This is a genomic window from Legionella qingyii (genome assembly GCF_003184185.1).
This window is the reverse complement of the sequence record NZ_QHJG01000005.1, coordinates 1-57671: the sequence shown is the minus strand read 5'-3', so window position 1 is coordinate 57671 and position 57671 is coordinate 1. Positions and strand designations below refer to the sequence as shown.

The window sequence follows — 57671 nt, the reverse complement described above, 5'->3', positions numbered from 1 at the left end:
GAGCAGGTTAATTGAGTACCCCAGGATGAGCATAATCCAAAATGCACCAATCAGAGATAAGGGAATAGCAACTATTGGAATAACAACGGATCGAAGCGAGCCAAGAAAGATAAAAATAACCGCGGTTACAATAAAAAATGCTTCTAATAAAGAAAGAATAACTTCATGAATGGAAGAATTAACAAATAAACTGGCATCATATACGATCTTGCTTTGCAATCCTTGAGGCAATTGTTCCTGAATGGTTGGAAATATTTTTTTAATATCATCAATTACTGTCAAAAGGTTAGCGGAAGGTGCCACAACAATACCAATATAAACTGCTGTTCGCCCATCAAAACTGACTGAAGAATTATAATTTTGGGCCCCTAAACTCACCGTAGCGACATCCTCCAAACGAATAATTGCTCCATTTTGGGCTTTAATGACCATCTTCTTGAATTGATTCACATCAGTAAGATCGGTACTTGCAGTCAGGTTTTGAATAAACATCTGTCCATCCGTACGACCTACTGCGGAAATAAAATCATTATTTGCAAGAGCAGCTCCGATTTCTGCTGCAGAAATACCATATCCAGCCAGCTTCACCGGATCCAGCCAGGCGCGTAAAGCAAAAGTTTGATTCCCGAGGATCTCTGCTTTTTGTACGCCATTAACCGCCTGTAATTTAGGCTGTACTACACGAATCAAATAATCGGTAATTTTATTGATTGGCAATTCATCGCTGTAAAATCCTATATACATTGACTCAATCGTTTGCCCCACCGACACAGTAATTACTGGTTGTTGAGAATTTTTAGGTAGCTGATTCAGAACTGCATTCACTTTGGTAGTGATATCTGACAATGCTTTTAAGGGATCATAATTCAGTAGAAGATTTACTGTAATCGTGCTGGTACTTGGAGAACTAACTGATGTCATGTAATCAATACCATTAGCCTGTGCTATGGAATTTTCTAAGGGTGTAGTAATAAAACCGGCAATAACATCGGGATCAGCCCCGGTATAAACTGTAGTAACGGTCACTATGGCATTTTGAGTAAATGGATACTGCATTATGGGCAAAGAATTAATAGAGCGTAAGCCCATTGCTAAAAGCATCAAACTAATCACTGTAGACAGTACAGGTCTTTTAATAAAAATATCCGTAAACCGCATTCTTACAATCCTTAGATTATTCTTTTATCCAAACGAGTAACTTCGTAACCTGGATGAAGCGCGGCCTAACCCGGGAATGAGACGTTCACTCAATCCAGTCCCCCCTAGTTCGGGCTACAAAACTATCATCACGTTGTATTATCGTTATTTCTCAACTATCTCTGGTGAGGCCTCATTACTCGGTTGTATTTTGTTATTTATTATGATCTGGCTGCCGTTCTTAAGCTTTAATTGGCCACTGGTAACTACAATATCTCCTGCTTGTAACCCTTTTAATATAGCGATTTGATCGCCTCGAGTTTCTCCAACGGTCACAAAAATCTGTTTCACTACAAGAATTGGTTGATTATTTTTATCTTTTTGTCCGCTGTCTTTAACCAGATAGACAATATCACCATAAGGATTAAAGCTAATTGCCGATTGCGGTAACGTTAGATAGTTTTGTTTCGCTCCTGTAACAACCTCTACTCGAGTAAACATACCTGGCTTCAATTTAAAATCAGGATTAGGCAGAGTCGCCTCCACCCGAACATTACGATTAGTGCTATCTACAATAGGTTCTATAGTAGTGATTTTTCCTTGAAAAATTTCATCGGGGAACGTGTCGGTAACAACATGTACTGTTTGCCCAAGTTCTAACTTTGCTAAAACTTGTTGGGGTAAATAAAAATCAACATAAATCGGATCTAAAGACTGTAATGTAGTTACCGCATCTCCTACATTAAGATACTGTCCTGGATTAATATTATTAATACCTAATTGGCCAGAAAAAGGGGCACGTATCGTCTTTTTTTCCGCTGTTGCAGCTTGTTGTGCAACTTGAGCTTGTAAGTTTTTTAGATTCCATTCATCAGCATCTAGAGTCTGTTTACTTACTGCATGAACCATATATTGCGCTTTATCGCGTTTATAGGTAATTTTTGCCAATTCAACTTGCGCCTGTAATGAGTGCAATAATCCAAGTTCAGCTCCTGCATTCAATTGCACCAAAACAGTGCCTTCTTTAACTGCTGTACCTGGGGTGAAATAAATTGTTTGTACCATACCCGCAAGCTCTGTAGTGACATTCACACCTAATCGTGCCCGTATGCTGCCTACTGCCTTTAAAGTGGGTTGCCATGATGAAGGCTCTACCTTCATCGTGGACACCGTAACTGGAGGTGACTTCATTTGGAGAAAAAATTGGTTTCTCATGTAATGAAAAAAAGCCTTCCAACCAAAAATCAGGCCGAAAAGAACTCCCACGGAAACCAACATAATGATCATCTGTTTTTTCAAAAAAATTTCTTTCATCATAGACACTCTTTGACACACCAAGGTTTATGCCACCAGCCCCCGCCTAAGGCCTGGAATAATGCGGCCGTATCACTGTAACGCGCAGCTTGTGCTTGAATACGAGTAATTCGCGTCTGTTGGTACTGCTGTTGTGCGTTTAATAAATTGATGTAACTTACCCCACCTAAACGATATTGCTTTAGGGTCAGGTTTAAAGAATCTCGAGCGGCATTTTCAGCTTTTATTTGCGCTTGCAATGTACGCGCATCGGTTTCTATTCCTCTTAAAACATCCGCTACATTTTGAAAAGCTTGCAATACCGTTTGTTTGTACTGCGCAGCGGTCTGTTGATAAGCTGCAATTGCAGAACGTCGTTGCGCCCATAAAGCGCCGCCATGGAACAAAGGTTGCATTACTTGGCCGGTTAGAGCCCAAACTTCATTCCTTTTGGTGAAAATGTTTGCAAACGAGGTATTAAGCCATCCCTCATTGGCGGTAATAGTAAATTGTGGAAATAAATTGGCTGTTGCTACTCCAATTTGTGCACATGCTTGATGAAGTAATGCTTCAGAGGCACGCACATCAGGACGCTGACGCACCAGATTTGAAGGCAAGCTCACAGGCAACTCCGTAGGTAGCCTTAAGCGGTCCAATTGAATAATGGGCAAAGGAGCCTCTGGAAAAGTCCCTACGAGCGTAGATAAAGCATGTTTGGCCTGAGATAAGTTTTTTTGGAGTGGTGGCAAAGTTGCTTTGGTCTGTTCAAGTAAGGTTTCTTGGGTCAATACATTTTCTTTGGAAACACCCCCTAAACGATATTGGTCATTTAAAACATTAAGAAGCCCTTGTTCTGCTTTGATCAAATCAACTGTAGCTTCAATTTGTGCTTGGTAAGATGCAACAGCCACTGAGGTGGTAACGATATTAGAAGTCAGCGTCAAATAAGTAGCAATTACTTGAAATTGCTGGTAATCAACCTGAGCTTTCAATGCTTCAATTTGACGCCGTGCTCCACCAAAAACATCCAGGGTGTAGGATAAATTAAATGAAGTATAAACCAGATTAAACGTCACACTGTCACTTGGAATACCTATTTGCAAACCTGAATAACGCTGCCTTTGTACCATCTGAGATGCATCTATAGACGGCCACATTGAATTGCCAATTTGAACTTTAAGGTTTTCCTGAGCTTGACGCAAAGCGGCTGAGGCTGCAGCTAAATTGGGGCTATTTGCTAATCCCATATGAATTAGTTGATTGATTTCAGGTGAATGATAAAGTTCCCACCACAAAATAGGGATTTCTTTATTGGTAATAAACCTTTGTGCCTGACCACCTGCTCCAGGTGTGTTTACGGTTTTTTTCGGTAATGGTTTTTCAGTATATTTTTTGACTTTTGGTGGCTTGGGTGAATGAAAATTAGGTCCTACCATACAAGAAGTTTGCAACACTGTACTCAGCGAAACCAGTATAAAAACTTTTATATGCGGTCTAAAATCAAACACGAACGACAATCCTTTGCCAATCATCTGATGAATAATTATTAATTTATCATGGATCCTCGTGGGTTGACAGTTTCAGTGAACAGAATTGTTATTTTTAGTGAAGGTATTGCAGTTTAATTTAATTGAATAAAAAATAAACACGCAGTACAATGAGCACTACTTTTCATGGTCTATCTTGAAATTCTATGGACGATCAATGAGTAAGGAACTAAATATGCCTGCTGTAAAAATAACAGGAATGGGGAGTTATTTACCCAGAAATAAAGTTCTATCCACTGAACTTGATTTAAAACTTAATCGGCCCCAAGGAACGGTACAAAAAAAGTCCGGATTGATTTCGCGACACTTTGCATCTGCTGATGAAACAACGTCTTATATGGGAGCACAAGCGGGATTAATTGCAATCCAAAAAGCAAATATACAATTAACCGATATTGATGTCATCATCAGCGCGTGCGGCGTAGGTGAACAAGCAATTCCCTGTACTGCTGCATTAATTCAAAAACAACTAGGATTGGAACAATCAGGAACCGCATGTTTTGATGTAAACAGTACTTGTTTAAGTTTTATTAATGCCTTAGACATTGCATCATATTTAATCGAGGGAGAGCGATTTAAACGTGCTCTAATTGTTTCTAGTGATATCGCGTCGGCAGGATTGAATTGGCAAGATATGGAGACGTGCACTATTTTCGGCGATGGTGCTGCAGCCTGTGTGCTTGAAAAAAGTAATGGAACAAATCGAATTCTAGCATCACATCATGAAACGCATAGTATTGGTTCTACGTTCTGTCAAATAGAGGCAGGAGGTACGCGCTTACCAGCTAAAAATCCGTTACTGCGTATAGAACAAAGTCTATTTTATATGGAAGGTAAAAAAGTATTCAAATTAGCTTCCAAATTATTAGACAATCTCATGGACAATCTCTTCAGCAAAGCCAAGCTTAACCTATGTGATATAGATTGGTTCGTCCCGCATCAAGCAAGCTTGCTCGCGATGCATCACGTGCAGAAGAGATTAAATATTCCAACTGAAAATTTTGTTTCTATTTATCCCTATTATGGAAATCAAATTGCCGCATCTATTCCTACCGCATTATACACTTTAATTAATAGCAAACAGTTACAACGTGGGCAATTAGTGTTATTAATGGGTACCGGAGCTGGGCTGGCAGCTGGTGGTATCATCTTGGAGTACTAATATGGTTTGCGTTGTAACAGGAGCTACGGGTTGTCTCGGATTGAATTTGACCCAAAGATTGCTCAAAGACGGCCATGAGGTAATCGCCCTGGGGCGCAATGAGCAGCTTGGCAAAATCATTACTCAATCTGGCGCACAATTTATAACTGTCGATTTACTACATCAAGAGAAGTTAAAAAAAATAACTCAGAATGCTCAAACTATTTTTCATTGTGCGGCCCTATCTAGTCCTTGGGGACGGTATAAAGATTTTTATGATGCCAATGTGCTAGGCACCCAACATGTAATTGAAGCAACTCCCTTAAATACGCGCTTAGTTCATGTTTCATCACCAAGTATTTATTTTAATTTCACGGAACAACATAATATCAAGGAAGATGTTCCGTTACCCTCAAGACCGGCCAACTATTATGTAAAAACCAAATTACTTGCTGAAGCTCTGATTGATAAGGCCTTTCAAGAAAAAAGCCTTAATGTGATTACGATACGCCCACGAGCAATTTTTGGCCCTTATGATCGGGCCATTTTACCGCGCATCCTCCAAAATGAAAAAAAAGGGGTACTGCCTATTGTTGGAAATGGAACAAATGTAATTGATATCACTTATGTTGAAAATGTTGTAGAAAGTCTGCTTTTAGCAGCACAAGCGGATCAACAATTTTGCGGTAACAAATACAATATAACCAATGGTGAACCACGAGCGCTAATAAGCATTATTTCCGAACTTTTTAGTGTCTTACAAAAGCCATTTATACCTAAATTTATCCCCTACTCGATTGCAAAAATATATGCTGCGTGTGCAGAAGAATTCTATAGCCTCCCATTTATTCGAAAAGAACCACGTTTAACCCGATACAGTGCAGCTGTTTTATGTATGGGGCAAACATTAAATATTGAAGCGGCCCAAAAAGATTTAGGTTATCAACCTAAAGTCAATATCAGACAAGGAATAGAACATTTTGCGGAGTGGTATCAAAGATCATGATAGAGTATCAATTATTTGAAGTTGGTTTTTGCAAACATTGTGCGCGAATGACCCTGCAGAATGCTCATTGGAAACAAAGCGAATACCCTGCCCTCTGTGCTTTAATCAAACATCCAACTCGAGGTTATATTCTATTCGATACGGGTTATAGCAACCGATTCTACGAATTAACCCGAAAATTTCCTTTTTCCCTTTACAGAAACCTAACACCGGTACTACTGAAAAAATCACTTAAAGAACAATTAGCAGAACATAATATCCAGTCTTCAGAAATTAAAGGAGTTGTGATCTCACATTTTCATGCAGATCACATTGGTGGTTTAAAAGATTTTCCTAATGCTCAATTTTTCTGTCATCCTGATGCCATAAGCAACATACATCAAAAAAAAGGAATAAAAGCATTAATGCAGGGATTCTTACCCGGATTACTTCCTAAAGACTTTTATGAGCGCCTGGTTTTATTAAAAAACGAAGTTGCGCTGAACGCCAATCTATTCCCTTTTACCACTGGATTTGATCTCTTTAAGGATGGAAAGCTCATTGCGATCCCCTTACCAGGACATGCCAAGGGACAAATAGGTTTATACTTTAAAGCGGCTCAAGAAACCTTTTTGCTTGCAGACAGTTGTTGGCATCAAGAAACTTTTAAGAAAATGATTTTTCCAAGTAATCTCACTTACTTGATTCACGATAATAAAGAAAGTTATCAGCAAACAATCAAGAAATTGCACCTACTTTTTAAAAATAATAAAAAAATCGATATGATTCCATCCCATTGTCAGCACATACGGGCACGTCTTTCAGGGATTCGAGCATGATACTTAGACTTCTTTATTATTATTTCAATACCCAATTTCTGCGAAAACGATTTAAATCACGAGACCAATTAGCTGCTTATCAGGAAAAGCAATTTAGAAAGTTAATAAAAAAAACCTTATATAAATCTCCTTTTTATCAACCCTATTTGGATAAGCCATTTAAGGAATGGCCAATTATCAACAAAAAAATAATGATGCAGCACTTTGATGAAATAAATACGGTCAAAATAACGAAGGATCAGGCCTTGAAGCTGGCTTTAAAAGCAGAAAGCACACGCGATTTTTCCGCCTTAATCAATGGGATTGCCGTTGGACTTTCTTCTGGCACATCAGGAAATCGGGGTTTATTTCTTGTCAATGAAAAAGAACGCGATGCCTGGGCTGGCATTTTATTAGCTAAGGCCTTGCCCAAAGGCTTAAAGAGAAAAGAGCGCATTGCCTTTTTCCTTAGAGCTAATAATAAGCTCTATACAAATCTCAGCAAAGGTAAAAAAATTCAATTTCATTTTTTTGATTTACTCGAAAACTTCGAAATCCATCTTGATCGCTTAAATAAAATACAACCCACCCTTTTATCAGCACCGACCTCTGTATTACTGGCTTTATCAAGGGAAAAACAACGCTTATCAATTACTCCCGAAAAAATTTTTGCTGTTGCTGAAGTTATGGAACAACGTGATGAAGAAATTATAAAAAACGCCTTTAATTGTCAGGTCGCGCAAGTATATCAATGCACGGAAGGATTTTTAGCCATTAGTGATAAAGACAGTAATCATTTACTAATGAATGAAGAATATTTAATTATCGAAAAGGAGTGGTTGGACGAAAAGCGATTTGTACCTATTATCACGGATTTATTGCGAACAACACAACCCATAATCCGCTATCGTTTAGATGATGTGTTGATTGAAGAACAATCAAATGACGTTTTTACCAGGCTGGAAAGGATTGAAGGCCGTGTAGGTGATATTTGTTATGCAACCCAAAATAATAAGGTATTTCCCCTCTTTGCCGATCTGATACGTCAGAAAATGGCCTCCTTCACTTTTGAATTCGATGATTACACCATCCAACAACACGCTTTAAATCAATTTACAATTCAAATCACCCCTGACTTGCCCGATAAAGATGCATTAATCGCTCATTTAAACGAATTATTTCATGCACAAAAGTACGATATCCCTTCATGGCAATGGCAGCCTTTTATAAAAAAAGAGCTTGGGGCCAAAAACCGAAGAATTCAAGCCCTCCCTAAAATCGCGCCGTCTGTTTAAATTAATTATAAAATGGACATTAAAAGAGTAGGACTCACAATCTTGTTCCTGTATAATGCTTTTTTTTAATACAAGTCACATGAATTTTTTATGCAATCTAGACACTTTTTCACCACACCTAAAATACTTTCAAAAATAACTGTTGAGATGGATGACCTTGCATTCACAAACGATCAATTTACTGCATTGATTACTGATGGGGTTTGTACGTGCATTGCTTTTATGATTAGAGGCCAATACTGGGATGAGGAGCTTGAAGAAAAAATCAATTTTTGTGGCTTATATCATTGGTCAGGCTTTGGATATTCAAATAAAAACAAAGACCAGTTAGCCCAAGAAACCTTTGAAGATTTCCTGGAAGGTCTTCGTGCCGAATTTAACCTATTTCCTCATATTCCGATTGACATCATATCACTTCGATTTATCGGTGGGGAAAAAGAAGAAATTGACGGTGATGAAATAACCTCACATGGCACAGAAGCCGAAGTTAACTCATTAACAAAAATAGTCCAACAATATGATTTTAAGGGACATTTTTTTAATCTTCATCCTGATGCAATTGAGCATCATCATTTTTTAACCAGTGGCAATGAATTCATTACAATTACCGCAACACCCCACACTTGTGAGTTTTATATTAATTCAGGGATAGATGAAGATTTAACTTATCATCCAGAATTAGGCTCCCCCTAAGGGGAGTCGTAAAGAAATTATTGTGATGCTTTTTGAATGTCTTTACCCACAGTAGATACGTCTTTTCCAAAGCCATGAACCGTTCCACAAGAACTTAGTAGGCCAAGTGTTGTAAGACAAATACTTACGATCGCTATTTTTTTCAGAGTATTCATAATTCTCCCCTCTTGTTGTTTTTAAAAATTTCCTTTATGTACATAATTCTAGTCCATATTTTTATAAAGTTAGAAATTAATAGTCAGTTTAAGTAATATGATCACTAATGTATTTCTCAAAAAATATTGATACATTATCCAATTTCACGCATATAAAGGGAAATAAATTTTGCGATTCTCTTTAGTAACTTGTATTTTAATCACGTTCGCATCAACAGGCTGTTCTCTGTTTGGTGAACCCCATACGAGTACAGAACCACTCAATTCAACTAAGCTAGCAGTAAAACACGTTTATAAAAAACCTGAACAAAGCAAATCAGTGCATCATTTTAAACGATTTAATGATCCCCATTTATCTCAACTCATCTCTGTCGCTCTTGCTGATGCCCCTGATATGCACAGTGCCAAAGCACGAGTGATACAAGCCCAACAACTTGCAAAAGTCGCCTCATCATCATTATGGCCATTTATAGGCTCGAGCGGTTATTTGGAACAATTTTACTTTCCAATACATGGCAAAATACCGCCTCCAATTAACTCGATAAAAATCGATCAAGCAAAAGTTGCAGATATTGGCTTAAAATTTAATTATGAGCTCGATTTCTGGGGCAAAAATAGAGAAACCTTAGCCACTAGATTAAGTGAAACATTTGCGGCACAAATGGATCTAGCCGAAACCCAGCTTGTTTTGAGTGCTTCTATTGCGACCGCTTATTTTGAAGTACAAAATAACATTATCCAACAACATTTGGCCAAAGAAAACGCACGCTTGTTAAAGCAGCTTGCTGATATCATCGCAGATCGCGAACGACAAGGCATTGAATCAAATATTCCTGTACAAACAGCGGTGGCTAATGCTCAGGAAGCCATCTTATCCATAGAGGATTACAAGCGTGCTGAAATGCAATCGCGACATCAATTAGCCGTTTTAATGGGTAAAAACCCCTTAAATACACAAATTGATCCAGCACCTTTTGTTTATGACGAAAAGCAACTCCAGTTACCCACAATAATCCCAGCAAATATACTCGCACAAAGACCTGATATTGCTTCAGCACGTGCTCTTACTGAAGCTGCAGCACATCAAGTGAATGTTGCAAAAACCGCTTTTTTCCCCAATATTAATTTGAAGGGTTTACTCAGCTTACAAAGTCTATACTTTAGCAAAGCTTTTAATATATGGCTCCAAAACGATAATGCCGCTGCGGCTTTTGATTTACCTATTTTTGATGCAGGTGCAAGAAGAGCGAATCTTGGGGTTAACTATGCACAATTTGAACTTGCAGTGAACCAGTATAATCAAACTATTTTAAATTCATTACAACAAGTCAGCGATCAACTTTCTACTCTAAAAATACTTAAGACTCAAATTACAGCACAGAACCAAGCGTTAATTAATATCCAATCCAATTACAAATTATTCCAGGCGCGTTATACTCAAGGAATTATTGATTACACCCAACTAATTGAAATAAAACAGTTACTAATCCAGCAAAAAGCTATTTTGAATAATTTACAAACACGTCAAAAGCAAGCTTTTGTAGCCTTATTAGCAGCTTTAGGTGGAGAGCTATAGAATTATGGCCGAAAAAAAAGAAACTGAAGTCGAATCGAAAAAAGTTGGTGCAACAGTTAAAACATTATATAAACGAAAAATTGCTATGTTCGCCCTCGGCAGTATTTTTTTACTTACTGCATTGATATGGATTCTCTATTGGCTCATTTGGGGACGATTTGAACTCTATACCGATGATGCCTACGTCAACGGAAATATGGTGCAACTGATGCCTCAAATCTCCGGTACTGTTATCTCGATTAACACTGATGAAACTCAATTGGTTACTGAAGGCCAAATCATAATTAAATTGGATCCTACCGATTATGCAATAGCGCTACAAAAAGCGAAAGCAAATCTGGCACAAACCGTCCGACAAGTACGTCAGTATTTTGAAAATGCCGCTCAGGTACAACAAAATGTGAATGTAAACAAAGCAAATCTGGTTAAAGCGCAATTGGATTTAAAACGTCGCGAAGGGCTAGTTGGTAATCGAGCTGTATCCCGTGAAGAGATGCAACATTATAAAACAACAGTGGAAGCGGCAAAAGCAACTTATGATAGCTCATTGCATCAACTAGATGCAGCTCTTGCGTTGGTTGAAAATGCACATCTGTATACTCATCCACTTGTTGAAACTGCCAAAGCCAATCTAAAAACAGCTTATCTGAATTTTCAAAGAACAACTATTGCCGCCCCAATTACTGGTTACGTCGCAAAACGTAGTGTGCAACCGGGACAGCAAGTATCGCTCAACTCCGTCATGCTGGCGATTATTCCACTCCACGATACTTGGGTAGATGCAAACTACAAAGAATCTTCTCTAAATGATATTCGCATTGGTCAGCCAGTTACTCTCTATGCTGATGCTTACCCTGAAATGACTTATCATGGAAAGGTTGTTGGTTTAAATGCGGGAACAGGCTCAGCTTTTTCTTTACTCCCACCACAAAATGCAACAGGGAACTGGATTAAAATCGTGCAAAGACTTCCTGTGCGTATTAGTTTAAACCCCATTGAATTGAAAAAAATTCCATTACAACTAGGATTATCCATGCGAGTGACTATTGATACGCATCACTTAGACGGCAATCGGATTCCACAAACGACCGAGTCTAAGATAAAATATCACACAAAAATTTATAAAAAACAGCTCGCAGAAGTAAATTCCCTTATTGACGAAATTTTACATGCAAACTCCCCCGATATGTTCCTTCCAAGGACAAAATCATAATGGCTGATCATCTTCCACTAGTTGGTAGTAGATTAGTTCTGATGACCATTTCTTTGTCATTGGCTATCTTTATGAATGTCCTTGATATCTCGATTGCTAATGTAGCCATTCCGACCATTGCAGGCGATTTAGGCGTTAGTCCAGATAATGGAACTTGGGTTATAACTTCTTTTGCTGTAAGTCAAGCCATTATGCTGCCGCTAACTGGATGGCTAGCCAAGCGTTTTGGCGAGGTTCGTTTATTTATTTTCTCCTCAACCTTATTTACAATCGCCTCTGTGCTTTGTGGATTATCAATGAGTTTGGAAATGTTGGTTTTTTTCCGAGTGATTCAAGGTGCGGTTTCTGGACCAATGATTCCTTTATCACAAAGTATTCTCCTGGCTAATTATCCTCCTGAAAAAAGAGGATTGGCAACTGGTATATGGACCATGACTGCTGTTGTGGGACCAATATTTGGTCCAATTCTGGGCGGGGTTATTACCGATAATTATACCTGGCCCTGGATTTTTTATATTAACGTCCCTGTAGGTATCTTTTCAGTAACATTTACGCTGATTACTCTTAGTGGAAGAGAGACACCTATCACTAAATTACCAATTGACTTTATTGGCTTGATATTATTATCAATAGGCGTTGGCTGTTTGCAAATTTTATTAGATAAAGGACATGATTTAGATTGGTTTCATTCACCGTTTATTGTTTCTTTAGCAATCATCTCGACAGTTACGCTTAGCTTTTTAATCATTTGGCTTTTAACACAAAAACATCCAATTATTGATTTATATTTATTTGCTAATCGCAATTTTACTATTGGGACAATGAGTTTAACCTTAGGGTTTATGGTGTATTTTTCCACTGTAGTTATTTTCCCGTTATGGCTACAAACGCAAATGGGTTACACCCCAACTTGGGCAGGATTTGCAGTTGCTCCTGTAGGGATCTTACCCTTCTTTTTAACACCTATTGTCGGTATTTATATGGGTAAATTTGATTTACGCATTATTATCAGCCTTGGGTTTATTGTGTTTGCGGGGACATGCATATGGCAATCTACTTTTTACACTGAAATGAGTTTTATTCAACTGATTAGACCTCGATTTATTCAAGGGATTGGCCTTGCCTTTTTCTTTACCCCATTAATTGCACTTATTTTGACTGAACTGCCTCCTGATCGCTTGGCGAGTGCATCGGGCCTTGTCAACTTTTGTCGAATTTTAGGTAGCAGCTTTGGCACATCAATCAGCGTCACCTTATGGAATCATAGAGAAGCGTTACATCAAAGCCATCTGGTGGAGCAAATAACCGCGTACAATCCCTTAGTTCAACAATCACTCAATCAATTGCATTCATTGGGAATTTCGGGGCTCAAAGGGTTTGGAGTCCTCTATGCAACGATAATCAATCAAGCATTTATGCTCGCTACGAACGACATATTCAGACTCGCAGCTTGGATTTTCATATTCTTGCTTGCCATGATTTGGCTTGCTCAGCCCACCTTTGTACGCTCACCCGTAAGGATTACAGCAGAGTGATTGTTTTTGAATCAATACTTCCCTATAATCGCCATCGGCTCTAAATAATAAAAATAATAAAAAAGGTGTTCTGAAATGAAAAAATGGATTCTTCTGGCTACAACCAGCTTAATGATGATGAATGCTCATGCAGATAAATCTTGGTGTGGATATAAAGATTATTTTCGCTTAAGCGATACTTCCCACCCTGGTATCTATGTCGTAAGCGGATTTAATGATCCAGATGTGATGCTCCACATAGTTGGGCCACGTAGTTTTGAGATATTAGACTCATTTGCATGCCGTTCTGGTTATGCTCATGTTACTGTTGCCTATGATTCAGAGAACTGGTGTGTTCTTGATATTAAAGATGGACCATTAATGAATCATCCAGTTGTTAGTGCTTCTTGTAATGGAATTCGCTACATCAATACAGTATACGATGGCATGGGTAGCTATTCCTATACTATTAATCTTGATTAACAAATAACGTTATGATGTAGAATTAAGGCAAGAGTGATTCCTGGAGTATGATATAAATATTTGTCCAAACTCCTTTTGCCTTTATCCCTATCTTATCTTTTTTTGCCTGCATCTAAAGACCACCCGCCGCCTAAAGCTTTAATTAATTGAATACTTGCAATTTGACGACGGGTGTGGATATTAACTAATGCAAGTTTTGATTGCAGTGCAGTATTTTCAACAACCACAACCTGCAAAAATGTAACCAACCCTCCTTTGTATCGGTATAACTCCTGATCCCAAGCTCGTTTTGCCGCACGAGCTGCCGCCTCTTGGCTTCGATATTCCTGATCGAGCTGGTGAATCGCAATCAGATTATCCTCCACCTCCTGGAATGCAGTTAACACGGTTTGTCGATAAGCAGCAACTGTTTCAAAATACTGGGCTTTGGCTTGATTTAGTAGACCTCGCAATCGCCCACCATCAAAAATCGTCACTTGTGCTACAGGTTGAGTTAAAGTCAATAAACTCAACGGACCCAGAGCCCAAAAAAGGCTTGGCTTTGAAATGAGATTTGCAAGGCTTTGACTCTGAAAACCAGAACTTCCAGATAAGTCAATCACAGGGAAAAAAGCAGCTCGTGCTACGCCAATATTTGCATTTGCCGCTTGCACTCGAGACTCAGCCGCAACGATATCAGGCCTTCGCTCTAGAAGGGTTGAAGGAATATTAGGGGCTATTTCCAGAAAAACCTTAGGTGATTTGGCAGGAGCCAAAGAAAAATTACTGGGTATTTCCCCAATCAATACTGCGATTGCATGTTCAAGTTGGGCTCGCTGTAATCGCATTTCTGCAGCCATGGTTTTTGCATTCTCAAGCTGAGTTTCTGCTTCATCAACATCGGCTATAGGCGCAGCCCCACCTCGATAACGATTTTTCGTCAAATAAAGCGCTTTTTGATAAGCCATAACGGTAGTATCTAATATACGTTGCGCCTCATCACTCCCTCTTAATGCAAAATAATCATTTGCAAGTTCTGCTTGTAAACTCAAACGAATCGAAGCAGCATCAGCAGCGCTTGCCGTAGCATTACGCTCACTGGCAAGAACCGAATTGCGAACACTTCCCCAAGCATCAAGCTCATAAGCGAGAAAACCACCCAATAAAAACTGGTTAAATACGGGGGTTTTTACAGAATTCGCTACCGTTCGTGAGTTTTGCTGGCGATCTGCATTGAATAACCCCTGAATGGTGGGGAAAAAATACGATCGGGCAACGTGTACTAATGAAATTGCTTCCTGAAAATGAGCATAGGCCAATTTCAAATCTTGGTTTGCTCCATTCAGTTGATTTTCCAAATTATTTAATACAGGATCATTGAACGCTTGCCACCAGGCATCCGGCGTAACGATTCGTGGTGTCGATTTAATTTCCACCCATGTTCCTGGTTCTTTAAAGTGCTCAGGGATAGGCATGATCGGGCGATGATATGTTGGAGCTAAAGAACAACCCATTAATGCAAAAACAAGCGCTCCAGGGCCAATCAATTTTTTCATGAAACAACTCGCACAGTTTCCCCATTCACAATGGCATCAGGAGGATTAAGCACAACGCGATCACCTGGCAATACTCCTGTGGCAATTTCAACTGTTGCGCCAAAATCGCGTCGAAGAGTGACCAATTTTAAAACAATCTTGTTGTCTTTATCCAAAGTTGCTACTTGTAATCCTTGAGCCTGAAAAAGCAAGGTATTGACAGGAAGAATCACAGTTTTGGGAGGAATGGGTAAAGTAAACCAGACTTCAGTATACCCCCCCGGTAATAACTCCCCATTTTTATTCGGGGAAATAAATTGAGCGAGCAAAGTACGCGTATCAGGATCAATTGCTTGCGCTGTTTCAAACAGTTTGGCAGGAAAAACTTGCTTGGGATGCTCCGCAAAATGGAGCTCCACGGTCATATTTGGTTTAATCCGTGACGAGTAATACTGAGGAATTTTGACATAAATTCGCAAAGGGCTGGTTTGGGCAATACGAAATAAAGGTTGTGCTGTGGAACTGCTTCCTGCATCAATTAAGTCACCAATATCTGTGGCGCGATCCGTAATGACACCATCAAAAGGAGCAATAACACGTTCAAATCCGACTAATTCTTGTAATCGTTGCAAATTAGCCTTAGCCGAAAACATCGCAGCCTCTAAAGCCGCAGCCGTACTTACTTTTTCATCCGTCTCTTGTTGGGAGACCGATTCTGTTTTAACTAAATTAAGCCAACGTTTTGCAGTAATCTGTGCCAATTGATTATTTGCTATCGCGGTCTTCAAATCGGCCCTTGCTTGACGCGCCTGTGCATCGAGCTCAGGTGTTTCAATGACGGCAAGCAAATCGCCTTTTTTAACGTGACTGCCAATATCAACATACCATTTTTTTATATAACCGTTAGTACGTGCATAAATAGGTGATTCGTGCCAAGCTTGCACATTGCCTGGTAAAATAATTTTATCAACCCCTTTCTCTTGTTGTGCTTTCATCACCCGGACTACAGGAACTGCATCAGCAAGAGTTTCATTACGTAAGTGAATCGCTGCATAAACACGAAAAAAAACTATCACCAACATGATGAATAAAAAAACTGCAATCGCGATAATACGTCGTCTATGTTTGTGGTCCTGTCCAAATGATTGAATTGATTTAAGCATGATCCTTCCTTTGCTTCTTCTTCAACTTGCGCTCGTGAATCACATAAAAAACCGAAGGGACAAAAAAAAGCGTGGCCATCGTTGCAAAAGATAACCCGCCGATTACTGCCCGTCCCAACGGAGCATTCTGTTCTCCCCCATCTCCCAAACCTAATGCCATAGGAAACATACCGATTATCATGGCCAATGCAGTCATCATTACGGGTCTTAAACGAGTCTGTCCTGCCTCAAGGGCTGCTTTCATGGGATCATTTTCAGTTGCAAGATGATCGCGAGCAAAACTAATGATTAGGATGCTATTTGCTGTTGCAACTCCCATACACATAATTGCTCCTGTTAGAGCAGGCACACTTAATGCGGTATGAGTAATAAATAACATCCAGGCAATTCCTGCAATCGCAGCAGGCAATGCGGTAATAATAATAAATGGATCAACCCAGGATTGAAAGTTAATAACAATCAACAGATAAACTAATAAAATCGAAAAAGCTAATCCCCAATATAAACCATTGAATGCATGCTCCTTAGTTTCAATCTGACCACGAATCGCTACAGATGACCCTCTAGGCAACTCGTTCTGCGTATCACGGATAGTCTTTCGGATATCCTTGGTTATCGAGCCTAAATCTCTATCCTGGATTGAAGCAAAAATATCAATAACTGGCTGAACATTATAATGTGACTCGACAACTGAGGTCCAAGTACGTTTCAGTTTTGCAAAAGAACCTAAAATTTGCAGTTGACTAGGCAAAGTTAAACTTCCAATTGGAATATTAAGCAAATCATTTAATGAAGTCATCACATATTGCGGTGCCTGCGTAACAATCGGATAAGACACTCCATTTTTAGGATCTAACCAAAATGTGGGTGTCGTTTGAAAACTGCCTGATAGAGTCACTAATAAATCAGAGGCGACATTGAATTGAGTAAATCCAAGTTCATTTGCCAAGCTACGGTCAACCTCCACAAAAAACTCAGGATAATTATTAGACTGTCTTATTCGAACATCGGTGAGACCTGGTACTCGTTTTAGCTGATTCATCAGTTTATTGGCATAATGCGCATTGTCTTCTTTTTTTAAGCCAATAACCTGAATATTAATAGGTGATGGCAAACCAAAATTGATAATTTGGCTTACTATATCAGCAGGTAAAAATGCAAACGTCACTGCTGGAAAATGTTCTCTTAAAACGGATCTTAATTGATGCACATATTCCGAACTGGGTCGATGCCCCTCTTTTAGAGATATTAAGATATCTGCGTCTTCCGGTCCATTCGTTGCAGAATTGCTGTACGATAAATTAATTCCGCTTACAGGTAAACCAATATTATCAACAATACTACTCAGATCCTTAGGCGGTATTACTTGTCGAATCACGGTATCAATATTATCTACAATTCGTGCCGTTTCCTCTACCCGGGTTCCGGTTGGAGCACTAATATGCAATTTAATTTGTCCAGCATCCACATTAGGAAAAAAATTTGAACCAAGCCATGGCCAAAGCAATAATATTGAAATAGCAACAAAACCTAAAAAATAAAAAATAAACGCTTTAGCATTGTTTAATGCCCAAGATAATGATTTAGAATACTGCACGCGTAATCGTGCAAATTGTTCTTCGAATGCTTCGTGTAAGCGAGCAAATCGTCCCTTATTCTTCTCTTCCGTCATCAGCTCATGTTTGTGCAACCAATATTTTGCCAGGGTAGCAACCAGGGTACGTGATAAAATATAAGACATGAGCATGGCAAAAATTACGGCTTCAGCTAAAGGTACGAATAAATATTGGGCGACACCCCCCAAATAAAACATAGGAACAAACACGATACAAATGCATAAAGTTGATACTAAGGCAGGTATTGCTATCTGTTTCGCACCATCAAGAATTGCTTGCTCTACTTCCTTACCTTGCTCCAAATTCCAGTTAATGTTTTCAATAGCAACCGTAGCATCGTCAACTAAAATACCCACAGCAAGTGCTAAACCACCTAAAGTCATAATATTGATCGTTTCTCCCAAAGCAGAAAGGATAGTAATCGAGGCAATGATGGATAAAGGAATGGACAAAGTAATTATAAGCGTGCTACGTAAACTACCTAAAAAGAGTAAAATCATAAGCCCAGTTAATGCCGCCGCAATCACCCCCTCTGTAATAACCCCGCGAATCGCTGCGGTAACAAAGATTGATTGATCTGCGAAGTTGGACAAATTAAGTCCTTCCGGAAGCATGTTCTTAACTTTAGGTAATAAAGCCTTAACACGATTCACAATATCTAAAGTAGACGCATTGCCGGTTTTTTGAATTGACATCATTACTGCCCGTTTCCCATCCACTCGGACAATATTGGTTTGCGGTGCAAATCCATCGCGTACATGGGCAACATCACGAATATATAAAACTCGACCAGGTGTTGATTTAACTGGCACATCATTTAATTCAACTGCTGAAAGCGGGCTACCATTTAATTTAACAATGTACTCATACTCACCTATTTTTTGTGTTCCAGCAGGAATAATCAGGTTTTGGGCAAGAATTGCATTATTCACCTCTTGTGCGGAAATACCATAGGTTTGCATGGCTTGCAGATCTAAATCGACCTGGATTTGACGTATTTTTCCTCCATAGGGATACGGTACCGCTGCTCCTTGTACTGTTGCAAGCTGAGTACGAAGAAAGTTATTTCCCAAATCATTTAACTTTTGTTCCGGGATGGTTGCACTCGATAACACCAGTTGTAAAACAGGAACTGTTGACGCTTTATAGCTTAATACCAATGGTGGCAAAGTCCCTGGTGGCAAGCTACGGAGCATCGTTTGTGCGATTGCTGTAACTTGGCTTAAAGCCAAGTCAACATTCACATCAGGCTGAAAGAATAATTTGATCACACTGACGCCAATCAGCGACGAGGATTCAATATGTTCAATATCATTCACTGTGGTAGTAACGGCTCGCTCAAATACACTCGCAATGCGATCTCCCATTTCATCAGGAGGCAAGCCCGCGTAATTCCATACAACGCTCACAACCGGGATATCGATGTCAGGAAAAATATCTGTAGGAGTACGCATTATTGCTAAGGGCCCAATAATTAGAAGCATCAGAGCCATTACAATAAACGTGTAAGGTCGCGAAAGCGCAATCCATACAATCCACATAAATATCCATATTAACCATTCGAAAAGGATGGACATTATATCAATGAAATACATAAAACTTTAAGAATAAACTGGAGTTTTTCTTATGTAATTATGTATAAAGTCATTTAGATAGCTCTCATTCTTGAGAAAGAATGAACGATTTATAATCTGGCAATAATATATAATTTCAAGAAACAATTTTTCCAATCGGACTTTGTCTTTAAAATTGAACTGATTAAGTAAGTAATTACTCGTTTTTAACTGAGATCAAACTCCTGACCACAACGAACAAAACCTGCAAAACCATGAGCTTGTGCATCAGGAAGCATCCCATCATTATAATGATATAACCAGATCTTGGCTTTAATTTCAGGATCTAATGTAACTAACTGATTAAAATGAGCATGCACTCCGCTGGGCGTTTCCAAGGTTTCACAATCATGAAAAATCAGAGCAGCATCTCGATAATATGGTGCGAAGCGTTCCGGCGTAAATCGCGCATCAGTAGTAATGAAGTACTGTTTTTTATTATAACTAATATCCAAACCATAACTTGGCATCAACTCCTTATTAGAATAGATATGAACTGTTTGCACGGGGTTTAGTTTCTGGCCCTCCCAACTAAAACCATGGCCAGTACGAACTACGTGAACATTAAAATAATCGCTCAAAGTTGCCTCTTTATCATCAAGTGTTTTTAACCCTCCACTAAGGCTACTGTTCCATAATAGATGTACTAAGTGTTCATGAATAATTAAAAGTGGCATTTTATTCTTTTGGAAGGCAAATTTTCGTTGAAATGCGAACCATTCGATACCACCAATATGATCGGCATGTAAATGGCTAATATACAATGCGTCAATATCTTGAGAATGGTATCCTGCTTTAGTTAATGAAAAACGAATATCTGTACCACAATCTATCAGTAGTTTCTTACCACTATCTGTTAGAAGTAGCATGTTTGATTGAAAATTTTCGAAATCCGTTCCGATACCGCTGCCGGCCCCTAAAAATAACAATTTCATTAATTAATCCTTGAGCTAATTTAAGGATCAAGTCTAGCTCGTCCTAAAAATTCCCTAATAAAACAGACAGATTCTTCTTTAAAGAATAGCATTTAAAATTAGTTATTAGAAATTGCTCCATTATTATGTAAATAAGCTATTCTTGAATGTAAGTTAATTAAGTAAAAGAGTTAAACGTGCTCAAAAAGCTTCATCTTAAAAACACGCGTCTTTTATACTACTTTTTCTTCTTCTTAACGCTCTCTTTAGTGAGCCTGATCATTTGCTTATTTGCATTAAAACACATTGCAGTTCAAGAGGTCATTGATGGAAATGAGCGCTATCAATTATATATGTTAGCTAATAAACTTCGTCAAAGCTCCGATGATTTAACTGAGATGGCTCGCCTTTATGTGGTAACTGGCGAGCAAAAATACCGTAAGTACTATAATGAAATTCTAAGCATACGTAATGGAACTTCGCCTCTACCTTTAAATTATGACGAATTGTATTGGGATTTGGTTATTGATAACAAACGTCCCCAACCTTATGGCTCAGCAAAATCGTTATCTGCAATGATGTTGGAACATCATTTTACGCTAAAAGAATTTTCTTTACTGGCTAAAGCAGAAAACCAAAGTAATCAGCTCTCAGAAACTGAAATCAAAGCCATGAATTTATTTGATGGAAAATATCAAGATAAATCAGGTGATTACACCATTATCGGCAAACCTAATCCTCAATTAGCGCAACAAATGGTTTTTGGCGCTGATTATATGAGCGCCAAATTACAGGTAATGAAACCCTTACAAGAGTTTTTTACCCTGATAGATAGTCGAACATTCTTAACTAACGAAAAAATTGATATCGAGATGTCAAAAATCATTGCCTTGGCACTTGCGCTTTCACTTCTATCAACCATACTCATGCTCTTTTTTATTATTCATGCATTAAAGACATTATCGAGGGTAAATGAGGAAAATGATTTATTACTCTTGAATATTTTGCCAGAAGCGATTGCTTCACGCTTGAAAATGGGCGAGGAAGATATTGCTGATGAATATACCCAAGCCAGTGTCATGTTTGCAGATATTATTAATTTTACGCAACTCACTGAACAATTGGGCGCTAAAAAAACGGTAAATATTCTAAATCGATTATTTGCCGAGCTCGATAAACTTACTGAAAAATATCATGTAGAAAAAGTTAAAACTATTGGTGATAACTACATGGCAGTATCAGGAGTTCCCGAACAAACAACTCGACATGCTATTAATATCGCGAATTATGCTTTGGCCATTCTGGAACGAATGCTGACTTTTAATCAAGAAAATCAGATGAATCTTCAATTTCGGATTGGTATCACATATGGTACCGTAATCGCAGGAATTATAGGTCATAAAAAATTCGTTTATGACATATGGGGCAATGTAGTTAATTTAGCCAGTCGACTGGAGGAAACCTCCCTTCCTAATAAAATTCATATCTCGGAAAAAATGGCCTTTATGCTTCAAGATGAATTCCTTATTGAACCACGAGGTACTACAGAAATGAAAGGGATTGGTAATGTGAAAACTTATTTCCTTTTGGGAAAAAAAGAATAATATAACTGCCAACAATTTTTATTGTCCTTTATGGCAACGTGGACATATCCCATAAATATTCAATGCGTGATCCGTCATCTGAAAATTAGCGCGTTCAGCTATGGTTTTCTGCCTTTGTTCAATGACTTCATCAACAAACTCTTCTACACAGCCGCATTTGATGCAAACTAGGTGATCATGATGCGCTCCTTGACTCAATTCAAATACTGAGTGTCCTCCTTCAAAATTATGTCGATTCACTAACCCTGCTGCTTCGAATTGCGTTAACACTCGATAAACCGTAGCAAGACCAACATCTTCTCCTGTTTCCAATAACGCCTTATAAACACCTTCTGCGCTTAAATGATGGTTAGGAGATTGCTCCAATATTTGCAATACTTTTAAACGTGGTAAAGTAATCTTCAATCCAGCATTTTTTAGCTGCTTACTCTCTTCCATCAATGCTCCTTCGCAGTAACGAATTTGTCTTCTCTACACCTGAAAAAATTCCAGAAGATTCGGTACTTTTAGCTTGCCCAGTATGGTTTCAACTGCTTTTCCAGGTTAAAGGTGTCTTTCAGTAAATGACGTGTTATTATGGCGAAATTTTTCACGATAGGCAAAAAAATGAGAATAATAATTTTTCTACTAGGAATTGTATGCACTTTAACCCTTACGCAATGCTCATCGTTTGATCTGTCTCGACGAGTAGTACAACAAGGAAATTTGTTGCCACAGTCAAAAATAGATCGACTCAAAGTAGGAATGAGTAAAAATGATGTTGCTATATTAATGGGAACCAGTTTGTTAAGTCCTACGTTTAATGATAACCGCTGGGACTATGCATACACTTGGCGTAGAGGCCGAGGATATATGACCATGTCAACCGTGAGTTTATACTTTCAAAACGGTATTCTGGCACGTATCGAACGCGGCAAGCTAAAACCAGGCGTAGCGTCAATGAATGAACCTGACATAAATCAAGAATAAGCAGGATTTATAAAGTTTTGAGGAATTGTAGCCTGGGTGCAGCGCAGCGAAACCCAGGTTCCGCTGCGCTGCTTATACTCAAGTTCTGAATATCATCGAGTGCGAATCGCCTTTTGCCGACGCTTCTCTTTTGGATCTAAAACCAGGGGTCTGTATATCTCTACCCTATCACCTTCTTGCAACACCTGTTCTAAAGAAACCTGTTTTGCATAAATTCCAACAGGCATGCCTCGTGTTTCCTGATGAATATCATATATTCCTGATGTATTAAGCGCATCAAGTACCGTTGCTCCCTGTTTGAGCTCTAAAGTCATATGTATCGTGGTCTTGTCTAAAGCCACATAAATGAGCTCAACCCTGACCATAAATTGCCTTGGCTCGCTCACAAAATGAATCGACCATTTTATCCGTTATTTGTTCGAATACAGGCCCTAGAAGCATGGAGAACATGCGTCCAGCAAATTCAAATTCGAGATCAAAAGAGATTTTGCATCCCTCTTCAACTTCATCAAACCGCCAGAACCCCTCTAAATGACTGAACGGACCATCAACAAGACGAATTTCTATCATTTTATTAACTTGCAGCATGTTACGTGTGGTAAATGACTTACTCATACCGGCAGCGCCAATAACTAAAGTGGCCTGCACTTCATCTTCATCGCGATGATGTACCAAGCTTTCTGCGCAGTAAGGTAGAAATTCTGCGTACCGCTCTACTTCATTCACCAATGAAAACATTTGTTCACAGGTATAATTCACCGTACGTGACTTTTTCACTATGGGCATTATGCTTCTCCCCGAATTTTATCTCTAAACCAAAGACTTAAGTCTTTAATTTCCTCAAAACAAATTGAATGTTCCATAGGATACTTATAATAAGAAATATGTTCATATCCTTTATTCAATAACCAATCTTTACTTGATTCAGTCCATTGAGGCAAAACCAAGGGATCAAATTGTCCTGCTCCCATAAAAAAAGGCGTGCTTTTATCCAACTTTGGTCTGGTATGCACCGCTAAAGGTAAATAAGCAGATAAAGCAACAACTCCCGCTAAACGCGCTGTCGTATGAAGAGCGGTATGCAATGCCATCGCCCCTCCTTGTGAAAATCCTGCCAAAAAAATCTGATTGTACGCAAAACCATCGTTTAATTGGTCATCCATGACTTTACGAATCAGCAACTCGGATTGCTCAATTCCTTCTTTATCTTCTCTATCAATGAGTTTCATGCCCATAATATCATACCAGGCAGGCATGACCATGCCACCATTTAAAGTCACTGGACGTTGGGGGGCATTAATAAATACATGGCGTATCCCGACATCTGCGATCGTCAACTGATCGACTAAACCCATCATATCGGAAGCATCAGCGCCTAATCCATGCATCCAAATAACGCATGCCTGGGCCTTAGCCTGTGACTCATTTATAAGTACATTCAAAACAAATCCCCTCGCAGACAAAAAGGGAAATTATCGCTAATGCATTAGCACAGTGCAAGTTATACGTTTTCTATATTTTTTGAATCTAATAGCATCAAATATAAAACAAATTGGCACCAAATTGTGGAATTTTAAAACAATAAAGGCGCTCAACCTATTCCATTATTAGTCAACATGAATTATAGTGCGCTACAGTGCGCCAATAACTGGCAATAATATGTTCAACAAGTGGCAAGAATATGTTTGATAAAATAGAATCTAAATCATTTACCCTTACGATGTTGGGGACAGGCACAATCTATACTCCTACTCTAAAAGACAAGAAAAAAGCACCTGTAAAATTAGGGGATACAGTGATGGAGTATTACCCTAAGGGAGAAACTCTGAGTATTGTTTCTACGTTGATTAAAACAGATGACCCAGTTATTGATCACAAACAGCTTGTTCCTTATCAATCTTTAAAAGTCAGGGTTGTTAATGGCCCTAAAAATGATGGAACCAATGTTGGCGAAAAAATTGGAATTGGGCTAGGTATTGCTTTAAATGCTCTTGTTCGCGGACAAACTGAACTTAATGAGATTGGACACAGTAGAGGTGGAGTTGAATCGATTCTGATTGCTCATGAAATCAATGCGATAAAAGAAGCCATTAACTCTTGTCAAAATTTCGAGCAATTAATAAAAGAGCTCGTCAGACAGCAAGCAGAGAGACAAAAGGAAAAGCGCTATAATACCCCTGACATTATCAAACCCTTATTTACCCAATTACCTAAAGATAATGTAGCTCAAGAGCAATGGTTTAATGAACTAAAACGCAATATCGCCAAAGTATCTATGAGCCTTTTTATCATTGACCCTGTCCCTGGGGACGTCTGGCCAGTAACTTGGTACGACTCGAGATTTTTTACTATTCCACCGATTGTTAAATACGCAGAAATTGTCTATTACGAAAATGAACATTCAGATTGGGGCTTTACACCAATCTATCCGGAAGCTTCAGATCCTGAAAATCAGGTACTCATTCGCAACACCCTACCTGGTCATCATGGTACAGGTTCTGCTGGCAGTAATGCGTCACAACGAAGCAAAGTCGTTTCTCCTGAAAACACTAAATCGACCCACGTGCAAAAATTAATGATCTTTAAATTACTTCGTTTTTTAGTCAACCATGGTGTTGAATTTAAAGATGCTCAAGAAATTTTTCATGAGCGCACCGGTCTAGGTAGAAAATATATTGCTTTTCTGGACGAGATAGGAATTGATAATGGTGTTGATGTAGCAAAACTTGATTTTCCAACCATATTTCGCAAGCTTTATGACAAAATTTATGCAAATAGAGCAGCCTATGAAGCATTCAATATGACTTGCTACCTTGCTATGGGCGTAGCGCCACAAAGAAAAGTATTACGCACTGACCATAAATATGGACTCCTAACTGAGATTTTTCCTAAAAACCTTGGGTATGTTAACGAAGAGCACAGTTTTTTAATGAAAGAGTATTTCTTCAAAATACTTCAAGTTGATTCGCATGAAGATCAAACTCTGGCAGATCTAATTAGATCCGCAAAAGCTGTATTATCTAAAAACATTAGAGCCATTACCAATCTTTCATCGTCTGTTACTGAACATTCAATTGCTCCCGCTGCAATACTTGATAGTGAGGATGCCCGTAAAGATGTCTTGAGTTCTTTTGGTACATTACTTCAAAGAGTAAGCCAGCAATATCTGATAGATGACTGGAGTAAAGAGAGTAAGCAAATAGAAAAGCAAGACCTCTTTGAAGCCATCATTGCAACATTTCAAGAATTTAACAAATTATTAGAAATAGACAATACAACCATACAAGAATTTGTCAAAGCTCTTCAAATTTTGAGTTCAAATGTAATTACCCAAACAGCGGGACAACAGCACGCAAACTTGCAAGATGATTTTAATCGTCTGCAAACGCCAATCAATGCAAACTTGCAGCGCTTTTTTAATACCTTATTAACTCAGATCAATAAAGATGAAGACGCTTCTAATTCAGAAATTAACCCGGAAATTGCCGCGATCTTTAATAGTCCTGATTTTGCTAAATTAGCAGATCATCCGATAAAAATAAAAATAGAATACATTTGCCAACAACTGAAAGATAAACTGCCTCAAAGTGAAGCTGAAGAAAATTTAGTCGACCAACTTGTAATACGATTTGAGGAACAATATGGCAGTTCTTTTGATGAGTTTGAAAAACTGTATCATCAAATCGAAGTCTTTATTGATGACATTGCAGCATTGGGTCAAGTACGCGAGCTTGCGACCGAAGAAGCTGTTTTCAATAAACATGAACTGTCTCTCCGAAAAGAAGCCGAAGCGTTAATTGATGTTGCAGCACAAAAATTTTATCGAGACCGACCTAATGCCTTGCCTGAACCGGCAGAAAAAGGTACGTTTAAAGAGTTAGTTGAACGCCATGCTATTAACAAATACGGGGTAGTTGATCGACTGAAGCAAGAAAAAGCGGCTTTAGAAGTAGAAAAGAAACAATTAGTGGCTGATATACAAGATACACAGCAAAATCTAGAGGAAGAAAAGCAAAAAAAGACTGCTTTAGAAGTAGAAAAGAAACAATTAGTGGCTGGTATTCAAGATATACAGCAAAATCTAGAAAAAGAAGAACAACAAAAGAAAAATATTGCCACTACATTAAAAACAGAACAATGCAAAAAAATCGAATATCATACAGCACTAAACGATGAGAAAGAGGCTGAGCATTTACTACTCATTAAGAGAAAACTCATTCCTTTAACCGCAGAATATTTGGCTTCACTCAAATCTGAATTATCCGGTAGACCCAAAAAGTTGGAACAAGATGATGAAATAAAAAAAGCCGATGCTAAAACACAAGAGAAAATTACAGAAGTAGCCAAACTACTTAAAATCTTAAAAAATGAAGCGGAATTTCCCCACCCTAAAGATCGTGCGCGCGAATTTTTTAATAGGCTTGATATAGTTGAACCGATTCTGACAAAGCACCGTTGTCCGCGATCAATTAGATATATCAGAAATGTCGTAATTGCTGCAAGTATTCTTGTTGTCGGCCTCGGATTAATTGCACTCGCCGCTTATAACAGTGTAGGTTATTCATCTATAAAATCGTTTTTATTTTGGCAACCCTTGGGACAAAATGTTGTTTCTACATTGAACGAATATAGAAAAGAGCTTCATGTATCGATTGATAATGAAGTTGATGACGAAAGAACAGTAAGAGCACTGGATCGCAAAGTATAAAGTAGTAGAACCCGGGATTTTTATTAAATTTTCCCGGGTTACTTTAAAAAAATTGGATATTGCTTGAATTTTTACTCAATTAAATAGATAGTTACCTTCTAATCGTTAACGTGCTTATTTTTAATGAAACGAATTTACTTTTTATTTATGGTTTGTCTTGTCATATTCTTATCGGCTTGTGGGCAAAAAGGACCTCTTTATTTGCCAGAATCAACAAAAAGTTCAGCAAGTAAATAACTATCGACTTAATTGATAAAAATATGAAAATTAAATTTACCAAAATGCATGGCTTAGGCAATGATTTCATTGTGATTGATGGGATCCATCAGAATATTAATCTAAGCCCCCAACAAATCGCCACTATGGCTCAACGTCATACAGGTATCGGTTTTGATCAATGCTTGTTGATTGAATCCAGCCAACAAGATGGTATTGACTTTAATTATCGAATTTTTAATGCCGATGGCCAGGAAGTGGGGCAATGCGGTAATGGAGCACGTTGCCTTGCTTTATTTGCAAAATACTACGGTTTAATCAACAAAAATCACGTAACCGTTGCGACCAGAACGACACAGATGAATTTACATATCAATTCAGACTCTAGTGTAAGCGTCGATATGGGAATTCCTCAATTAGCTCCATCAACTATTCCACTGCGAGCGGAGCAACAAGCTATAGAGTATTCTTTAGAACTTCAATCCCAAAAAATGGTCCGTTTCCATGCCTTAAGTGTTGGAAATCCACACGCGGTGTTATTGGTAACCGATACAGAAACAGCACCAGTTGATACTCTAGGAAAACAAATCAGTTTACATTCGTGCTTCCCGGCTCAAGCCAACGTTGGATTTATGCAAATTATCAGTCCTCAGCATATTAAATTACGAGTTTATGAACGTGGCTGTGGGGAAACACAGGCTTGTGGAAGTGGCGCTGTTGCAGCGGCTGCTATTGGACGTTTATACCATCAACTGGATAAACAAATAAAAGTTACCTTACCTGGTGGCGATTTGTTTATTGACTGGCCAGCATCTAATAAATCAATCACCCTAACTGGTCCGGCCGTTTTTGTATATGAAGGTCTCTTGTTTTAAAAATAGATACTGGCTCATCTTCATATCAATTTCACTTTTTATGCAAAATTAACACAAGTATTGAATTTTATTTACAAAGAGTTATCCTGAAAGAACGACCTCACACTCGCACCGCCCCATTAAACTTCTTTCGAAACTCGCTGCAGCGAGTACATACGGGAGGAAGAGGAGCGCGCAGAACCGGAGTGTACACGGAGTACATGAGGATTCGAGCACCACATCGACAAAGTAATTTGCCGCCTCGATAGAGTTCGAAAGAAATCTATTTGGGAAACTGGTGCTTGACTAAAAGGAGAGCGCCATGACAGGAAGCAAAATACAAAGTTTTGATTTATTCAAAGCTGCGATGGGAAACCCTGAGTACTTAAAGGAGATCAACAAGGATATAGGAAGCCAAACTCAATTTTTAACAACCCTTGAAAAGGAACAATTTACTGCCCCAAACATTCTTGAGTCCATAAAAATAGTGCAAAGTCTAAAAGTAAAATCCCTCTTAATTATTCATTTATTAAGTCAAAAAGAATTCCTGTCTTATTTAAGAGGCGATTCATTATTAAATAGGTTAACGCAGCAAGATCATCATATCCCGTCACGTCTTAATATTCTAGTTCACCAACTTGATTTAGAAACACTCTCCACTCAATTAATTGGCAAATTGGAACCCGAGGCAGCAGTAAGTATTCTTTGCTCAATTCCTCACTTCCATCAATTAACCAAAAAACAAATAGAGGCTCTAATTGAGCAATGCCCTCTCTATGAGAGACACAAGGTTCTTACCTATTGGCTCTACCATTTTTCATCCATGCCAAATGCCCATTACGTCTTAGCCCATTTAATGAACATTGCAGGCCCCAATGTCATCGATGAATTAAGCAAAATGGAGTCGAATCAGAAAGAACTAATCCTTATCAATATTATTGAGCATTTAGGATTGTTTAATAACATACCTATTAAATTTTTAGAGTATGCGAATAAAGAATCTCATTTGATTTTGGCGATACGTTTATATCTCAATGGCCATTACAATAAGGCTTATGCAAGTTATATTAATCAACTAGCAAAAAGATTATTAGATAAAAATCATTCTTTTTCGCTGGAAGCAATTGAATTACTTTTTTTCCTAAATGATAAACTTGCATTTAAAGAATTAGCGAAAAGGACTGCTTTTTTAACGAATCGCTATTTAAGAAATAATGCACAACTAGGAAATGTTGCATTATTTTATCAAAATAAGCGAATTAATATTCAACGAATGCTCCAAACTGTTTATTTAAACCCAACCATTCCCGGGGGTTCAAAAGAACAAAATCAATCATTAAACTCCGATGAAAACCCCTTTATAGAGGGATTGATTAAACATGACAAGTCAATTAATTGTTTTGAGTATTTTTTAATACACTATAAAGGCAGCCCAGCACCTATCACGAAACTAATTAATGACTACATGGAATTTTATGCTGGATCAGAAAACCTAAGATCGCGAAATCAAGCAATACACCATATCGGTTTTATGTTAAGACGTCCTGAATTAGATGGAACGATTAAGGAAGCAATATTTACTGCATTTTTAAATCATCCCATTTTTTTTGATGAACAACTCAGCTATCAATTGTTTTTATTTGATGCAAAGAGGATCATCCGTTATTTTGGTTTACGTGGTGGGAAAGAAAATTATCAACGCGTGATCGATTTGTGTTCCTTAGCGCTAAAAAATCTTAATTCCGAAAATAATCAGGAAATTATTCAAGTGGCTCAACAAGCGATTATAGAGGCACGGCAAGAGTTAACCTATACTCAAAATCAAGGATTTTTTGCTAATCTAATTAAATGGATTAAACGATGCTGGACTTATGGATGGACTGGTTTTTTTAAACCCAACCCACCTGATTATGTTGCTCCAGAGTCATGGGCACCAATGGAAAACAATAAAAAAACCTTCACAAATCGAGCAAAAAAAAACCTTCAAGTCCCGGACCCAGGTAAAGATCTTCTGGATTTGTTAAACAAAATTAGTTTGCCATTAACACAGGAAAAATTTGAAGACATTATTAAAGCATTCGATAGTTATTCATTACTGCCAATGCCTAAAAAAGAATTAAGCACAAGACATAAACTCCATACCTTGTATCATTACGTAATGACCCATAAAGAGAGCAACGAGGAGCTGTGTCGCTGGCTTAAAGAAAACCAAAATCCATTTATTGTAAATCGATTCCGTTTGTTAGAATTAATATTAAAAGAAAAACAACGTAGTGAGGTGGATTCATTGCTTGCAGAAGTCAATGAAGATTCTGATCATCTCCAATATGTTTCTGATGAGTTGGATTGTCCAATGCCAGAATTAATAATCAACCCCAACCCCAAGCCTTTAAAAACACAGGAAAGCACTGACTTTGTTACAAGCGCCTCTAAAGTGATTTCCGAATATGCATGTGAAGCAACTGTATATGCACAAAGCGCATTCCATTGGGCTGAAGGTTTTTTTGCCAAAATAAAAAAGCCTACACAAGAAGAGGAAGATACCTTTGAAGTGGAGCATATTGAATCGTTTAAAACTGCAATAAGTAATTAAACTATTACAATTTGAGTTTCCAACGTTTATGCATCCAGTTCCATTGCTCAGGATGGGCCAAAATAATACGTTCTAAAGCTTGGTTATAAGCCAATGTATTATGGTAAAGCGATTCTTGAGCACTTCCATAATCTTTCCAAGGAATAGGATCATAAAACTCTAAAACATGTTTTCCATTCGGTAATCTATAGCCTGCTGCAGGAATTACTGGTACTCCCGTATAACGTGATAAAGTTGCTAAACTCCGATAAGTTCCTGCCTTCGTACCAAAAAACTCTACGGCAATACCATCTCGATTCGCTAATGAAGCATGTTGATCAAGAACAAAAATCACTGCATGGTTTTGCTCTAAAGCGGCGCAAACCTTATCTAGCGAGTTTTTTTTAGGAATAACGTTTAAACCGACTTGATAATATTGCTTAAACAAACTTCGCTCAATAAATTTGATCGATAAAGTGCGACGGATAAAATGAAACTGCCCCTGAAATTCTTTAAAATTTAAAACACCGCCGATGGGTGCAACTTCCCAATTTCCAAAATGCCCTGTCAGAACCAAAACGCCTTTTTGTTGTGCTACAACCGCCAACATGTTTTCATGACCCCGAACCTCGACCTGATTACGTAAATCATCTTCAGACATAAAACGCAATTGGATTGCTTCTTTAAAGGATTTAAGCAAATGAGAGTAATACGATATAGCAAGTCGCTTTTTTTGCGCTTTACTTAATTGATCACCGAAGACACGATCGATATTGGCCATAACTATTTGCCGCTTATAGGGTAAAAATTTATGGACAAATCGTCCTAGCCAGCTCACGGGCAATTTATTAACTTTTTGTTCTAATTCAGTCACAAGCTTTGATCACCAAACACGCATTCATACTTGCAAATCCTCGATTAATTGTCAGTGCATAAGGTCCTCTTTTTAGAGGTTGATGATCTGCACTTACGAATAAACCATTACAACTGGATGCAATATTTTGCAAATTAGCTATCCCTGGCACACATTTAGATGAAAGTGCATAGGTTGTCATTACTGCGTCAATCAAACCAGAGGCGCATATAGTATGTCCCATAGACCATTTGAAAGCGGTTACTGGAACTTCCTCTTCGGCAAAAACATTTTGTATTGCCTGAGATTCGCTATAATCTGATTTACTATTACCATTTCCATGAGCAACAATAAAACCTAAATCATGAGTATTTAGTTTTACAACATCCAAAGTACGTTGCATCAATTCAGCAAGCTTTTGCCCGCTTGTATCCACAGAAAATAATCCTTCTGTTTCACTGGTTGATAAACCGCCGATTATCTCACCGTAACACGTTGCTGAGCGCGCACGCATGCTGGCTTCACTTTCCAAGACCAAAGCAGCAGCGCCTTCGGCTAATATGGTGCCATCATGGGCTTCGTCAAAAGGTTTTAAATGTTGAGTACTCAAGACCCCCAATTGCTGATAGTAAAATAGAGCTTGCGGCTCAATAGCCATATCATAGGCAACAACGACAGCTCGTTCTGCCTGACCACTACGAATTGCGTGAAATGCTTCCAATAAAGCTTGTGTTCCACCAGCAGCATGATTGGTTACATTATGATTGGGACCTTTAAATTCATAGGTAATCCCTGTGTATGCAAGAACATTATTAGGTAATATTCGTAATAACCACATCGGATGGACTGTTTCAAATAAATGCTGCGCAAATTGCTGCATATCGCCTTGAGTTTTTGCCAACAACGGTAAAAAATCATATTGTTGAAAATATTTATTTCCAGGTGAGCCTACAAAAACAGCGGTTTGCTCATTAAATGAATTAGGATCTTCAAGAGTATCGCGATACGCAATCATTTGACTGTGCTCGATTGCTTGTACTGCAGCATTAATTCCCATCACATCCTGACGCGAAATGACTTTCATCAACTTGCGATCTGGTAGCATTTTTGCAGGATTGAACTCCTTTAGTTCGCCCCCCAAACGATGAGACCATTGTGACAAATCCCATTGAGCTATTTCAGCAATCCCACTTTTACCAGAAAGAATTGCATTCCAAGTTGCATCTGCGGTAGAACCTGATGCAGTTAATGCACTTCGACCTGTGATAAATACTCTATTGTCCTGACTCATAAATCTGCTCCCCCAAATTCAGGATGCTTAAACAACAAGCAGCTATTGGAGCCACCAAATCCAAAAGAATTGGATAAAACGACTCCCACAGAACGTTCACGTGGACCATCAATCACATAATCCAAATCACATTCTGGATCGGGGGTTGTTAAATTGGCCGTTTTAGGTATCTGTGCCTGTTCTATGGATTTAACTGATAACACCGCTTCAAGTGCGCCTGCCGCAGCAATCAAATGTCCTGTTTGACCTTTAGTCGAACTTACAGGCAAGGTTGCGACAGACTCGCCAAAAACTGCTTTAATCGCATTTGTTTCACTCAAGTCATTCATTTTGGTTGAGGTACCATGTGCATTAATATAATCTACATCAGAAGCCTGTACTCCTGCATCCTGAAGAGCACGTTCGATAGCTTGAATAGCACCGTCACCATTTGGATGTGAATCAGTAATTCGATAAGAGCTTAGAGAGTTCCCCTCACCAGCCAATTCCGCATAAATACGAGCACCTCGCGCTTTTGCCTTACTCCATTCTTCAAGAATTAAAAAGGCAGCTCCTTCTCCCAAGACAAAACCATTACGTGTCGCATCAAAAGGTCGACTCGCGGTTTCCGGTGTACTGTTGTAAGTTGATAAGGCACCTAATAGGCAAAAACTAGATAATCCCAAAGGATTAATCATTGAATCAAATCCGCCAGCTAACATGAAGTCTGCTTCGCCGCGACGAATTACTTGCATTGCTAATCCTAAAGCTTGGCCACCTGACGCACACGCGGTGTGAACGGACGAGGCATAACCGCTGATTCCGAATTGTTGAATCAATAAAGACAACCCTGAGTTTGGCGTCGTTTTACCAAAATCAGATAATTTATAAAATTCTTGTGTATTAGCAAGCAAACGTCCCCAATCTGCTTCACCATTTTGAGCACAAATTTGTTGAAATCGAGATAGATAATCAAATTCGGCAGTCATCATACCACTGCCTGTAACTACCCCCCACTGGCTTGCTGTTTGTTCTGTAGGCACGATCCCTGCATCATCAAAAGCCTGTTGAGCAGCTGCAAGAGCATAGCGGGTAAAGTGCACAGAAAAGCGACTACGTTTGGTAATTAATTTGGGATCGAGGGTAAAGTTTTTTACCTCAGCCGCAATATAAGTTGGAAAAGCACTGGCATCAAATTGTTTAATTTCAGCAATTCCGGAATGTCCTGCCAATAAATTAGACCATGTGGACTGGACATCAAGTCCTAAAGGGGAAACCGCTCCCAAACCTGTAATAGCGACTCGTCTTTTTTTCACTTTATTTACCTCTGGGAATAAGTACTACATCCACAACACAAACACGTTTACCGGCTACCTCGCTGCGATAAGCCAGGATCAACTCGTCTTCCGTTTGTTTTTTTACTGTTACATAACATTCAAGAACATCGCCAGGATAGACAAATTCATTCATTTTTATTTTGCGAAATTCACTCACTTGATAGTGAGTTGAATATCCTGCGCGCAGAACAAATTCATAAGCTAAATTGAGTTTGCATTCCAATAATACCGTTAAAGGTAATACAGGTTTCTTCGGAAAATGATCTGCAAAATAAGGAGCAGCTCGCGATATTCTTTTTTCAGCGATTAAACTAATACCTGGCTGACTGGAGCGAATTCTATCAAATGTCATGGGCACTACAGATAAATCCGAACCCATTATCAGATATTCATCTTCCACGGGTCCACTTTCTTTACTAATAACCGACCAATCACCAGGACGGTTAATTTCAGAAAATTGCTGCTTCACTTCATCTAAATTGATAAAATCATCCATAGGCAGCAAAGGGCCTAAAGCACCGTCAATACTGAAGACAAGTTCACTACCCACCCTGGCTTCACTATGATATTGCATGACTGAATCATCCAAGTGTTCTATAAATGACTCAAGCAATAAAGTTTCACCGACATAGGCTCGCCGATGCATGGAGGCACGTGCAACGATACCAGCCACAGGCCTATGAGTAAATCCTTGCAGTGCCATCACATTCCATGCGGCCAATTGCCCCAGTGTTTCTCCGATTAAAGAGGGGATAAAACAAGGCCGCCCCTGTTCATCAACTGTGAGGAACGTATCATTTGAGGTAACATGTTTGATTCCCCTGATCAACTGACCAGGAGATGACTCCACTATACGATCAACAAATAAAAATCTCATCAGTATTTATTAAACCCTATTAATCTTAATTTTAAAAGTAACACCGAAATTAAGCCCCAGCTCCGGCAGTTTGTTGCTCGTTGATCGCAGCAACAACTAATTTACAAAATGTTTCAATGGTAAACAACAAGGGTATTTCATTAACTTTCATGTTCGGTTTGAATTGATCTGCAGGAACTTCACTCAAATAGTTTTGCAATACCTGCAAACCTTGCTCAGTGATGACGCCGCCTTTTTCAAATTCATCTTCTGCCAAATCACCACGTGCATTTTTTTCCAATTGACCGCGAGGAATTTTAATTTTGAATTCTTTTTCTAATTGGAAAACCAAATCAAGAAAATCAATAGATTCGGCGCCTAGATCTGCTATCAATCGACTGTTAAGAGATACGTCTTCTGCATCAATTACTAACACATCAGCAACAATTTCCCTAACTTTAGGATAAACGTCTGCTACATTCATATTTTGTTCCTCAGAGATCAGCTAATTTAAAAAGCCCGGAATTATACCATATATTTTTTTAAAGACACAAAATTAAAGTGATGAGGTATTAACCAACCTGACTATACCCTGCATCAACGAATAAAGTATGCGCATTAATCATGGCCGCTTCCGGCAAGCATAAGAGATAAATTGCATTGGCAACATCTTGTGTTGTCAATGGTCTATCTGTCAACGAGTGGGCCTGATATTCATCAAGTAATTGTTCTCTGTTAGGAAAATGCTTTAAAGCATCTGTATCAACTACTCCAGCAGAAACAGTATTCACTGTAATCCCATCAACAGCTAACTCAAGACTCAAAGAACGAACTAATGCTTCAAGAGCTGCTTTGGAAGCTCCAATAAAGGCATAATTAGGAATCGCTCGAGATGCACCAAGACTGGATAAAGCAATAATGCGACTCCCTCTAGGCATTAATGAACGAGCTTCTGTCGCCAAATGATTTAATGCCAAAGCATTTGTTTCCAAACACCAACGCCAATGCTTGGTAGACATCTTAAGTGCCGATTTTAAAACGCCACTGGCCGCATTACTAATCAAGAAATCAAGTCGATTAAAGTGTTCGCGGAATTGAGCAAACATTTCTTTTACAGACTGATGATCGGCCACATTCGCTTGCAGAGCAATTGCCTTGCGCCCCATAGTATGAATTTCTTCGACTAAAGCTTGGGCCTCATCAGAACTGTTGTAATAAACTATAGCAATATCACATCCCGCCTGCGCTAATTTTAATGCAGTCGCCTTACCGATACCTCGCGCACCGCCAGTAATCAAGCCAACTTTATCTGCAAAAACCAAACTCATGGAATATTCCTCATCAACTTCAATTTATTAAAAATAAAAGCAACTGTTGATAAAACAATGGTACCCACTTAAGAAATCATGTCCCTGTTGCGTTTAGCCTGGGTGAACGCGAAGCGGAACCCGGGAATTCGTTCCCTACAAAACCCAGGTTCCGCTTCGCTCCACCCAGGCTACGATTTCAAGATACCAAGCGCTCGTAAATCGACGCCCTTGGACGAACAGTTACAAAAAGCTACATTTTCATTTTTATTTATCGATAAAGCAATGATTAGATCATTAAATTTTCAAATATCTTGTTTCTAGAGGGTTAACTTTGTACTATCGGCACACGATTAAGATAAACATATATTAATGAATGAAGCATTCTTGGTTTAAAACTGTGTTTCCTATAGCTGCAATTTTTTCTTTTCGCATGCTCGGCTTGTTTTTACTCATTCCTGTATTTAGCATTTATGCAGAAAATTTGCGAAGCGCAACTCCTGCATTGGTCGGTTTTGCGCTAGGAATTTATGGACTTGCTCAAGGGCTCCTCCAAATCCCTTTTGGCATGCTTTCCGATAAAATAGGTCGAAAACCCATGATTACTTTGGGCTTGCTCCTTTTTGCTTGTGGAAGCTTACTTGGCGCTATAACTGATTCTATCTATGGGATGATCCTTGCCAGAGCATTACAAGGTACAGGTGCCATTGGAAGCGTTTTAATCGCATTACTTGCCGATCTTACACCTGATGAACAACGGACTAAAGCGATGGCGGTCATTGGTATGACTATAGGGACATCATTTAGTCTGGCTATGGTTGTGAGTCCTGCCATTACACATCATTTCGGCCTGGCCGGTATTTTTTACCTCACTACGATGTTAGCAATAGCAGGAATCATTTTACTTCATTTGGTCATTCCTAAACCTGTAAATGAACGTTTTCATATTGATAGCGAAACAAATCCCGCTTTATTCAAACAAGTTATGTCCAACTTGCAACTACAACGCCTCAATGTAGGTATTTTCTGCCAGCATTTTATTCTCACAGCAACATTTTTTGCTATCCCCTTTATCTTAAGAAAACAAATGGAACAAGGCCATTTATCCCAACAGTGGCATTTTTATCTGCCACTCATGCTGATATCATTTATACTGATGATCCCGTTTATTGTGCTTGCGGAAAAGAAAAAGCGCATGAAAAGCATTTTTCTTTCCTCAGTTCTTACAATGACTTTAGCACAATTATTACTGGCGTATACATTTCAAAATTGGTTTGGTTTGTGCGTCCTTATGTTAATTTACTTTGTTGCTTTTAATATCCTCGAAGCAGCACTACCCTCTTTGGTATCAAAACAGGCAAATCCCAATAATAAAGGGACTGCCATGGGTATTTATTCTACCAGCCAATTTTTAGGGCTTTTTATTGGCGGAGCACTATCTGGCGTGCTATACCAATGGGACAGTAGTCAAGGAATCTTTATTACTAATGCCATCCTAGGCGTTTTATGGTTAATTATTTCCATTTCAATGAAATCAAACGTCTCTGTTTCAACACTTATCTTGCCCTATCCTTGGTCCGAGAGAAAAGAAAACATTATTACTCAACTATTAAATATTAAAGGCGTTATTGAAGTTGCACTCGCAGAAAATGAGCAGGTTATTTATTTGCGAGTTAACAGAGAAAGCTACACAGAAGGCAATGCAGAAAAAATTCTATCGACATTATCTCCCTGAAAAAAGGGGGTATAACGGGGTGATAATTATCTCTTCTTCGCTTCTAAAACGTCATAACCCCCTATCACTCCATGATCACGTTCCTAGTTTCCAGAAAAAACGTAAAAATTGTTTCGTGAACTGTCATTTGATTTCCATTGACTCAGGACTTACGAAAAACGCCAAGGTCGAGGCAAAAAATGTTTTTAATGAGGGAATTTAGATATACTAAATAACCGAATTAAAATCATTTTTTAACGAAGAGATTGGGATTTTTCGTAAGTCCTGTGACTGTATTAACTGTTGTTTCAAATCCAGTAAGATAAGGATCTTGCCAAAAATTTTTTTGTCATGATACTACTTATGTTCCGATTTGAGTTAACTTTATGGATAACTCAAATCTACTAAGTAGTGATTTTATTATTGACGAACCAAGCGCAAATTTTTATCTGCAAATGAAGTCTTTTCCGTAGAACGATAAGGATTGATATCCAAACCACCTCGTCTTGTGTAACGACCATATACAGTCAACTGTTCGGGTTTACAATAGTTCATAATATCAACAAATATCCGTTCAATGCATTGTTCATGAAACTCGTTATGATTTCGATATGAAACAAGATATTTCAATAAACCTGCGCGATTAATTTTTTTTCCTTTATAAGCAATTTGCACACTTCCCCAATCAGGCTGGTTGGTGACCAGGCAATTTGACTTCAGTAGATTGGAGCATAATGTCTCTTCTACTAGTTCATCACTTGTAGTGAGAAATGAGGGCTCAACAAGATATACAGAACACTCTATATCAAGATGATCCAGTGACTCCCCCATTAAAGACGGTTGTACCGCAAACTGATTGGTTGCCTCTAAAAGATGAATCTTCACCCAAACTTCCGCACCAACACGTTCTTGTAAATCTTTTTTAATCATATTTTCTAATTCTTCAACATTTTGAATTCGAGTGTTGTTGAATGAATTAAAATAAAGTTTTAATGATTTTGACTCGATCAGATTAGGTGAGCTGCAATCATAAAATAATTCCGCAATTGCGATCATAGGCTTTCCTTTAGCATTAAGCCAGGAAACTTCATAGTGATTCCAACAATCAAAGCCATAAAAAGGTAATTGCATTGGATCAACTCCAATTTCCTGTCGCTTGCCTGTTCTCGGAATGGGGTATAACCGATCCGGGTTATACGTATCATCATATGCAGATTTTTTCCCTAATTCAGATTTTGCAGCTTCAGATTGATATTTCTGCAGAACGTGATCATTCATTGTATTTAACTCCAATATTTCTATAATTTTTGCAGTACTTTTCCAATTTACCGGCTGATCCATTTCCATTTGGCTGGAAATGTAAGTAAGCAAAGAAGCCGCTTCATTAATCCGCGCAGCTTTCTCAGTTAATTCGCGTGCTTGTATGCCAATGGATGCCATCACATCAAAATTTGGATTTTCTGTAATCTTTTTGATGGTCGATAAAGAAAAACCCAAAAACTTTAACGTGGTAATCTGTTGTAATCGTATTAAATCCATTTCAGAATAAAGACGATAGCCACTCATGGAACGTTTTGTTGGTTTTAATAAACCAATCTCATCATAATATTGTAATGACCTAATTGTTAATGAGGTCATTTGGCTAATCTCTTTTATTTGGTAATATTTCATTCAATCTTCTCCTGAAGACGAATTTTAAACTATCACGTTACGTGAGAGTCAATAGATAAAATGAAAATAACATTCTATAGGGATAATACATTATGTCTAAAGTTGATTTTAGTTGGCTAAAATATATCACAGAAATCCAAGCTATTGCTCAAAATGGACTATGCTATTCAAAAAATGAATTTGATAAAGAACGTTATTTAAGACTTCGGGAGATTGCTTCTGAATTTATGGCGAAATATTCAGATACTCCACTCTCGGAGATAAAACAGATCTTTTCATTAGAACAAGGATATGCCACGCCTAAAATAGATGTTCGTGCTTTTATTCTACAAAATAATAAAATACTATTAGTTAAAGAACGCTCAGATGGGCTATGGACCTTACCTGGTGGTTGGGCGGAAACAAATGAATCCGCATCAGAATCAGTAATCAGAGAAGCAAAGGAAGAAACAGGCTTTGATGTTTCTGTAATCCGACTGCTTGCATTATGGGATAAACAAAAACATGATCATCCACTACAATGGCCTCATACCTATAAATGTTTCTTCCATTGTGAAATCTTGTCTGGGACAGCAAAAGAAAATCTGGAAATTTCTGAAATTGATTTTTTTGACTTAGCCCTCCTGCCACCACTTTCAACCCATAGGGTGACCCAGAAACAAATTACACGCCTGTATGAACTTGTTTCAAGCTCGGATAAAACCCTTTTTGATTAACCTGTGTTTGACTCTAAGCTTACCTCATATATTAACCTTGTTAACCGCGCTCTATTTCAACACATCCGTGCAAGGGATATATAAATTAGGTATACTCTTCTCCTAACTTTCGCATACAGGAGATCAAAAATGGCACGTGGTATAAATAAAGTCATCCTAATTGGCAACGTAGGCGTTGACCCTGACGTACGTTACTTACCAAATGGCAATGCAGTCACGACACTATCAATTGCCACCAGTGAAGCATGGAAGGATAAAGCAACCGGCGAAAAGCAAGAGCGGACCGAATGGCATCGTGTAGTCTGTTTTAACCGCTTAGGTGAAATCGCTGGTGAATACGTACGCAAAGGATCTAAGCTCTATATAGAAGGCAGTTTAAGAACAAGAAAGTGGCAAGATCAGCAAGGTCAAGATAGATACACTACTGAGATTGTAGCTAATGACATTCAAATGCTAGACAGTAAAGGAGGGGCTGCATCATCCAGTTTTGATGAGATGCCACAAGCCCAATTTACACCAAGCAACCAAAATGCTACAAGACAGCAACCTATGCAAGTACCACAAGATGCTTTTGACCAGCTAGATGATGACGTTCCATTCTAAAGCAATTAAAAATAAGTTATTTAAACTAATTGTAGCCTGGGTGCAGGGAAGCGAAACCCAGGAATGCTTTTGTTAATGAACCCAATATAATCACAATTCAGTTTTCGTTAAACCACTTCATATTCCCCGAGCTAATTATATAACACAATATTCCTCTTCAAATTCATGTCATCCTTTGCGAACCTCTTCTTCGCTATAGCGCTAAAACGTGAATCAGCCCTTGTGACATTTAATTTGCAATCATTTTGAATAACATCGATTTTAAGAGTAATGAACCAGGTGAAAGGACATCAATATTGCTGGACAAACTAACCTTGGTTCATTTATTTTGCGCTCTCTTATGTAAAAGGAGGAAGCTCGGCGTGGTTATCAAATGGACAGAATGCAATTGCACATGTATATTTAATGGTCGCTGTAATTAATGATTGGGCAGGCAATATTATGGTAGGTAGTAAACAAAAGCTCTCCTTAACTCCAAGAGACCCAAGCAATGATTTTAAATTCTTATCCAAAGAGATTGAGGGAGAAATTGCTGGTTATTTATCCATTCAAGATTTATCAAATTTAGCGCAATCATCCATAACAACCTATAATTTATTCAAACCTAACTTAGACATCGCTTTAGCCCTCAAAGCCAGGATGTGTGTGGTACAAGGGGATGTGGCGGGTATAATCTTAATTGCAAAAAGGAAACCTGACGTCTTATTTGATAAAGGGCACGTCACAGACCCTCGCCAAAGGAATTTTTATCAGGTATCCGCCTATCAACTCATCCTATTTCTCTGTGATTCGGACATGAAAAATCAAATCATACCCTATATTCCACCGAAATTTGCAGCAACATGCGAGCAGCAATCTGCTGAGATGGGTACAGGTGGGGCTGATTTAATTAAATTAGACCGTGACCCTTTATTAGTAGCGGGCGAGGATTTCCAAGGAATTATTGAATTTAAAACCAAAAACTTCCGAAACAAACATAAAATTACCTTCCCCCTATTAGAAAATCCGGATGGGATTATTTATTATCAAGACGATAAGAATGAAGTCCATTTTTATTATGCGAATCGTAAAACGAGGGAAGTCAGGAAACTTCATGTGAACCCAAGTTCAGAACAGTGGGATCAACTCCATGAGCTCTTCGACTCCATGGAGAATAATTCCGGACGCCGTTCGAATGATGCAGAACATCAACTGATTGCCAAAACCTTACAATACTCTTTGCAACGCGATGGAATTCAATTTGAACACGAGGGCGTACATTATCGTGATAGTCGTACTGGATTTAAACTGATTAATCACTATAGAACATGTGAAAGGCTCTATGTTGAGGCTGATAGGAATGGGAAAGTAGATGATGCTCATACTTATTGGTGCAAAGAAGTTGGGAAAGCTCAGGGTGAAGAGATGTGGCTTTTACAACGTATTTGCGAGGAAAACCGCCCCTTTGACCCACTCCCTCTTCATTTTAATGAGTTCAGGAGATGATTTCAATTTTACAATCGCCTTTCAAGTAAACATGAATCTGCCTTTGTCCATGGCAAACTTGTTGCTGGTTTAGGTGCGAACTTAGCTTTATATAAGAACCATGGCCAGGCTAGGGGCGAAGCTTATGAAGTGGAAATGGATCGTGATCTGCTGGCCATTTCCAAGCTAGTTGAAGATGCAAAAAAAATATTGTTACAATGAATCAGGAAATAGGGAGCCAATTACCATACAATGGCTCCTGCATTCTCGTGTAATTGCAGTTGGATCTGGATGTCGAGGAATAACACCAGTGCGACGGCGGTTGCAGATAGCTCCCCACTCCCCCTAAATTCATGCGACGTGTATGGAAACAGTCCCATTCTCCAACGCTACTATTGCCAATAGCCTTCTCATATAATTGTTGTTGGATCCTGAGCATTACGAGAATAAATCGGGCCAGCGTTTGTGGATAACGCCCTCATAATCCCAAGATTTGCATGTCAACACACATAGAATAGGAATAATACATATAATCGCTAATTCATTAGTATCTGCAAATTTGAGTTGCAATCAAATACACGATACACAAAATTGTACACTGGAAAGGAGTGTGCCGTACTGTCAAAAGAGAAAGAGGAATAATTAGTTCTTTACTGAGGCTATTAGATAAGTAGGAAACTTGCGATGAAGTCTTCATTAAATCCTTATAGAACAAAAACCCGCTTAAAGCGGGTTTTCAAATCATGGGGAAAATAATTACTCTTCAGTTTCGTCACTAACAGAAGGTCTGTCTAATAACTCAACAATAGCCATAGGCGCATTATCACCATCTCTGAATCCACACTTGATGATACGTACGTAACCACCTGGACGCTCAACAAAACGTGGACCTAAATCTTTAAATAATTTACCAACAGCTGATTTAGATCTTAGAATATCGAACGCATGACGGCGTGTAGCCACTGAATCAACCTTTGATACAGTAATTAAAGGTTCAATGTAACGTCGTAAATCCTTCGCTTTTGGTAAAGTTGTTTTTATCAACTCATGCTCAATTAAAGAACAACACATGTTTGCAAACATAGCCTTTCTGTGGCTACTTGTACGGCCAAAACTACGGCCAGAATTACGGTGACGCATAACCAAAACTCCTAAACATTATTCGCCAAGATTTGCTGGCGGCCAATTCTCAAGTTTCATACCGAGCGATAATGAACGTGAAGCTAAAACATCCTTAATTTCAGTTAGAGATTTCTTACCTAGATTAGGTGTTTTTAAGAGTTCATTTTCAGTTCTTTGCACTAAATCGCCGATATAATGAATATTTTCTGCTTTCAAACAATTTGCAGATCGAACAGTTAACTCTAAATCATCGACGGAACGTAATAGAATAGGATCAAAATCATTGCGTTCTTTATTATCAGATCGAGATTCTTCAAATTTCATATCAACAAATGCATGAAGTTGTCTTTGAAGAATACTTGCAGAAATCCTTATTGATTCTTCAGCATCAATAGTTCCGTTTGTTTCTAATTCAATAGTTAACTTATCAAGGTCAGTACGATTTTCTACACGAGCACTATCAACATAATAAGCCACTTTCTTAACTGGTGAGAAGCTATTATCAATTTTAAGCTTCCCAACAGATTTTCTTTCTACTTCATCATCGAAATGTCTAATGAATGAATCAGTACTGTGAAATCCGATTCCTCGTTCAACTTTCAATGTCATATTTAATTTGCCCTTTTCATTCAAATTAGCAATGACGAGCTCAGGATTAATAATTTCTAATCCATGAGTCAGTTGAATATCTCCAGCGGTAACCTGACAAGGACCTTGCTTGTTTAATGTTACAATAGCATCTTCACCGACTGACATTTTAATTGCAACTAATTTTAGGTTCAGTAAAATGTCAACGACATCTTCTTGCACACCTTCAATCGTGCTGTATTCATGTAGAACACCTTCAATCGAAGCTTCAGTAATTGCACTTCCTGGCATTGATGATAACAAAATACGTCTCAAAGCATTGCCGAGAGTATGACCAAAGCCACGCTCCAAAGGCTCTAAAACTATTTTAGCTTTATAGGGCGATTCTGCCTGGACCTTAAGAACATTAGGTGTCAACATTTCATTGATTTCAGTATACATTCAGCTATTTCTCCGAGCTTACTTAGAGTAAAGTTCTACAACTAAGTTTACGTTGTAGTCTGAAGATAAGTCAGTTAACGTTGGTGCTGTAGAGAATGTTCCTTTGAAAGAAGATGTATCTACAGTAATCCAATCACATGGAGCTCTTTGTTCAGACAAAGCTAAAGCTGCTTGGACACGACCCTGACTTCGTGCTCTTTGTCGAACAGATATCACGTCACCAGCTTTTACTAAAAATGATGGAACGTTAACTATTTTATCATTAACAAGTATGGCTTTGTGCGTAACCAATTGACGTGCTTCAGCACGTGTGCTCGCAAAACCCATACGATACACGACATTATCCAAACGTCTTTCAAGTAAAGACATTAGATTTTCGCCTGTTGCGCCTTTCATACGAGCAGCCATTTTGTAATAGCCACGGAATTGCTTTTCAAGAACACCATACAATCTTCTAATTTTTTGTTTCTCTCTGAGCTGAATTCCATAACCATTCAGGCGTGGTTTTTTGTCACCGTGTTGTCCAGGTAATTTTTCAGATTTACATTTGGACTTGTGATCACGGACACCACTTTTAAGTAATAAATCACAACCTTCACGACGTGATAGCTTACATTTTGGACCAAGATATCTAGCCATTAATTACTCCTGAGTCTTATACACGACGTTTTTTAGGTGGCTTACACCCGTTATGAGGTATACCTGTAACATCGGTAATTTCAACAATTTTAAAATCCTGTGATATTAATTCACGAATAGTGGACTCTCTTCCAGGGCCAGGACCATGAACAAATACAGCCACAGATTTCATACCGTATTCTTTTGCAACAGCAGCAGCACGCTCAGTAGCAACCTGTGCAGCATAAGGTGTACTCTTTCTTGAGCCTCTAAATCCTGAACCACCAGATGTTGCCCAACACAGCGCATTACCTTGCCTGTCAGTAAAGGTCACTATAGTATTGTTAAAAGAAGCATGTACGTGAACGATACCATCAGATACGACACGCTTTGCCTTCTTGCGTACTTTTTGTTGTTTTGACTTAGTTATTGCCATCTTACTTTCCTACATGAAAAATCAAACGGTAGTGCCCTTTCTGCGGCCTTTACGTGTACGAGCATTAGTTTTCGTACGTTGACCTCGCAATGGCAACCCTCTTCTGTGTCTTAGACCACGATAACATCCTAGATCCATAAGGCGTTTAATGTTCATTGTCACAACACGACGCAAATCACCTTCCACGGTTATTTTTGCAATTTCTGTTCTCAAAGACTCAAGTTGAGCATCTGATAGTTCTGAAACCTTTGTAGAAGGTTCAATACCAACTGTCGAACATAATTTTAAGGATGTAGGTTTACCAATACCATATATTGCTGTTAAAGCAATCACAACATGTTTGTGATCAGGTATATTTACTCCTGCAATACGAGCCATTAACTTCTCCGAACGTTATTTGTTCTGTCGAAAGGGACAGAAGAATACTATTTTTATAAAATTAAATCAAGCAGATATTAACCTTGCTTTTGTTTGTGCCTGGCATCTTTACAAATAACCCGTATAGTGCCACTTCTTTTAATAATCTTGCAATTGCGACAAATTCGCTTTACAGATGCTCTTACTTTCATTCCTAACTCCGATAAAAATCATAAAAGACCAGGTAATTTAGTACCTTTAAAATTAGCCTTTTTCATTAAAGAATCATATTGCTGAGTCATTAAATGAGCTTGTACCTGAGCTACAAAATCCATAATAACAACTACGATAATCAGCAAAGACGTTCCTCCGAAATAAAAAGGGACATGCCATGTATACATCAAGATCTGAGGCAAAAGACAGACCAATACTAAATAAAGTGCTCCGACTAGTGTCAAACGAGTCATTACACCATCGATATATTTAGTTGTTTGTTCCCCTGGTCTAATTCCAGGTATATATGCACCAGATTTTTTTAAATTATCTGCAGTATCTTTGGGATTAAACACCAGTGCGGCATAAAAGAACGCAAAGAATATAATTGCTACTGCATAAACAATTAAATATAAAGGTTGTCCAGGAGATAAGGCCATTCCAACATCAGCAAGCCATCCTAAACCCTTAGTATGAGAGAAAAACTGGGCTAAGGTTGCTGGTAGTAAAATAATACTGGATGCAAAAATTGGAGGAATTACCCCAGACATATTTATCTTTAAAGGTAAATGGCTGGTTTGTGCAGCATATACCTTTCTACCTTGTGTCCTTTGTGCATAGTTAACTCTGATACGTCTCTGTGCACGCTCCATAAATACTACAAATCCTGTTACTACAACTACCACTACTGCAATAATGATTAAAGTCAATGCTTGCATTTGTCCTTCTTTAACTTGTTGAAGAACTGAAGCGATTGCCGTGGGCATACTCGATACGATACCTGAAAAGATAATTAGTGAAATACCATTGCCAACACCTTTTTCAGTAATTTGTTCGCCTAACCACATCAAAAACATAGTACCTGTAACTAAGGTAGCAACTGCAGTAAAGTAGAATGAAAAGTCAGCTTGAAGCGCAATTTGTTGTCCAGCTAACCACCGTGCCATCCCTAAAGATTGAAACACAGAAAGCACTAAAGTTAAGTATCGCGTATATTGATTTATCTTTCTGCGCCCTGATTCACCTTCCTTTTTAAGTTGTTCAAGCTTAGGAGAAACAACTGTAAAAAGCTGAAGAATAATAGAGGCCGAAATGTATGGCATAATACCAATAGCAAAAACAGTAACACGCGATAATGCACCACCAGAAAACATATTGAATAAGCCAAAAATTGTATTCTGTTGCTCATTAAAAAAGTTAGCCAATCGTGCAGGGTCCAAACCTGGAACAGGAATATGTGCACCCAAACGATAAACCAGAATAGCCAGAACAACAAACAATAATCTAGATTTTAGTTCAGCCAATCCACCACGTGATTGGCTTGCATTATGTTTTTGGTTTTTCATAGTCACTCTTCTATGCTGCCGCCTAAACCTTCAATGGCCAAACGAGCTCCTTTAGTGACCCTTAAACCTTTAAGTTTGATGGCAGTAGTTAATTCACCGGACAAAATAACTTTTACATCTTTAATAGAACTATTGATTAGACCAGCTTCACGCAAAACATTTAGATCGATTACATCTGCAGATAATTTTGCAAGTTCACTGAGACAAACTTGATCTACAGTTCTACCAACTCGTGACTTAAAGCCCATTTTTGGTAGTCGTCTTTGAATTGGCATTTGACCGCCTTCAAAGTTAATTTTATGGTAACCACCGGCTCTAGCTTTTTGACCTTTATGTCCTTTTCCACTAGTTTTACCTAAACCGGATCCTATACCACGTCCTAAGCGTCTTTTGGGACGTTTTGAACCAGGATCTGGTGACAGTGAATTTAAATTCATTATACACTCTCCTCAACCAGCAATAGGTAATCAACTTTATTAATAAGGCCACGGATCGCTGGGGTATCATTATGTGATACGCTCGAATTGGTTTTACCAAGACCTAATTGTTTTACGATAGAAATATGCTTTGGCTTTCTGCCTATGATGCTCTTAACCAAAGTTATTTTAATTTTCTTTTCCATAATTAGCCCGCCATAACTTCTTCAACAGTTTTACCACGCTTGGCTGCAACATAATCTGGGGTACCAATATTAGTTAAAGCTGCGATTGTTGCTCTTACAATATTGCTTGGATTGGTAGAACCAATACTCTTAGCTAATATATTTTGTACGCCTAAAACTTCTAATACAGCTCGCATTGCACCGCCAGCAATAATTCCGGTACCTTCACTTGCAGGCTTCATAAATACTTTAGAAGCACCATAGTTCCAAGTAATTTCGTGGAAAATAGTTGATCCAGAAAGTGGAATATAAACCATGTTTTTCTTAGCTTGTTCCATTGCTTTTTGAATTGCAATTGGAACTTCTCTGGCTTTACCTCTACCAAAGCCAACTTTACCCTTGCCGTCACCAACAACAACAAGAACTGCAAAACCGAAAACACGGCCTCCCTTAACAACTTTAGCTGTACGATTGACCGATACTAGCTTTTCTTGGTAGCCATCTGATTTTGGTGATGATTCATCGAATGCCATAATCGTTCCTTAAAAATCCAATCCAGCTTCGCGTGCACCTTCTGCAAGGGCTTTCACTCGGCCATGATATTTATAACCAGCACGATCAAATGCAACTTGAGTAATGCCTTGCTCGCTCGCTCGCTTACCAAGCATTTTGCCAACTAGGTTAGCTTGTTCTACTTTACATTTTCCGGTCAGACTGGCACGTAATTCTTTATCGTTTGTTGAGCATGCAGCTAAAACCTTATCACCAAGCTTATCTGCCTGAATGATTTGAGAGTAAATATGCAAACCACTTCTAAAAACGACAAGTCTTGCTCTGTCTGATTTGCGAATCAGTGCTTTTGCTTTTAATCCACGTCGATTACGTGAGTTGTGTTTATTCATAACTTAAACCTTATTTCTTTTTCGCTTCTTTACGAGCAATATACTCGCCAGCAAGTTTAACACCTTTACCTTTATAAGGCTCTGGTGGTCTAAATGCTCTTATTTCAGAAGCTACTTGGCCCAAAATTTGTTTATCCACCCCTTTCAGTAAAATAACTGTATTGCTAGGAGTTTCAACTACAACGCCTTTAGGCAAGTGGTATTCAATAGGATGAGAAAAACCCAACGATAAAGAAATTGATTTATCTTTAGATTGTGCTCTATATCCTACCCCGACCAGTTCCAAGGTAACAACAAAACCTTCAGTTACACCCTTAACCATATTATTTACTAATGCTCGTGCCGTTCCAGCTTGAGCCCAAGCTTTTGGATCATTTGCAGCTGGAGCAAACTCAACATGGTTAGAATCTTTATTTTTAGTTACTTTTACTAACCTATTAATCTTTTGGGTTAGCGTTCCTTTAGGCCCTTTTACAGTAACCTCACCATCACCTATTGTTATTTCAACATTTGCTGGTTGAACTACTGGGGCTTTTGCTACTCTAGACATATTATTCCTCGCAAGTATTAAGCCACTTCACAAATGACTTCACCACCAACGCCTTTCATCTTTGCAGATATATGGGTCATTATACCTTGTGATGTAGACAATATAGCCACACCAAAACCAGGAATAGAAGACAAATCTTTGTAAGACTTATATACTCTCAATCCGGGTCGACTAATTCTCTTAATTAGCTCGATAACAGGTCTGCCATGATAATATTTCAGCTTTATCGTCATCAATTTAAGATTATTATCTAAAGACTCAACAAAGAAGTTTTCGATATAACCTTCTTCCTTTAAAACTCGAGCAATTTCTTCTTTCAACTTAGAAGAAGTTAATGTTATTTGCTGATGTTTTGCTTGTTGACCATTTCTAATTCGGGTCAGCATATCAGCAACTGGATCATGCATACTCACAATCGTTCTCCAATTAAAAAATTACCAGCTAGATTTTCTTCCGCCTGGTATATTACCAACCATTAGTTGTTGTCTTAAGCAAATTCTGCAAAGAGCAAATTTACGATAAACACCATGTGGACGACCACATTGCTGACATCGTGTTTTAAAACGAACAGGATTTGAATTAACAGGCAATTTAGCTAACTTTAACTGACTATCCATAATTACCTGAAAATCATCAGATGATTTAATCAATATTTTCAATTCGTTTCTACGCTTACTGTACTTATTTACAAGCTTGCTACGCTTTAACTCTCTCATAAGCATTGATTTTTTAGCCACAATTTCACCCTTATTTTTTATCTCTATCTTTCAATGGAAGGTTAAAGGCTTCTAATAAAGCTTTAGCTTCTTCATTTGTCTTAGCACTCGTAGTAATACAAATATCTAAACCACGGATACCATCTGTTTTATCGTAATCAATTTCTGGAAATACGATTTGCTCATGGATCCCCATACTGTAATTACCTGTTCCATCAAAAGATTTGGGATTTAAACCACGAAAATCTCTTACACGCGGTAAAGTTACGGAAATCAATCTGTCTAAAAATTCATACATACGTTGACGTCTTAGAGTTACTTTACAGCCAATTGGCCATCCTTCCCTAATCTTAAAACCAGCAATAGATTTTCTTGCTTTAGTAACAACAGGCTTTTGTCCTGCAATTAAAGTCATATCTTCAACTGCATGGTTCATTACCTTTTTATCACCAACAGCTTCTCCAACACCCATGTTTAAGGTGATTTTAAGCAACTTTGGAACTTCCATAACGCTGGAATAGTTGAACCGTTTCATCATCATTGGGATGATTTCTTTTTTATAAAATTCATTAAGTCTTGCCATTTGAATCACCTAATTAAACACGGTCAATTATTTCATTGTCAGATTTAAAATATCTAACTTTTTTGTTCTCACCGTTACTCTCGATGAATTTAAATCCTACTTTATCTGCTTTATTAGTGTTTGGATTATAATGAGCAACGTTTGAAACGTGAACTGGTGCTTCAAGAGTTATAATTCCACCCTTGTTTTCAGGCTTCTGTGGATTAGGCTTAACATGCTTCTTAATCAAGTTTCCACCTTCAACAACAACGCCATTGTCAGTTACACGTAGGACTTTACCTCTATGACCTTTACTTTTTCCGGCAATTATAATTACATCATCGCCTTTTTGAATACGTTTCATATCTAAATCCTTCTCACAAAACTTCTGCAGCCAGAGATATTATTTTCATAAATCTCTCTCGTAGCTCGCGAGTAACAGGGCCAAATATACGAGTACCTATTGGCTCGTTTTGGTTATTTAACAATACTGCAGCGTTACCGTCGAAGCGGATCAAAGATCCATCATCTCTACGAACGCCTTGTGCTGTACGAACAACAACTGCCTTCATTACAGCACCTTTTTTCACTTTACTTCTGGGAATTGCATCTTTAATACTAACTTTGATTACATCACCTACACGTGCATATCTACGGTGCGACCCGCCAAGCACTTTAATACACATAACTTTACGTGCTCCGCTGTTGTCAGCCACTTCAAGCACTGTCTGCATTTGGATCATTTTTTACTCCAGCTCTGATTTCGACCAGAAAAAGGTTGCTGATTATATCAGGCCTTTTAGGGTTTTAAAAGTAAATCAACAGTGTTGATTAAGAAATTACTTCGACTAATACCCAGCTTTTTGTTTTAGAGAGTGGTCTAGACTCACGGATTTTTACTATATTACCAATTTTACATACTTGATTTTCATCATGAGCATGTAATTTAGCTCTACGTTTCATAATTTTTCCATACTTTGGATGCTTAACAGAACGTTCAATCATCACAACTATGGTTTTATCCATTTTGTCACTAACTACTTTTCCAACCATTGTTCTGGCATTTGATTCACTATTAGACATGTCACTTACCTGCCTTTTCAGTCAACATTGTTTTTACTCTTGCCACTGACTTACGCACCATGGTGATGAGATGTGTTTTATCTAGTGAGCCGCTTGCTTTCTTCATTCGTAAATTTAGTTGTTCTTTACGCAATGAAAGCAGTTCATTTTGCAGTTCTTCTACTGATAAACTGCGTAATTCATCAATTTTTTTCATTACATCACCTTCCTTTCTTCAAATATAACTTTGAAAGGAAGTTTTGCTTTAGCCAGATCAAAAGCTTCCATAGCAAGCTCTCTGGATACACCTTCCATTTCAAATAAAACCTTGCCAGGTTGTATTTGAGCAACCCAATATTCAACGCTACCTTTACCTTTACCCTGTCTTACTTCTAAGGGCTTTTGAGTAATCGGCTTGTCTGGGAATACTCTAATCCAAATTTTACCACCACGTTTAATGTGACGTGTCATTGCTCTTCGAGCTGCTTCGATTTGACGCGCAGTTAAACGACCACGCTCAAGAGCTTTCAAACCAAATTCACCAAAACTGATGTTGCTACCGCGTAAGGCTAAACCTCTGTTACGGCCTTTCATCTGTTTTCGGTATTTTGTACGTTTAGGTTGTAACATGATTCTTAATCCTCACTCACTCGGCAACGTCAGAAGATCTTTTCTTTTGAGGGAGAATTTCGCCCTTGAAGATCCAGACTTTTACACCAATAATACCGTAGGTAGTTTTAGACTCTGCTGTACCATAATCAATATCTGCTCTGAAAGTATGTAAAGGTACACGTCCTTCTCTATACCATTCACTGCGAGCAATTTCAGCACCACCAAGTCTTCCACTAACACAAATTTTGATTCCTTTAGCACCTGCTTTAAGAGCAGAAGTAACCGCACGTTTCATAGCACGTCGGAACATGACGCGTTGTTCTAATTGTTGTGCAATTCCTTCAGCAACCAAAGTTGCATCTAACTCAGGTTTTTTAATTTCTTCAATATTTAGATGAACTGGTACACCTAATTTATTAGAAATTTCTGTACGTAATGTCTCAATACCGCCACCTTTTTTCCCGATGATCACACCAGGTCGGGCAGTAAGTATTGTAACTACCGCATTATTAGCAGGACGTTCAATTAAAATTTTACTCACAGCAGCTGCCATAAGTTTCTTTTTAAGATCTGTACGTAATTTAATATCTTGAATTAAAAATTCAGCGTACTTCTTACCTGCGAACCATTTGGAATTCCAGTCTTTAATAATACCAAGCCGTATACCTATAGGGTTAACTTTTTGTCCCATTGCTATTCCTCGTCAGACACTTTAATCGTGATATGGCAGGTACGTTTACAAATTCTATTTGCACGTCCTTTAGCTCTGGGACTAATACGTTTTAAAGTCATAGCTTCATCAACGCAGACCATACCTACTTTTAAATCATCAATATCCGCCCCATTATTATTTTCAGCATTTGCGATAGCTGACTCTAACAACTTAAGCATTAATTGAGCACCTTTTTTTGGTGTAAACTTGAGGACATCAAGCGCACCAGATACTTTCATATTGCGTATCATATCGGCTACCAATCGGCCCTTTTGAGCGGATAAGGGAGCACCTTTCAATTTTGCTGTTACTTCCATCATATCCTCTTATTTACCTTTTGCCTTTCTGTCACCAGAATGACCTTTAAAAGTTCGAGTCATGGCAAACTCACCTAATTTATGACCAACCATATTATCTGTAATATATACAGGTATATGATCTTTGCCGTTATGAACAGCAATTGTTAAGTCAATCATTTCAGGAACGATTGTCGATCGTCTAGACCATGTTTTAATTGGTTTTTTAGATTTTGATTCAATTGCAGCCTCTACTTTGGCAATCAAATGATGGTCAACAAAAGGACCTTTTCTTATAGAACGAGCCACTTGATATCCTCTCAATAATTATTTCTTTTTACGTCTTCTGACAATAAAGCTATCAGTACGCTTATTACTTCTGGTTTTATAACCTTTAGTAGGCATGCCCCATGGTGATACTGGATGACGTCCACCAGAAGTCCGGCCTTCACCACCACCATGTGGATGGTCAACTGGGTTCATAGCTACCCCACGAACTGTTGGGCGAATACCTCTCCAGCGTTTTGCTCCGGCTTTACCTAATGCGCGTAAACTATGCTCACTATTACTTACTTCACCAATTACTGCCCTGCAAAGAACATGTATTTTACGCATTTCACCTGAGCGAAGTCTTAATGTTGCATAAATACCTTCTTTAGCAACGATCTGCCCGCTTGCTCCAGCACTTCTTAAGACCTGAGCACCTTTTCCTGGTTTCATTTCAACACAGTGAATTGTAGTACCGACAGGAATATTTTTTAATGGAAGACAATTACCTGTACTGATTGGTGAATCTGCACCACTGATAACAGTATCACCAGCTTTTAAATTGGCTGGAGCAATAATATATCTTCTTTCGCCATCTTTATAAACAATTAATGCTATTAAAGCAGTACGATTGGGATCATACTCAATACGCTCAACACGGGCTTCAATACCATCCTTATTGCGTTTAAAATCAACGATACGATATTGATTACGTTGACCACCACCGATATGTCTTACAGTGATTCTACCTTGGTTATTACGTCCACCAGTTTTCTTTAGCTTTTCAACTAAAGGAGCATGTGGTTTTCCTTTATGAATATGGTGATGAACCACGCGTAATTCGCCACGTTTTCCTGGCGATGTAGGTTTAGATTTTAATAGTGCCATCTTAATCTGCCTTATTCGGTAGCTGTAAAGTCAATATCTTGATCAGCATGAAGAGTTACAAATGCTTTTTTCCAATCACTACGCTTTCCGCTTGTTTGTTTAAAACGCTTTGTTTTTCCCTTCACATTGATAACAGATACATTTTTAACTTTAACGTTAAATATATGCTCTACCGCCATTTTAATTTCATTTTTAGTTGCAGTTTTCAATACTTTGAAAGTGAACTGTTTCAGCTTATCAGCTATGACAGTAGCTTTTTCAGAAGTATGTGGTTCACGTAGAACCATCAACAATCTTTCAGCGTTCATTGTAACTGTTCCTCAATTTTTTTAATTGCAGCTTCTGTAACAATAACTTTCTCAAATCTGAGTAAAGATACAGGATCTATAGTTGTAACGTCACAGATGTCATAATCAATTAAGTTTCTTGAACCAAAATATTCATTCTCACCGACTTCAGTCATGATGATAAGAGCGTTTTTTACACTCATTTGGTTCATTTTATTAACAAAATCTTTAGTTTTTTTGCTTTCACATTGGAAATCACTTACAACTACAAGGTTACCAGTGCGACAAAGTTCGGAGATTATACTACGTAATGCACGTTTGTACATTTTTTTATTAATTTTTTGTGAATAATCTCTTTTCTTAGAAGCAAAAGTTACCCCACCACTTCTCCAGATTGGACTTCTAATTGTACCAGCCCGAGCACGACCGGTACCTTTTTGATTCCATGGCTTTTTGCCGCCACCTCTAACTTCAGATCGTGTTTTTTGAGCACTATTACCACTACGTGCGTTATTCATATAGGCTACTACAGCTTGATGAATTAAGCCTTCATTATAACCATACGCAAATACTTCTTGGTTCAGTGTTAATTTTGAATTTGTATCTATAGTAGTAATTTCCATCACTCACCTCGTACTTGCTTTTTAACTGCAGGCTTAATTTCAACTTGTGAGCCAGGAGCACCAGGTATAGCACCTTTGATAAGAAGTAAATTTCTTTCAGCATCTACGCGCACCAGTTCAAGGCTTTGAACTGTACAACGAACATTACCCATGTGACCAGCCATTTTCTTACCTTTGAACACGCGACCTGGAGTCTGGTTTTGACCAATAGAACCAGGTACACGATGCGATCTGGAGTTACCATGAGTAGCATCTTGTGTTCTAAAATTATATCTTTTTACCGTACCAGCAAAACCTTTACCTTTAGTGATTCCTGCAACATCAACAAACTGTCCGGCAGTAAACACATCTGCTACTGATATTACCTGACCAGATTTGAATGCATCTTCAGAATCAATTAAAAATTCAACTAACATGTCACCTGCTTCAATTTCAGCTTTTGCAAAGTGACCTGCTAAAGGTTTGTTAACCTTGCTTGCTTTTTTAGTACCACCAGTTATTTGTACAGCAGAGTAACCATCAGTTTCTTTGGTTTTAACTTGTGAGACTCTATTAGGGTGAACTTCAACAACAGAAACTGGAACTGAAACTCCATCTGCCATGAAAACCCGCGTCATACCGATTTTACGGCCTAATAAACCGATCATCATTCTAACACCTCTTTAATATCCTTCACCCTAATATTTAGTCATCAAGGCTTATCTGAACATCAACCCCAGCAGCCAGATCTAATTTCATCAATGCATCAACTGTTTTTTCAGTTGGATGAACGATAACGACCAGACGTTTGTGAGTACGTAATTCATATTGATCTCGAGCATCTTTATTAACATGCGGTGAAGTCAATACAGTAAATTTTTCTTTACGGACTGGCAATGGTATTGGCCCACGAACTTGTGCGCCAGTACGTTTTGCTGTCTCTACTATTTCTCGAGTTGATAAGTCAATCAACCGATGATCAAAGGATTTTAATCTTATTTTAATGTTTTGATTGCTGCTCATTGTAATTACTCGATAATTTTAGCGACAACACCGGCGCCAACAGTACGGCCACCTTCCCGAATTGCGAATCGTAAACCTTCGTCCAT

General features: G+C 38.4%; 67 protein-coding genes and 1 pseudogene (1 of these 68 running past the window's edge). 19 read left to right on the top strand and 49 right to left on the bottom strand.

Annotated features, from left to right (window positions below; genetic code table 11):
* The 3 genes from DGG96_RS04035 to DGG96_RS04025 form a co-directional block, all read right to left on the bottom strand.
* A protein-coding gene (locus DGG96_RS04035) for an efflux RND transporter permease subunit (protein WP_110141681.1) crosses the window boundary here: on the bottom strand, positions 1-1158 show its beginning. It extends 1926 nt beyond the left edge of the window; only the first 1158 of its 3084 coding nucleotides appear in the window; the start codon lies at positions 1156-1158; its stop codon lies off the left edge, out of view.
* 144 nt (positions 1159-1302) lie between these two features.
* Positions 1303-2451: an efflux RND transporter periplasmic adaptor subunit gene (locus tag DGG96_RS04030; protein WP_110141777.1), complete on the bottom strand. Its 1149-nt coding sequence runs from the start codon at positions 2449-2451 to the stop codon at positions 1303-1305.
* Positions 2451-3938 carry an efflux transporter outer membrane subunit gene (locus DGG96_RS04025; protein ID WP_110141680.1) on the bottom strand — a complete coding sequence of 496 codons (1488 nt, stop codon included), beginning with the start codon at positions 3936-3938 and terminating at the stop codon, positions 2451-2453. The genes DGG96_RS04030 and DGG96_RS04025 overlap by 1 nt, the downstream gene beginning before the upstream one ends.
* Positions 3939-4152: 214 nt before the next feature.
* Here DGG96_RS04025 and DGG96_RS04020 point away from each other — a divergent pair, with 214 nt between their 5' ends.
* The 5 genes from DGG96_RS04020 to DGG96_RS04000 all read left to right on the top strand — a co-directional run bounded on the left by DGG96_RS04020 (position 4153) and on the right by DGG96_RS04000 (position 8909).
* Positions 4153-5139 carry a beta-ketoacyl-ACP synthase III gene (locus tag DGG96_RS04020; RefSeq protein ID WP_110141679.1) on the top strand — a complete coding sequence of 329 codons (987 nt, stop codon included), beginning with the start codon at positions 4153-4155 and terminating at the stop codon, positions 5137-5139.
* A gap of 1 nt (position 5140) precedes the next feature.
* On the top strand, positions 5141-6124 hold the full coding sequence (locus tag DGG96_RS04015; RefSeq protein ID WP_110141678.1) for an NAD-dependent epimerase/dehydratase family protein: 984 nt from the start codon (positions 5141-5143) through the stop codon (positions 6122-6124).
* A complete protein-coding gene (locus DGG96_RS04010; protein ID WP_110141677.1) occupies positions 6121-6942 on the top strand; it encodes an MBL fold metallo-hydrolase in 822 nt (273 codons plus the stop codon). Before DGG96_RS04015 ends, DGG96_RS04010 begins: the two co-directional genes overlap by 4 nt.
* A complete protein-coding gene (locus DGG96_RS04005) occupies positions 6939-8216 on the top strand; it encodes a F390 synthetase-related protein (protein ID WP_110141676.1) in 1278 nt (425 codons plus the stop codon). Before DGG96_RS04010 ends, DGG96_RS04005 begins: the two co-directional genes overlap by 4 nt.
* A gap of 90 nt (positions 8217-8306) precedes the next feature.
* Entirely contained in the window at positions 8307-8909 is a 603-nt protein-coding gene (locus tag DGG96_RS04000; protein ID WP_110141675.1) for a hypothetical protein, read from the top strand.
* A 17-nt stretch (positions 8910-8926) separates the two neighbouring features.
* Here the strand turns inward: DGG96_RS04000 and DGG96_RS03995 are convergent, their stop codons facing one another.
* Entirely contained in the window at positions 8927-9064 is a 138-nt protein-coding gene (locus DGG96_RS03995) for an entericidin A/B family lipoprotein (RefSeq protein WP_110141674.1), read from the bottom strand.
* Between the two features lie 169 nt (positions 9065-9233).
* On the opposite strand from DGG96_RS03995, the gene DGG96_RS03990 reads away from it, so the two are divergent.
* The 4 genes from DGG96_RS03990 to DGG96_RS03975 all read left to right on the top strand — a co-directional run bounded on the left by DGG96_RS03990 (position 9234) and on the right by DGG96_RS03975 (position 13850).
* Positions 9234-10640: an efflux transporter outer membrane subunit gene (locus tag DGG96_RS03990; RefSeq protein ID WP_110141673.1), complete on the top strand. Its 1407-nt coding sequence runs from the start codon at positions 9234-9236 to the stop codon at positions 10638-10640.
* A 4-nt stretch (positions 10641-10644) separates the two neighbouring features.
* Complete coding sequence (locus tag DGG96_RS03985) at positions 10645-11853, top strand: HlyD/EmrA/EmrK family protein (RefSeq protein WP_110141672.1); 1209 nt, start codon at positions 10645-10647, stop codon at positions 11851-11853.
* Complete coding sequence (locus DGG96_RS03980; RefSeq protein WP_110141671.1) at positions 11853-13388, top strand: DHA2 family efflux MFS transporter permease subunit; 1536 nt, start codon at positions 11853-11855, stop codon at positions 13386-13388. Before DGG96_RS03985 ends, DGG96_RS03980 begins: the two co-directional genes overlap by 1 nt.
* 75 nt (positions 13389-13463) lie before the next feature.
* A complete protein-coding gene (locus tag DGG96_RS03975; protein ID WP_110141670.1) occupies positions 13464-13850 on the top strand; it encodes a hypothetical protein in 387 nt (128 codons plus the stop codon).
* A 92-nt stretch (positions 13851-13942) separates the two neighbouring features.
* On the opposite strand, the gene DGG96_RS03970 is transcribed toward DGG96_RS03975, so the two are convergent.
* The 4 genes from DGG96_RS03970 to DGG96_RS03955 form a co-directional block, all read right to left on the bottom strand.
* The gene (locus tag DGG96_RS03970; protein ID WP_110141669.1) at positions 13943-15385 is read right to left on the bottom strand and encodes an efflux transporter outer membrane subunit; all 1443 of its coding nucleotides are present in this window, start codon (positions 15383-15385) and stop codon (positions 13943-13945) included.
* Entirely contained in the window at positions 15382-16527 is a 1146-nt protein-coding gene (locus DGG96_RS03965; protein WP_110141668.1) for an efflux RND transporter periplasmic adaptor subunit, read from the bottom strand. Before DGG96_RS03965 ends, DGG96_RS03970 begins: the two co-directional genes overlap by 4 nt.
* Positions 16520-19684 (bottom strand): efflux RND transporter permease subunit, encoded by a 3165-nt coding sequence (locus tag DGG96_RS03960; protein WP_110141667.1) that lies wholly within the window; start codon positions 19682-19684, stop codon positions 16520-16522. Before DGG96_RS03960 ends, DGG96_RS03965 begins: the two co-directional genes overlap by 8 nt.
* Positions 19685-19923: 239 nt before the next feature.
* Positions 19924-20691, bottom strand: a complete 768-nt coding sequence (locus DGG96_RS03955; protein ID WP_110141666.1) for an MBL fold metallo-hydrolase — start codon at positions 20689-20691, stop codon at positions 19924-19926.
* Positions 20692-20867: 176 nt separating this feature from the next.
* Between DGG96_RS03955 and DGG96_RS03950 the strand changes: the two genes are divergently transcribed.
* Complete coding sequence (locus DGG96_RS03950) at positions 20868-22274, top strand: adenylate/guanylate cyclase domain-containing protein (protein ID WP_110141665.1); 1407 nt, start codon at positions 20868-20870, stop codon at positions 22272-22274.
* An 18-nt stretch (positions 22275-22292) separates the two neighbouring features.
* On the opposite strand, the gene fur is transcribed toward DGG96_RS03950, so the two are convergent.
* The gene (fur, locus tag DGG96_RS03945; RefSeq protein WP_110141664.1) at positions 22293-22712 is read right to left on the bottom strand and encodes a ferric iron uptake transcriptional regulator; all 420 of its coding nucleotides are present in this window, start codon (positions 22710-22712) and stop codon (positions 22293-22295) included.
* Between the two features lie 138 nt (positions 22713-22850).
* Between fur and DGG96_RS03940 the strand changes: the two genes are divergently transcribed.
* Positions 22851-23243, top strand: a complete 393-nt coding sequence (locus DGG96_RS03940; protein WP_110141663.1) for an outer membrane protein assembly factor BamE — start codon at positions 22851-22853, stop codon at positions 23241-23243.
* 92 nt (positions 23244-23335) lie between these two features.
* Here the strand turns inward: DGG96_RS03940 and DGG96_RS03935 are convergent, their stop codons facing one another.
* Genes DGG96_RS03935 through DGG96_RS03925 form a run of 3 tightly spaced genes read right to left on the bottom strand, consistent with a single transcriptional unit; the run spans position 23336 to position 24685 of the window.
* Positions 23336-23608: an RnfH family protein gene (locus DGG96_RS03935; protein ID WP_110141662.1), complete on the bottom strand. Its 273-nt coding sequence runs from the start codon at positions 23606-23608 to the stop codon at positions 23336-23338.
* Positions 23595-24029, bottom strand: coding sequence for a type II toxin-antitoxin system RatA family toxin (locus tag DGG96_RS03930; protein ID WP_110141661.1), 435 nt, complete (start codon positions 24027-24029; stop codon positions 23595-23597). The genes DGG96_RS03935 and DGG96_RS03930 overlap by 14 nt, the downstream gene beginning before the upstream one ends.
* Positions 24029-24685 carry an alpha/beta hydrolase gene (locus tag DGG96_RS03925; RefSeq protein WP_110141660.1) on the bottom strand — a complete coding sequence of 219 codons (657 nt, stop codon included), beginning with the start codon at positions 24683-24685 and terminating at the stop codon, positions 24029-24031. Before DGG96_RS03925 ends, DGG96_RS03930 begins: the two co-directional genes overlap by 1 nt.
* Before the next feature lie 239 nt (positions 24686-24924).
* Between DGG96_RS03925 and DGG96_RS03920 the strand changes: the two genes are divergently transcribed.
* The 4 genes from DGG96_RS03920 to DGG96_RS03905 all read left to right on the top strand — a co-directional run bounded on the left by DGG96_RS03920 (position 24925) and on the right by DGG96_RS03905 (position 31614).
* Positions 24925-27951, top strand: a complete 3027-nt coding sequence (locus DGG96_RS03920; protein WP_110141659.1) for a hypothetical protein — start codon at positions 24925-24927, stop codon at positions 27949-27951.
* 123 nt (positions 27952-28074) lie between these two features.
* Complete coding sequence (lptM, locus tag DGG96_RS03915; RefSeq protein WP_110141658.1) at positions 28075-28188, top strand: LPS translocon maturation chaperone LptM; 114 nt, start codon at positions 28075-28077, stop codon at positions 28186-28188.
* Between the two features lie 23 nt (positions 28189-28211).
* Positions 28212-29042, top strand: coding sequence for a diaminopimelate epimerase (gene dapF / locus DGG96_RS03910; protein WP_110141657.1), 831 nt, complete (start codon positions 28212-28214; stop codon positions 29040-29042).
* 301 nt (positions 29043-29343) lie between these two features.
* Positions 29344-31614, top strand: a complete 2271-nt coding sequence (locus tag DGG96_RS03905; protein ID WP_110141656.1) for a hypothetical protein — start codon at positions 29344-29346, stop codon at positions 31612-31614.
* A 4-nt stretch (positions 31615-31618) separates the two neighbouring features.
* On the opposite strand, the gene DGG96_RS03900 is transcribed toward DGG96_RS03905, so the two are convergent.
* The 6 genes from DGG96_RS03900 to fabL form a co-directional block, all read right to left on the bottom strand.
* Entirely contained in the window at positions 31619-32467 is an 849-nt protein-coding gene (locus tag DGG96_RS03900; protein WP_110141655.1) for a lysophospholipid acyltransferase family protein, read from the bottom strand.
* Positions 32460-33737 (bottom strand): beta-ketoacyl-[acyl-carrier-protein] synthase family protein, encoded by a 1278-nt coding sequence (locus tag DGG96_RS03895; protein ID WP_110141654.1) that lies wholly within the window; start codon positions 33735-33737, stop codon positions 32460-32462. The genes DGG96_RS03900 and DGG96_RS03895 overlap by 8 nt, the downstream gene beginning before the upstream one ends.
* Positions 33734-35032 carry a beta-ketoacyl-[acyl-carrier-protein] synthase family protein gene (locus tag DGG96_RS03890; protein WP_110141653.1) on the bottom strand — a complete coding sequence of 433 codons (1299 nt, stop codon included), beginning with the start codon at positions 35030-35032 and terminating at the stop codon, positions 33734-33736. Before DGG96_RS03890 ends, DGG96_RS03895 begins: the two co-directional genes overlap by 4 nt.
* A 1-nt stretch (position 35033) precedes the next feature.
* Complete coding sequence (locus DGG96_RS03885; protein ID WP_110141652.1) at positions 35034-35930, bottom strand: ApeI family dehydratase; 897 nt, start codon at positions 35928-35930, stop codon at positions 35034-35036.
* 49 nt (positions 35931-35979) lie between these two features.
* Entirely contained in the window at positions 35980-36393 is a 414-nt protein-coding gene (locus tag DGG96_RS03880; RefSeq protein ID WP_110141651.1) for an acyl carrier protein, read from the bottom strand.
* Positions 36394-36481: 88 nt separating this feature from the next.
* Complete coding sequence (gene fabL, locus DGG96_RS03875; RefSeq protein ID WP_110141650.1) at positions 36482-37237, bottom strand: enoyl-[acyl-carrier-protein] reductase FabL; 756 nt, start codon at positions 37235-37237, stop codon at positions 36482-36484.
* Positions 37238-37592: 355 nt separating this feature from the next.
* Between fabL and DGG96_RS03870 the strand changes: the two genes are divergently transcribed.
* Positions 37593-38951, top strand: coding sequence for an MFS transporter (locus tag DGG96_RS03870; protein WP_110141649.1), 1359 nt, complete (start codon positions 37593-37595; stop codon positions 38949-38951).
* Between the two features lie 399 nt (positions 38952-39350).
* Here the strand turns inward: DGG96_RS03870 and queF are convergent, their stop codons facing one another.
* Positions 39351-40208, bottom strand: a complete 858-nt coding sequence (queF, locus tag DGG96_RS03860; RefSeq protein ID WP_325049820.1) for an NADPH-dependent 7-cyano-7-deazaguanine reductase QueF — start codon at positions 40206-40208, stop codon at positions 39351-39353.
* Between the two features lie 240 nt (positions 40209-40448).
* Positions 40449-40568 (bottom strand): annotated as a pseudogene (locus DGG96_RS21375) (MerR family DNA-binding transcriptional regulator); the annotation flags it as partial.
* 125 nt (positions 40569-40693) lie between these two features.
* Between DGG96_RS21375 and DGG96_RS03855 the strand changes: the two are divergent.
* The 3 genes from DGG96_RS03855 (at position 40694) to DGG96_RS03845 (ending at position 43405) form a co-directional block, all read left to right on the top strand.
* Positions 40694-41317, top strand: coding sequence for an NUDIX hydrolase (locus DGG96_RS03855; RefSeq protein ID WP_110141647.1), 624 nt, complete (start codon positions 40694-40696; stop codon positions 41315-41317).
* A 129-nt stretch (positions 41318-41446) separates the two neighbouring features.
* A complete protein-coding gene (ssb, locus tag DGG96_RS03850) occupies positions 41447-41920 on the top strand; it encodes a single-stranded DNA-binding protein (protein ID WP_110141646.1) in 474 nt (157 codons plus the stop codon).
* Between the two features lie 405 nt (positions 41921-42325).
* A complete protein-coding gene (locus tag DGG96_RS03845) occupies positions 42326-43405 on the top strand; it encodes a hypothetical protein (RefSeq protein ID WP_233590502.1) in 1080 nt (359 codons plus the stop codon).
* Positions 43406-44140: 735 nt separating this feature from the next.
* Here the strand turns inward: DGG96_RS03845 and rplQ are convergent.
* The 29 genes from rplQ to DGG96_RS03700 form a co-directional block, all read right to left on the bottom strand.
* Complete coding sequence (gene rplQ / locus DGG96_RS03840; protein WP_110141645.1) at positions 44141-44524, bottom strand: 50S ribosomal protein L17; 384 nt, start codon at positions 44522-44524, stop codon at positions 44141-44143.
* An 18-nt stretch (positions 44525-44542) separates the two neighbouring features.
* Positions 44543-45535, bottom strand: coding sequence for a DNA-directed RNA polymerase subunit alpha (locus DGG96_RS03835; RefSeq protein ID WP_110141644.1), 993 nt, complete (start codon positions 45533-45535; stop codon positions 44543-44545).
* An 18-nt stretch (positions 45536-45553) separates the two neighbouring features.
* Entirely contained in the window at positions 45554-46174 is a 621-nt protein-coding gene (gene rpsD, locus DGG96_RS03830; protein WP_110141643.1) for a 30S ribosomal protein S4, read from the bottom strand.
* 16 nt (positions 46175-46190) lie between these two features.
* Positions 46191-46589 carry a 30S ribosomal protein S11 gene (gene rpsK, locus DGG96_RS03825; protein WP_003633055.1) on the bottom strand — a complete coding sequence of 133 codons (399 nt, stop codon included), beginning with the start codon at positions 46587-46589 and terminating at the stop codon, positions 46191-46193.
* A gap of 21 nt (positions 46590-46610) precedes the next feature.
* A complete protein-coding gene (gene rpsM / locus DGG96_RS03820) occupies positions 46611-46967 on the bottom strand; it encodes a 30S ribosomal protein S13 (protein WP_110141642.1) in 357 nt (118 codons plus the stop codon).
* Between the two features lie 77 nt (positions 46968-47044).
* On the bottom strand, positions 47045-47158 hold the full coding sequence (rpmJ, locus tag DGG96_RS03815) for a 50S ribosomal protein L36 (RefSeq protein ID WP_010946099.1): 114 nt from the start codon (positions 47156-47158) through the stop codon (positions 47045-47047).
* Between the two features lie 18 nt (positions 47159-47176).
* Complete coding sequence (gene secY / locus DGG96_RS03810) at positions 47177-48505, bottom strand: preprotein translocase subunit SecY (protein ID WP_110141641.1); 1329 nt, start codon at positions 48503-48505, stop codon at positions 47177-47179.
* A 2-nt stretch (positions 48506-48507) separates the two neighbouring features.
* Positions 48508-48942, bottom strand: a complete 435-nt coding sequence (gene rplO, locus DGG96_RS03805; RefSeq protein ID WP_058466766.1) for a 50S ribosomal protein L15 — start codon at positions 48940-48942, stop codon at positions 48508-48510.
* The gene (gene rpmD / locus DGG96_RS03800) at positions 48942-49127 is read right to left on the bottom strand and encodes a 50S ribosomal protein L30 (protein WP_019233377.1); all 186 of its coding nucleotides are present in this window, start codon (positions 49125-49127) and stop codon (positions 48942-48944) included. The genes rplO and rpmD overlap by 1 nt, the downstream gene beginning before the upstream one ends.
* Before the next feature lie 2 nt (positions 49128-49129).
* A complete protein-coding gene (rpsE, locus tag DGG96_RS03795) occupies positions 49130-49639 on the bottom strand; it encodes a 30S ribosomal protein S5 (RefSeq protein ID WP_010654817.1) in 510 nt (169 codons plus the stop codon).
* 9 nt (positions 49640-49648) lie between these two features.
* Positions 49649-50008: a 50S ribosomal protein L18 gene (gene rplR / locus DGG96_RS03790; protein ID WP_110141640.1), complete on the bottom strand. Its 360-nt coding sequence runs from the start codon at positions 50006-50008 to the stop codon at positions 49649-49651.
* Positions 50009-50018: 10 nt separating this feature from the next.
* A complete protein-coding gene (gene rplF / locus DGG96_RS03785; RefSeq protein ID WP_110141639.1) occupies positions 50019-50558 on the bottom strand; it encodes a 50S ribosomal protein L6 in 540 nt (179 codons plus the stop codon).
* 17 nt (positions 50559-50575) lie between these two features.
* The gene (rpsH, locus tag DGG96_RS03780) at positions 50576-50965 is read right to left on the bottom strand and encodes a 30S ribosomal protein S8 (RefSeq protein WP_199739212.1); all 390 of its coding nucleotides are present in this window, start codon (positions 50963-50965) and stop codon (positions 50576-50578) included.
* A 27-nt stretch (positions 50966-50992) separates the two neighbouring features.
* Positions 50993-51295, bottom strand: a complete 303-nt coding sequence (gene rpsN / locus DGG96_RS03775) for a 30S ribosomal protein S14 (protein ID WP_110141637.1) — start codon at positions 51293-51295, stop codon at positions 50993-50995.
* A gap of 10 nt (positions 51296-51305) precedes the next feature.
* On the bottom strand, positions 51306-51857 hold the full coding sequence (gene rplE / locus DGG96_RS03770; protein WP_058466773.1) for a 50S ribosomal protein L5: 552 nt from the start codon (positions 51855-51857) through the stop codon (positions 51306-51308).
* 13 nt (positions 51858-51870) lie between these two features.
* Entirely contained in the window at positions 51871-52200 is a 330-nt protein-coding gene (gene rplX / locus DGG96_RS03765; protein WP_110141636.1) for a 50S ribosomal protein L24, read from the bottom strand.
* Positions 52201-52213: 13 nt separating this feature from the next.
* Positions 52214-52579, bottom strand: a complete 366-nt coding sequence (gene rplN / locus DGG96_RS03760) for a 50S ribosomal protein L14 (protein ID WP_006872243.1) — start codon at positions 52577-52579, stop codon at positions 52214-52216.
* Between the two features lie 88 nt (positions 52580-52667).
* Entirely contained in the window at positions 52668-52919 is a 252-nt protein-coding gene (gene rpsQ, locus DGG96_RS03755; protein WP_058466775.1) for a 30S ribosomal protein S17, read from the bottom strand.
* 1 nt (position 52920) lies between these two features.
* Positions 52921-53115, bottom strand: coding sequence for a 50S ribosomal protein L29 (gene rpmC, locus DGG96_RS03750; protein ID WP_110141635.1), 195 nt, complete (start codon positions 53113-53115; stop codon positions 52921-52923).
* Positions 53115-53528: a 50S ribosomal protein L16 gene (gene rplP, locus DGG96_RS03745; protein WP_003633085.1), complete on the bottom strand. Its 414-nt coding sequence runs from the start codon at positions 53526-53528 to the stop codon at positions 53115-53117. The genes rpmC and rplP overlap by 1 nt, the downstream gene beginning before the upstream one ends.
* Before the next feature lie 16 nt (positions 53529-53544).
* Positions 53545-54201: a 30S ribosomal protein S3 gene (rpsC, locus tag DGG96_RS03740; protein WP_110141634.1), complete on the bottom strand. Its 657-nt coding sequence runs from the start codon at positions 54199-54201 to the stop codon at positions 53545-53547.
* 2 nt (positions 54202-54203) lie between these two features.
* A complete protein-coding gene (rplV, locus tag DGG96_RS03735; RefSeq protein ID WP_003633087.1) occupies positions 54204-54539 on the bottom strand; it encodes a 50S ribosomal protein L22 in 336 nt (111 codons plus the stop codon).
* A 9-nt stretch (positions 54540-54548) separates the two neighbouring features.
* Positions 54549-54827, bottom strand: a complete 279-nt coding sequence (gene rpsS, locus DGG96_RS03730; RefSeq protein WP_010654828.1) for a 30S ribosomal protein S19 — start codon at positions 54825-54827, stop codon at positions 54549-54551.
* 18 nt (positions 54828-54845) lie between these two features.
* Positions 54846-55673, bottom strand: a complete 828-nt coding sequence (rplB, locus tag DGG96_RS03725; RefSeq protein WP_110141633.1) for a 50S ribosomal protein L2 — start codon at positions 55671-55673, stop codon at positions 54846-54848.
* An 11-nt stretch (positions 55674-55684) separates the two neighbouring features.
* Positions 55685-55981 carry a 50S ribosomal protein L23 gene (gene rplW / locus DGG96_RS03720; RefSeq protein ID WP_058466779.1) on the bottom strand — a complete coding sequence of 99 codons (297 nt, stop codon included), beginning with the start codon at positions 55979-55981 and terminating at the stop codon, positions 55685-55687.
* A complete protein-coding gene (gene rplD / locus DGG96_RS03715; RefSeq protein WP_110141632.1) occupies positions 55978-56583 on the bottom strand; it encodes a 50S ribosomal protein L4 in 606 nt (201 codons plus the stop codon). Before rplD ends, rplW begins: the two co-directional genes overlap by 4 nt.
* Positions 56583-57233, bottom strand: a complete 651-nt coding sequence (rplC, locus tag DGG96_RS03710; RefSeq protein ID WP_110141631.1) for a 50S ribosomal protein L3 — start codon at positions 57231-57233, stop codon at positions 56583-56585. The genes rplD and rplC overlap by 1 nt, the downstream gene beginning before the upstream one ends.
* 34 nt (positions 57234-57267) lie before the next feature.
* Entirely contained in the window at positions 57268-57585 is a 318-nt protein-coding gene (gene rpsJ / locus DGG96_RS03705; RefSeq protein ID WP_010654833.1) for a 30S ribosomal protein S10, read from the bottom strand.
* Positions 57586-57590: 5 nt separating this feature from the next.
* The coding region (locus tag DGG96_RS03700) for an EF-Tu C-terminal domain-related protein (RefSeq protein WP_078767514.1) at positions 57591-57671 on the bottom strand (81 nt) is incomplete at its 5' end.

Bases quoted from the DNA above. Each gene is read 5' to 3' on its own strand.
- DGG96_RS04030 (WP_110141777.1), bottom strand. From the start codon at position 2,451: ATGAAAGAAATTTTTTTGAAAAAACAGATGATCATTATGTTGGTTTCC.
- DGG96_RS04020 (WP_110141679.1), top strand. From the start codon at position 4,153: ATGCCTGCTGTAAAAATAACAGGAATGGGGAGTTATTTACCCAGAAAT.
- DGG96_RS04015 (WP_110141678.1), top strand. From the start codon at position 5,141: ATGGTTTGCGTTGTAACAGGAGCTACGGGTTGTCTCGGATTGAATTTG.
- DGG96_RS04010 (WP_110141677.1), top strand. From the start codon at position 6,121: ATGATAGAGTATCAATTATTTGAAGTTGGTTTTTGCAAACATTGTGCG.
- DGG96_RS04005 (WP_110141676.1), top strand. From the start codon at position 6,939: ATGATACTTAGACTTCTTTATTATTATTTCAATACCCAATTTCTGCGA.
- DGG96_RS04000 (WP_110141675.1), top strand. From the start codon at position 8,307: ATGCAATCTAGACACTTTTTCACCACACCTAAAATACTTTCAAAAATA.
- DGG96_RS03995 (WP_110141674.1), bottom strand. From the start codon at position 9,064: ATGAATACTCTGAAAAAAATAGCGATCGTAAGTATTTGTCTTACAACA.
- DGG96_RS03985 (WP_110141672.1), top strand. From the start codon at position 10,645: ATGGCCGAAAAAAAAGAAACTGAAGTCGAATCGAAAAAAGTTGGTGCA.
- DGG96_RS03980 (WP_110141671.1), top strand. From the start codon at position 11,853: ATGGCTGATCATCTTCCACTAGTTGGTAGTAGATTAGTTCTGATGACC.
- DGG96_RS03975 (WP_110141670.1), top strand. From the start codon at position 13,464: ATGAAAAAATGGATTCTTCTGGCTACAACCAGCTTAATGATGATGAAT.
- DGG96_RS03970 (WP_110141669.1), bottom strand. From the start codon at position 15,385: ATGAAAAAATTGATTGGCCCTGGAGCGCTTGTTTTTGCATTAATGGGT.
- DGG96_RS03965 (WP_110141668.1), bottom strand. From the start codon at position 16,527: ATGCTTAAATCAATTCAATCATTTGGACAGGACCACAAACATAGACGA.
- DGG96_RS03960 (WP_110141667.1), bottom strand. From the start codon at position 19,684: ATGTGGATTGTATGGATTGCGCTTTCGCGACCTTACACGTTTATTGTA.
- DGG96_RS03955 (WP_110141666.1), bottom strand. From the start codon at position 20,691: ATGAAATTGTTATTTTTAGGGGCCGGCAGCGGTATCGGAACGGATTTC.
- fur (WP_110141664.1), bottom strand. From the start codon at position 22,712: ATGGAAGAGAGTAAGCAGCTAAAAAATGCTGGATTGAAGATTACTTTA.
- DGG96_RS03940 (WP_110141663.1), top strand. From the start codon at position 22,851: ATGGCGAAATTTTTCACGATAGGCAAAAAAATGAGAATAATAATTTTT.
- DGG96_RS03935 (WP_110141662.1), bottom strand. From the start codon at position 23,608: ATGGTCAGGGTTGAGCTCATTTATGTGGCTTTAGACAAGACCACGATA.
- DGG96_RS03930 (WP_110141661.1), bottom strand. From the start codon at position 24,029: ATGCCCATAGTGAAAAAGTCACGTACGGTGAATTATACCTGTGAACAA.
- DGG96_RS03920 (WP_110141659.1), top strand. From the start codon at position 24,925: ATGTTTGATAAAATAGAATCTAAATCATTTACCCTTACGATGTTGGGG.
- lptM (WP_110141658.1), top strand. From the start codon at position 28,075: ATGAAACGAATTTACTTTTTATTTATGGTTTGTCTTGTCATATTCTTA.
- dapF (WP_110141657.1), top strand. From the start codon at position 28,212: ATGAAAATTAAATTTACCAAAATGCATGGCTTAGGCAATGATTTCATT.
- DGG96_RS03905 (WP_110141656.1), top strand. From the start codon at position 29,344: ATGACAGGAAGCAAAATACAAAGTTTTGATTTATTCAAAGCTGCGATG.
- DGG96_RS03895 (WP_110141654.1), bottom strand. From the start codon at position 33,737: ATGAGTCAGGACAATAGAGTATTTATCACAGGTCGAAGTGCATTAACT.
- DGG96_RS03885 (WP_110141652.1), bottom strand. From the start codon at position 35,930: ATGAGATTTTTATTTGTTGATCGTATAGTGGAGTCATCTCCTGGTCAG.
- DGG96_RS03880 (WP_110141651.1), bottom strand. From the start codon at position 36,393: ATGAATGTAGCAGACGTTTATCCTAAAGTTAGGGAAATTGTTGCTGAT.
- fabL (WP_110141650.1), bottom strand. From the start codon at position 37,237: ATGAGTTTGGTTTTTGCAGATAAAGTTGGCTTGATTACTGGCGGTGCG.
- DGG96_RS03870 (WP_110141649.1), top strand. From the start codon at position 37,593: ATGAAGCATTCTTGGTTTAAAACTGTGTTTCCTATAGCTGCAATTTTT.
- queF (WP_325049820.1), bottom strand. From the start codon at position 40,208: ATGAATGATCACGTTCTGCAGAAATATCAATCTGAAGCTGCAAAATCT.
- DGG96_RS03855 (WP_110141647.1), top strand. From the start codon at position 40,694: ATGTCTAAAGTTGATTTTAGTTGGCTAAAATATATCACAGAAATCCAA.
- ssb (WP_110141646.1), top strand. From the start codon at position 41,447: ATGGCACGTGGTATAAATAAAGTCATCCTAATTGGCAACGTAGGCGTT.
- DGG96_RS03845 (WP_233590502.1), top strand. From the start codon at position 42,326: ATGGTCGCTGTAATTAATGATTGGGCAGGCAATATTATGGTAGGTAGT.
- rplQ (WP_110141645.1), bottom strand. From the start codon at position 44,524: ATGCGTCACCGTAATTCTGGCCGTAGTTTTGGCCGTACAAGTAGCCAC.
- DGG96_RS03835 (WP_110141644.1), bottom strand. From the start codon at position 45,535: ATGTATACTGAAATCAATGAAATGTTGACACCTAATGTTCTTAAGGTC.
- rpsD (WP_110141643.1), bottom strand. From the start codon at position 46,174: ATGGCTAGATATCTTGGTCCAAAATGTAAGCTATCACGTCGTGAAGGT.
- rpsK (WP_003633055.1), bottom strand. From the start codon at position 46,589: ATGGCAATAACTAAGTCAAAACAACAAAAAGTACGCAAGAAGGCAAAG.
- rpsM (WP_110141642.1), bottom strand. From the start codon at position 46,967: ATGGCTCGTATTGCAGGAGTAAATATACCTGATCACAAACATGTTGTG.
- rpmJ (WP_010946099.1), bottom strand. From the start codon at position 47,158: ATGAAAGTAAGAGCATCTGTAAAGCGAATTTGTCGCAATTGCAAGATT.
- secY (WP_110141641.1), bottom strand. From the start codon at position 48,505: ATGAAAAACCAAAAACATAATGCAAGCCAATCACGTGGTGGATTGGCT.
- rplO (WP_058466766.1), bottom strand. From the start codon at position 48,942: ATGAATTTAAATTCACTGTCACCAGATCCTGGTTCAAAACGTCCCAAA.
- rpmD (WP_019233377.1), bottom strand. From the start codon at position 49,127: ATGGAAAAGAAAATTAAAATAACTTTGGTTAAGAGCATCATAGGCAGA.
- rpsE (WP_010654817.1), bottom strand. From the start codon at position 49,639: ATGGCATTCGATGAATCATCACCAAAATCAGATGGCTACCAAGAAAAG.
- rplR (WP_110141640.1), bottom strand. From the start codon at position 50,008: ATGAATAAACACAACTCACGTAATCGACGTGGATTAAAAGCAAAAGCA.
- rplF (WP_110141639.1), bottom strand. From the start codon at position 50,558: ATGTCTAGAGTAGCAAAAGCCCCAGTAGTTCAACCAGCAAATGTTGAA.
- rpsH (WP_199739212.1), bottom strand. From the start codon at position 50,965: ATGCATGATCCAGTTGCTGATATGCTGACCCGAATTAGAAATGGTCAA.
- rplE (WP_058466773.1), bottom strand. From the start codon at position 51,857: ATGGCAAGACTTAATGAATTTTATAAAAAAGAAATCATCCCAATGATG.
- rplX (WP_110141636.1), bottom strand. From the start codon at position 52,200: ATGAAACGTATTCAAAAAGGCGATGATGTAATTATAATTGCCGGAAAA.
- rplN (WP_006872243.1), bottom strand. From the start codon at position 52,579: ATGATCCAAATGCAGACAGTGCTTGAAGTGGCTGACAACAGCGGAGCA.
- rpsQ (WP_058466775.1), bottom strand. From the start codon at position 52,919: ATGTCTAATAGTGAATCAAATGCCAGAACAATGGTTGGAAAAGTAGTT.
- rpmC (WP_110141635.1), bottom strand. From the start codon at position 53,115: ATGAAAAAAATTGATGAATTACGCAGTTTATCAGTAGAAGAACTGCAA.
- rplP (WP_003633085.1), bottom strand. From the start codon at position 53,528: ATGTTACAACCTAAACGTACAAAATACCGAAAACAGATGAAAGGCCGT.
- rpsC (WP_110141634.1), bottom strand. From the start codon at position 54,201: ATGGGACAAAAAGTTAACCCTATAGGTATACGGCTTGGTATTATTAAA.
- rplV (WP_003633087.1), bottom strand. From the start codon at position 54,539: ATGGAAGTAACAGCAAAATTGAAAGGTGCTCCCTTATCCGCTCAAAAG.
- rplB (WP_110141633.1), bottom strand. From the start codon at position 55,673: ATGGCACTATTAAAATCTAAACCTACATCGCCAGGAAAACGTGGCGAA.
- rplW (WP_058466779.1), bottom strand. From the start codon at position 55,981: ATGAACGCTGAAAGATTGTTGATGGTTCTACGTGAACCACATACTTCT.
- rplD (WP_110141632.1), bottom strand. From the start codon at position 56,583: ATGGAAATTACTACTATAGATACAAATTCAAAATTAACACTGAACCAA.
- rplC (WP_110141631.1), bottom strand. From the start codon at position 57,233: ATGATGATCGGTTTATTAGGCCGTAAAATCGGTATGACGCGGGTTTTC.
- rpsJ (WP_010654833.1), bottom strand. From the start codon at position 57,585: ATGAGCAGCAATCAAAACATTAAAATAAGATTAAAATCCTTTGATCAT.